Origin of the sequence: Parabacteroides hominis, assembly GCF_014287585.1 — a bacterium.
Classification (GTDB): Bacteria; Bacteroidota; Bacteroidia; order Bacteroidales; family Tannerellaceae; genus Parabacteroides; species Parabacteroides hominis.
In genome coordinates this window covers 57,672-101,257 of the sequence record NZ_JACOOJ010000016.1, presented here as the reverse complement: position 1 = coordinate 101,257, position 43,586 = coordinate 57,672, and the positions used below count along the sequence as shown (strand labels likewise).

The following is a 43,586-nucleotide window of genomic DNA, read 5'->3' as shown; positions in this document are numbered from 1 at the left end:
AATTAAGGTGGTTATAGCGTTGGGGATCCACCTCTTCCCATTCCGAACAGAGAAGTTAAGCCCAACCACGTCGATGGTACTGCGTAAAAGTGGGAGAGTAGATAGCCGCCGTTTTAGAGGGAGCGAAAGCTCGGTAAAGAAGAGGGGTTAGCCGCAAGGCTGGCCCCTTTTTCTATTTTACAGGCAGCTCCTTTCCTGTGGGATTACCCTTTTTCGGTTTTGGTATAGGGTGACATTTTAGCGTCGTAATTGGGGATTTTTTAGGAAGAATGTGGAATAATTCTACATGCATGGATTGTGATTTAGATAACAAGCTATTTCATGCCGGGAATATTGCGTTGATAATAAGCTGCATAATGTTTTTTAACGTCTTGATTGAAACAATGGTACGATTATTTCATTTCTTAATTTAGAGATAGATATATAGCAAGTTTAAATGTCAATTATAGATATTAGAAAATGGTAGGAGAAAGATTGGTTAAAGGGGCAGTGTTTTTAGCCTTGATGGTATTGGCAACTGGATGTCGACATAAGGATGAACCTTTGAGGCCCCTTGTGATTGTTGATAAACCGGCGAAGGAAGATGTACAGATCTTTGGCGAATATGTAGGACGCATCCGGGCGGCCCGGTTCGTGGAGATACATGCCCGTGTAGAAGGTTATCTGGAAAAGATGTTGTTTGTGGAAGGAAAAGAAGTGAAGCATAACGAACCTCTTTTCATTATTAATTCGGCTCTTTATAAGGCAAAGGTGGAGAAAGCCAAAGCGCAACTGAAAAAGAACCAAGCACAAGCAGCAAAAGCCAAGCGCGATGTAGAACGCCTACAGCCTTTGTATGAGCAGCATGCTGCCAGTCAATTGGATTTGGATAATGCTTTGGCCTCATTAGGAGACGCGGAAGCAGATATTGCCATGAGCAAGGCCGATCTGGACCAAGCACAACTTGAATTGAGTTATACAACAGTAACCTCTCCGCTGGCCGGATATATCAGCGAACGTTTTGTGGATGTCGGCGCTCTGGTCGGCCCCGGTGTAAACTCTAAATTGGCGGCTGTCGTGAAGAGCGACACTGTTTTAGTAGATTTTAAGATGACGGCACTGGACTATTTGCGCGCTGAACGTCGTAATATTAAATTCGGTGAACAAGACACTTCCCGTTCCTGGCAACCTACGGTAACGGTCACATTGGCCGACGATTCCGAATATCCGGTTAAAGGAATAGTGGACTTCGCCGACCCGATTGTCGATCCGCAGACCGGTACATTCGGCGTACGTGCCGAACTTCCTAACCCGAACCAGAAACTTCTTCCGGGGCAGTTCACAAAGGTGAAACTCTTGCTGGATGTCCGTGAACGCGCAATTGTTGTTCCCCGTAAAGCAATTTCCATTGAGAAAGGAGGCGCTTTCATTTATGTAGTCCGCCGGGATAATGTGGCGGAAAAACGTTTTGTGCAGACCGGGCCGGAAATCGGGAATAACATCGTCATAGAACGCGGATTGGGAGAAAATGAACAAGTCGTAATAGAAGGCTATCATAAGTTAGTCCCCGGTATGCTGGTACAGCCGATACAGGCGGGTGACGATAAAGCGATTGAAGCATTAAGAGCAGAGGAGGAAGGAGAATGAAACCGGGATTCTTTATAGATCGCCCCGTTTTCTCGACAGTGCTCTCTTTGTTGATTGTTATTGTCGGGGTTATCGGGTTGGTGATGTTGCCGGTGGACCAGTATCCGCAGATCACTCCGCCGGTTGTGAAGATTAGCGCCTCGTATCCGGGTGCAAGTGCCATGACGGTATCGCAGGCCGTTGCGACTCCCATCGAACAAGAGTTGAACGGTACGCCGGGTATGATCTATATGCAAAGCAGCAGCTCCAACTCAGGAGGGCTGACTATCACTGTCACATTCGATGTGAATGCGAATCCGGACCTTTCAGCCGTAGAGATCCAGAACCGTGTGAAACTGGCGGAATCCCGTTTGCCGGCAGATGTCGTGCAGAACGGCATTACGGTAGAAAAACAATCTGCCAGCCAGTTGATGACATTGAGTCTTCTTTCGGACGATCCCCGTTTCGACGAGATCTATTTGAGTAACTTTGCGACCATTAACGTGCTGGACGTGCTGCGCCGTATTCCCGGTGTAGGCCGTGTCTCAAATATCGGTAGCCGTTATTATGGTATGCAGATCTGGGTTTATCCGGATCGTCTGGCAAACATGGGGCTGACAGTAAAGGACTTGCAGAATGCCCTGAAAGAGCAAAACAGCGAATCGGCAGCCGGTGAGTTGGGAAAACAACCTGTATTGGATGTCGACATCACCCTGCCCGTTACTGCCAGGGGACGTTTGTCAACGGTAAAGGAGTTCGAAGACATTGTAGTCCGTGCCAACCCGGACGGCTCTATTGTCCGTATTCGTGATGTGGCAAGAGTTTCGCTTGAAGCCTCTTCCTATTCGACTGAAAGTGGACTGAACGGAAAAAATGCGGCTATCCTTGCTATCTATATGCTGCCTGGAGCCAATGCGCTGGAAGTAGCTACGAACGTAAAGGAAGCGATGAAAGAGATCAGCCAGAACTTTCCCGAAGGGCTGGAATATAAGTTTCCCTTCGACGCAACCGAATATATATCGCAGTCTATCCACGAGGTATATAAAACCCTGTTTGAGGCCCTGTTCCTGGTGGTACTGGTCGTATTCCTGTCCTTGCAGAACTGGCGGGCGGCCCTGATCCCGACAATCGCCGTTCCTATCTCCCTGATCGGAACATTCGGTTTTATGCTGATCATGGGGTTCTCGCTCAATATGCTGACGTTGTTAGGCTTGATCCTGGCAATCGGTATTGTGGTGGACGATGCGATCGTCGTGGTAGAAAACGTGGAACGCCTGATGCACGAAGAACATCTGACGGCACGCGAGGCTACCCATAAAGCCATGCGTGAACTTTCGGGGGCCTTGATCGCTACCTCTATGGTGTTGGCAGCCGTGTTCGTTCCCGTCAGCTTTTTGAGCGGAATTACCGGAGCATTGTATCGCCAGTTCTCCATTACGATCGTAGTTTCCGTACTGTTGTCCACGGTTGTGGCGTTGACGTTGAGCCCTGCCATGTGTGCGATTATCTTGCGTCCGAACAGGAAGAAAAAGAATATTGTTTTCCGCAAGATCAATATCTGGCTGGCCAGAGGGAATAACAAATACGGCCATTTACTGGAAAAAGCGATTCGGAACCCGAAGCGCATCCTGGCCGGTTTCGGAATGGTGATCGTGTTTATCTTCGTGCTGAACCGGGTGATCCCGACCAGCTTTATCCCTGAAGAAGACCAGGGGTTTTTTACCGTCGAACTGGTGATGCCCGAAGGAGCGACTCTTGAACGCACCCGCAAAGTCACGGATCGTGCCATCGCTTTCATCGAGAACTTGCCGGCTGTCGCATACGTGCAGAATGTGACCGGTAGCAGTACACGTGTCGGGACTTCGCAAAGCCGCTCCACCCTGACCGTTATCCTGAAACCCTGGGAAGAACGCAAATCTTCGAATATGGGAGTGGAGGACGTGATGGAACAGTGCCGCAAAGAGTTTCTGTATTATCCGGAGATACTCGCCTACCTGAATCGTCCGCCAGTAATTCCTGGGTTAGGAGAGAGCGGCGGCCTTGAAATGCAGTTGGAAGCCCGTGGAGATGCCAGTTGGGAGAACTTAGTGGCGGCGACCGATACCTTTATGCTTTATGCCTCGAAAGCGCCGGAACTGACAGGTGTTTCATCTGCCTTGCAGTCGGAAATACCGCAGCTCTACTTCAATGTAGACCGCGACAGGGCGAAATTCCTCGGCATCCCGTTGACGGATATCTTCTCGACCATGAAGGCTTATTTAGGATCGGTTTATGTGAATGACTTCAATATGTTCAACCGTATCTATAAGGTATATATCCAGGCGGAAGCCCCTTATCGTGCAACGCGCGATAACCTCGGCCTGTTCTTCGTCCGTGCACAGAACGGTTCGATGGTCCCGTTGACCGCACTCGGCACGACCAGCTATACGACCGGACCGGGAACGATCAAACGATTCAATATGTTCACGACAGCCGCCATCAGTGCCGTTGCTGCTCCCGGATATAGCTCCGGCGAAGCGATGGCCGCCATGCAGAAGATTGCCCGCGAGCATCTGCCGGATAACATCGGACTGGAATGGAGCGGACTTTCCTATCAGGAGAAAAAGGCCGGCGGACAGACCGGATTCGTGCTGGCACTGGTCTTCCTTTTCGTCTTCCTCTTTTTAGCTGCCCAATATGAAAGTTGGATCGTGCCGATCGCCGTACTGCTTTCATTGCCGGTGGCAGCGTTGGGGGCTTATCTCGGCATATGGGTGACGGGGCTGCACAACGATATTTATTTCCAGATCGGCCTGGTGACGTTGATCGGTTTGGCGGCAAAGAATGCGATCCTGATCGTCGAGTTTGCCAAAGTGCAGGTCGATTCCGGAGTCGATGTAGTCAAAGCCGCCCTCCATGCCGCCCGGATGCGTTTCCGCCCGATCCTGATGACATCCTTGGCATTCGTCCTGGGCATGCTTCCGATGGTATTGGCAAGCGGGCCGGGTTCTGCTTCCCGCCACAGCATCGGAACCGGCGTATTCTTTGGGATGCTGGTCGCCATTACTGTCGGGATCGTTTTGGTTCCCTTCTTCTTTGTCTTGATTTACAAGATAAAGGGTAAAGTCAGAATGGAACGTATTCTTCGTCGAACAACAAGCAAATAATCACAATGAAACGAAACATCTATATATTCATGGTTCTGTCCCTTACGCTGGCGTTCTCTTCCTGCAAGATCGGCAAGAAGTACGCCCGCCCGGAACTGGACCTTCCCGAAGAGATTGTGGCAGGGGCGGATACCGCTTCGATCGACAGCATCCCCTGGCAGAGCCTGTATGCCGACACGACTTTGCAGCGCTTGATCACCATCGCTCTCGATAATAATAAAGACATGAAGATCGCTGCGGCGAAGATCAAGGAGATGATCGCCGCGAAACGGATCACCTTTGCCGACCAGTTCCCGGAAATAGGAGCCCGGATTTACGGACAGAAGGAACGCCTGAATTACGGAGGTGATGACCCGAAACCCGATCCCGAATACGGAGCCAAGCTGACTCTCTCGTGGGAATTGGACCTGTGGGGGAACCTTCGCTGGGCAAACGAAGCGGGGATTGCCGCTTACCTGCAGTCGGTGGAAGCACGTCGCGCCTTGCAGATGACGTTGGTTGCGGAAGTGGCTGCCGCTTACTACGAACTTTGCGCGCTCGATCAGGAGCTGGATATCGTACGCCATACGTTAGCCGCTCGCCGCGAAGGCGTCCGCCTGGCCAAACTGCGCTTCGAAGGCGGCCTGACTTCCGAGACCTCCTATAGCCAGGCACAGGTGGAGCTGGCACGCACGGAAACCTTGCTTCCTTCGCTCGAACGGAAGATCAAGATAAAGGAGAGCGACCTCTCTTTCCTGCTCGGACAGTATTCGGGAGATGTCCCGCGCGGATTGCCGCTTCGCGAACAGCATTTGCCGGAATCCCTGCCCGTCGGCCTTCCTTCCGCTCTGCTGGAACGGCGCCCGGATATGCGGCAGGCCGAGCAGAAGTTGCGCGAAGCCAATGCGAAAGTAGGAGTTGCGCAAACAGACCTGTTCCCGAAGATCCGCCTGACGGGAAACCTCGGCTTCGAGAGCGAGGAGCTTGGCAATTTCATCAAAAGCCCTGCCTGGTTATTAGCGGGCGATTTGCTGCAACCTTTGTTTGCGATGGGAAAGAACAAGGCGAAGCTGAAAGCCGCACGTGCCCGTTACGAGCAGGAGGTGTATAACTACCAGAAAAGCGTGCTTGGCGCTTTCAAGGAGGTGAACAATGCCATCGTCACGATCCGCAAGGCGAAAGAGATCCGCCGGTCTTATGAAAAACTGCTGGAATCGGCCAGTACATACGCGCAACTGGCGCAACTGCAATATATCAACGGTGTCACTAATTACATGGATGTGCTGGATGCCCAGCGCGGATTGCTGGATGCGCAGATCAGCCTGAACAAGGCGATGCTGGATGAGTTGCTGTCGGCGGTTTATCTCTATAAGGCCTTGGGAGGAGGGTATGAATGATGTTACTTTTGGCTTGATCCAAAAGCAACCAAAAGATCAAGGCCGAACGTCCGGAATCGTAATTCCAACTGTTGGGATTATCTCCGGCGTTTTCGTTTTGGCGACGTCTTTTGTTTCGGTATAATACCTGTCACTTTATTGCCTCTCGTGTCAGTTCTTCAATTGCAATAATAAAACTTTCGGCACGCGGACGGAGGTATTCTACCAATGCGGAATCACAATATGCAAAATCTTCATAATCTCCACTGTGACGTTTGTCGAATAGATTACTGAATGTGGTTCCATGTTCTAAACTTAATATACCTGTACGGACAAAATGGTAAGATAACATTGTTTTTACTCCGTTATGAGTTGTGGCTTCGATGCTTTTGGCTACAAGTAAAGCCGATGCTGCATAAAAGCAAGCGTAATACAAACGGTTAACCGAGGCATTGAAATAATCTCCTTTGTACATGTAGTCAGCCTCTTCCAATGTATGGTGTGCACGCTCTAAGCGATATTCTACTAATGCTGAACGATGTTCATCTGAAAGCATTTGTTTCATAATACAATCCCTTCATTTTTAATGTTCAAGGAAAAAGGAGTTTGAAAAGGGCGGTTTTCCCACAATTTGCGGAGCATGATCATCGGGCTAATGATGATGCCTGATTTGACTTCCAGCTCATAGAGCGGACGCCTTATTTCCTGTTCACGTTCAGGGGTGAGTAGAGGCTCGTCAATCAGGATCAACAGGTCGATGTCGCTGTCTGTTCGTGCATCTCCCCGGGCCTCAGAGCCGTAAAGAATCGTCTGGGCATTGGGGACGAGCTTTTTTAATGTCTCACGGATCATTTCTACCACTTCAGTTCTTCTCATGATGGGAGTCTCCTTGCTATGATTATGTTTTACGAAAGCAAAGATACTGAAAAAAATCTCATTATCTTTGTGGCCTATATAAATAATCAAAGGAAAGAAGATGCCTTTAAACCTACAAAAGAACTTGCCAGCCGTTGAGCTGTTGAAGAAAGAACACATCTTCGTGATGGATTCGTTGCGTGCATCCGAACAGGACATCCGTCCGTTGCGTGTTGTCGTGTTGAACCTGATGCCGCTGAAGATCACGACCGAGACAGACCTTGTCCGCCTCCTGAGTAATACACCCTTGCAAGTGGAGCTCGACTTTATGAAGATAAAGGGCCATACGCCCAAGAACACCCCGATCGAGCACATGCAGGAATTCTACAAAGACTTCGATGAGATGAAGGATGATTTCTATGACGGCATGATTATCACCGGTGCACCGGTGGAGCAGATGCCTTTCGAGGAGGTGAACTATTGGGAGGAAGTGACCGAGATATTCGACTGGGCGCGTACGCATGTCACGTCTACCTTATATATATGTTGGGCGGCACAGGCCGGGTTGTACCATTTCTATGGCGTACCCAAATATGATCTGCCGGCTAAGATGTTCGGCGTGTTCCGCCATACGTTGCGCGAACCCTACGTGCCGATCTTCCGTGGTTTCGACGATGAGTTCTATGTGCCGCACAGCCGCCATACGGAGATCCGCCGGGACGATGTGATGAAAGTGCCCGAACTGACACTGCTGTCCGAGAGCGAAGAGTCTGGCGTGTACATGGCAATGGCGCGCGGAGGACGCGAGTTCTTCATCACCGGACATTCAGAATATTCGCCTTACACGCTGAACGACGAGTATATGCGCGATGTGAACAAGGGATTGCCTATCTCTGTCCCCCGCAACTATTACCGGAATAACAATCCGGCCCTCGGCCCGGTGGTCCGCTGGCGCGGTCATGCCAATCTGCTGTTCACCAACTGGCTGAACTACTATGTTTATCAGGAAACCCCGTTCCGCATCGAGGACATCAGGAACCTCGGTAGTCTATAATTAATCTATTAGGACTACTCTTTTAGGCACGGATTTCACGGATTACACAGTAAGACATTTATTAAAACCGTGAAAACCGTGTAATCCGTGCCTAAAAGAGATTCACTTTGAAACAACATCATGCAAACTAAACCCCGTCCCATAGAACTTCTTTCTCCTGCAAAGGATCTTACTTGCGGGATCGAAGCCATTAATCACGGCGCCGATGCCGTCTATATCGGCGCGCCCAAGTTCGGTGCGCGTGCTGCTGCCGGCAACTCTTTGGAGGATATACGCGAGCTTTGCGATTATGCGCACCTGTATGGCGCCCGCATCTACGTTACGCTCAATACGATCCTGAAGGACGAGGAACTGGAGGAAGCCGAACGGATGATCTGGGACCTCTGGCGTGCCGGAACGGATGCCCTGATCGTTCAGGACATGGGAATTACCCGGCTGAACCTGCCGCCTATCCCGCTTCACGCCAGTACGCAGACGGACAACCGCACGCCGGAAAAGGTTCGCTTCCTCGAAACCGCCGGCTTTACGCAGATAGTCTTAGCACGTGAACTGTCGCTGGCCGAGATCCGCCGGATAGCGGAAGCGACTACCGTTCCGCTGGAAGTATTCGTGCATGGCGCCCTCTGTGTCAGCTATAGCGGGCAATGTTACCTGAGTGCCGCCCTGAGCGGACGTAGCGCGAACCGCGGGGAATGCGCCCAATATTGCCGCCTGCCCTATACGATGGTCGATGCGACGGGGACGGAGATCGTCAGCAACAAACACCTGCTTTCGCTCAAGGACATGAACCGTTCCGGCCAACTGGAAGCCCTGTTGGATGCCGGCGTCTCTTCCCTCAAGATCGAAGGGCGGCTGAAAGATGCCGACTATGTCAAGAATATCACGGCTTATTACCGGAAGAAGTTGGACGCCGTCCTGTCCCGCCGCCCCGAATACCGCCGCGCCTCGGCCGGACGAAGCACTTATACGTTCGAGCCGGTAGCCGAAAAGAGCTTTAACCGCGGGTTCACCCCGTTCCTTTTGGAGGGACGGACGGCGGATATCACTGCCTTCGATACACCTAAATCGCTCGGCGAACCTGTCGGAACGGTCAAGGAGATCAAAGGCAATTCCTTTACCGTGGCCGGCTTGAAGCAGTTGAACAACGGAGACGGGCTTGTCTTCTTCAATAAGAAAGGCGAATTGGAGGGTTTCCGCGTGAACCGGGTGGAGGCAAACCGGGTGTTTCCGTTGGACATGCCGCAGCTTGCGCCTAAGACTCCGCTTTACCGCAATTTCGACCAGGCATTTGATAAACTGCTCGCCAAGCCTTCCGCCGAACGCAAGCTGTCCGTGAAGATCGAGTTCTCGGACAACCCTTTCGGCTTTACGCTTTGCATGGAGGATGAGACCGGCGCACGGATCATGCTGACCGAGCCGTTCGCGAAAGAATCGGCTCGCCGTGAACAGCAGGATAATATCCGGACACAGCTATCCAAGTTGGGGAATACGCCTTTCGAGGCATCGGAGGTTGTGGTCGGTTTGTCAGAAAACTGGTTCGTTCCCTCTTCTCTGCTCGCCGATATGCGCCGGGCAGGAGTGGAGAAGCTCTTGGAAGCACGCCGCGCCCGTTATCCCCGTGAGATAGCGAAACGTGTGCAGCCGTCCGAGGCAATGCCTTTCCCCGAACACCAACTGACTTATTTGGGGAATGTCGCCAACGGGAAAGCCCGTTCCTTCTACCAGGATCACGGAGTGGAACGGATCGACCCGGCATTCGAACTGTCTCCCCGGAAAGATGTCCCGCTGATGTTTACCAAACACTGCCTGCGCTACAGCATGGGTTGGTGTCCTACTTACCAGAAGAACAAGTCTCCCTACAAAGAACCGTATTATCTGCTTTATAAAGATACGCGCCTCCGGTTGCGGTTCGATTGCAAGCATTGCCGGATGGAGGTATTAGTTGAAAGTTGAAAGTTAAAAGTTGAAAGTTATGAAAATACAATTGCTATTGTTTTGTTTGTCTTTGTTGATTTTGGCTTCCTGTGCGGAGAAGCCGTTGGACCCGGAGAAGCCGGTTTATGTGACTGTCCGTACCACGATGGGAGATGTGACCGTCCTGCTTTATGACGATACGCCTTTGCATCGTGATAATTTCATCAAGCTCTGCCAGTCAGGCGAGTATGAAGGGATGCTGTTCCACCGCATCATCAAGGACTTTGTCGTGCAGGGTGGCGATCCGGCCAGCAAAGCGCATGAACCTCACGTGCTTTATGGCGATGGCGACGGTGGTTATACCGTTCCTGCCGAGATATTGCCCCATCATTTTAATAAACGCGGCGCTTTGATCGATGCGAAGGAAACCGACGATGTGAATATCGAACGTGCCTCTGCCGGCACGCAATTCTGCTTCGTGCAGGGAAAGAAGTTGACGGATGAAGAGCTGGCGCAGAAAGAAGCCCGCATCAACGAGATACGCCGTAACTGGTTGTTCTATAAATTCCAGGATCGTTTGAAGAAGCAGGAACCGTCCTTAGCTGCCGACTCGATGAAGACGGAGTTGGAGAACCGGGCGCTCGTCATGTTAGAAGATACGCTCGATGTGTTAGGATATTATACGATTCCTGCCGACCGCCGCGAGATTTATAAGACTGTCGGCGGCGTTCCGCATCTGGATGGCTCGGTGACGATCTTCGGGGAAGTGGTGGACGGCTTCGATATAGTCGAGAAAATGTCGCTTGTCAAGACGGATAAGAACGACCGTCCTGTGAAAGATGTCATGATAAAATCAACAAAGGTATTCCAGAAGTAAAGCGTTTCCTCGTCAGGAAACTGTCGTTTCCTCGTCAGGAAACTGTCGTTTCCTCGTCAGGAAACTGTCGTTTCCTCGTCAGGAAACTGTCGTTTCCTCGTCAGGAAACTGTCGTTTCCTCGTCAGGAAACTGTCGTTTCCTCGTCAGGAAACTGTCGTTTCCTCGTCAGGAAACTGTCGTTTCCTCGTCAGGAAACTGTCGTTTCCTCGTCAGGAAACTGGAAGGAAGTGCAAGGTTATGCCTCTTTCCCTAATCGCTTCATGTACTTTTCCACCCCTTCCGTATCTTCCGGAGCCGGGCTCCAGGGAGCGAAATTCTCAGGAGCGAGCGGGGCGAACGGCCCTTCCTTGATCTCGTATATGACAGAGCCGGATTCCAATACTAACAGGCCGTGCCATGTCCCCGCCTTTATTTCGGCGCCATAGACACCTTCTTTCGGATCGAGTATCTGTGTTTCGGTAATTTTCCCTTCGTTGTCAAAGAGAAAAACAGCAACGCGCCCGCGGAGCAGGAGGAATATCTCGTCCTTTTCAGGGTTCAGGTGGCGATGCGGGCGGAGGTAAGTTCCCGGTTCTAAGGCATTGAGCAGACGGTTGACGGGATCGTCCAGGCGTTCGTGGAAGTTGTAGTTCATGCGCAGCCGGGGCGATTGTTTTGCCCGCTCTGTTGTCTCATTCAATAAAGTCTCGTTTATTACTTTCATGGGGATAATTGATTTCTGAGGGACGAATGTACAAAATAAATATTGGCTGGTACACCATTTCTCCGTACATTTGCACAAACCGGCAAACGAAACACACAATGAAGCCAACTCTTACTTACATCAGTCTGTTCATCTTGCTTTTGACCCTCTGCTTTTCCTGCCGGATGGAGCCGGGGGAGAAAGGGTATGTGATCGGCATTTCGCAGTGTACGCTCGACGGGTCGTGGCGCAAATCGATGTTGCTGGATATGAAGGTGCAAGCCTCCGAATATCCGGGCGTCTCCCTGTTGGTCGAGGATGCCGCGGACAGCAGTTTGTTGCAGGTGGAGCAGATACGCAGCCTGATAAAGCGGAAGGTCGATCTGCTGATTATCTCCGCCAACGAGTCGGAACCTGTCACTCCCATTGCGATCGAGGCCTACCGTGCCGGCATCCCGACTATCCTGGTAGACCGGAAGATCAGTTCGGACGAATATACGACTTACATTGGCGGCAACAATTACGAGATCGGTCGTCAGGCCGGCTTTTTCGTGAACCGCCAGGTGAAAGAGAAATATCCCACCGTGCTGGAAGTATGGGGCTTGTCCGGTTCTTCCCCGGCGCAGGATCGCCATCGCGGTTTTACGGATGTCTTGAACTCCCGCATTAAGGTGAAGGAAATATTCGGGAAATGGAAGCCGGAAACGGTGGAGAAGGAGATTGCCGAAATGGATTCGCTGGAGGAGGTTGACGTTGTGTTCGCCCATAACGATGTGATGGCAATGGCTGCCCGCAGGGCAATCGAAAAGAGGCATCCCGGATTGGCGGACCGGATTCGCTTTGTGGGGATCGATGCCGTTTCGGGGCGCGGCTCCGGGCTGGAAGCCGTTATGCACGGGGAACTGGCTGCCTCGATCTTGTATCCGACGGGCGGAAGCCTGGCGATCCGGGTTGCGATGCAGATATTGAACGGCGAGGAAGTGCCCCGGCAATATTTGCTTTCTTCCGCCTTGATCGACAAGAACAATGCCGGAACGCTGTTTATCCAGTCCGAACAGGTGGTCGACTACCAGCATCAGATCGAGTTGCAACGGGAGAACCTGGAGAGCATGCTTTCCAAATATACGTTCCTCCAAAACTCCGTCGGCATCATCCTTCTGCTGATGGGACTGTTGCTTTTGTCCGCTTTGTATGTGATCCATGTGAACCGGGCGGTGAAGCGGAAGAACCGCGAGCTGAAGCGTACGAACTTGCAGGTACAGCAGCAAAAAGAAGAATTGGCCGAGGCAAACCGCTATATCGAGAAGTCGACGGCTCAGAAACTGCAATTCTTTACCAATATCACGCATGAGATCAAGACGCCGCTGACGCTTATCCTCGGTCCGCTCGGCAAGCTGTCGAAAGAGGCGCCCGAAGGTTCTTCGTTGGCAGACGATATCCGTATTATCCGGAAAAATGCGGAGAGGTTGAAGAGGGTGGTGGACCAGTTGCTCGATTTCCGCAAGGTGGAGAGCAATAAGATGAATATGAGGGTCGGCGAGGTGGATTTAGTCGCTTTTGTGGCGGAAGTGAAATCCTGTTTCGATACGATGGCTGCCGCCAAGCAGATACATTTCACGTTCGAGCATGACTGCCCTTCTGTCAGTATATGGGTGGATAGGGACAAGATGGAGAAGATTCTGGCCAACCTCTTGTCCAACGCTTTCAAGTTTACGCTGGACGGAGGTACGATCACGGTCCGCCTGAAGGATAAGGGAGATCAGGTCGAGCTTTCTGTCGAAGATAATGGCAAGGGCATTCCGCCGGAAAACATTGCTTCCGTCTTTGACCGCTTCTTTACCGGCGACCAGAACTACGTGACGGGGACGGGGATCGGCCTGCACCTGACGCGCGAGTTCGTCCACATGCACAAAGGCACGATCCGGGTGGCGAGCGTTCCGCATGAGAGTACCGTCTTTACGGTCGGCCTGTTGAAAGGGAAATCCCATTTTGACGAATCTTGTACGTTCGATCTTTCCGTAACCGAACTTTCCAGCGGTGTCGCCAACCTGAACACGGACGAATTGCAGGAGGCGTTGAACCGCACTTATGATTATACGGTTCTGATCGTAGAGGACGATCCCGATATACAGGGTTACTTGCAGGCGGAATTAAAACAGAACTTCCATGTCTTGGTTGCCGATAACGGCGTGAAGGCGTTGGAGGTGTTGATGAACGAAGAGGTCTCGATGGTTGTCAGCGATGTGATGATGCCGGAGATGAACGGTTTCGATCTCTGCCGGAAGATCAAGTCGGATATCGTCTTGAGCCACCTTCCTGTGATGTTGCTCACGGCTTTGTCTGACGACAAGCAGCAGATGTTCGGAGCTGCCAGCGGCGCGGATGCGTATATCCGGAAGCCTTTTAATATAGAAATCGTGAAGCTGCGCATCATCAAGTTGTTGGAAGACCGTGCCCGGTTGCGTGAGGCTTATGTACGCGATGCTTCCTCGCCGACTGTTTCGGTGAAGGCTGAAAAGGCGGGAAGCATGGACGATCTTTTTATGAGCCGTTTCTTGAAACTGATCGAAGAGTCGTATGCCGATCCGGATTTCAGCATCGAGAAAGGAAGCGAAAAGTTGGGCTTGTCGCGCGTGCACCTTTACCGGAAAGTGAAGGAGCTTGCCGGAGTGACGCCGACCGATTTCCTGCGTAACTACCGTCTGAAGAAAGCCGCCGCCCTGCTCCGCCGGAAAGCCGGGAATGTGAACGAGGTGGCTTATGCGACGGGCTTCGGTTCGCCTGCTTATTTCTCGAAATGTTTTAAAGCCGTTTATAATATTACTCCGACGGAGTATCTGGAAAAAGAATAAGATCCTTCCCTTTGATAACGCTCGTTACATGTATGTAACATCTGTGCATGTAACTTGAAAATAAGTGCATTATGTAACAAGCGTTATCAATCCTGTAGCATTTGTTATCGTCGCATCCGCCACCGGCCTCTATCTTTGCATCGTGGAAAACGGAATTATCCTTGTCAAATAAACTATAATGAAACAAATGCAAAGCAACAACAAGAAACCGGTCGTGGTAGGCATAGGTGAACTCCTGTGGGACATGCTGCCAACAGGAAGGAAAGCAGGCGGTGCTCCAATCAATTTCGTCTACCATGCTTCACAGTTGGGAGCAGAAGGATATGCTATCAGCGCCGTGGGAGACGACAAGCTGGGACATGAAATCCTCGAAGAACTGGATAATAATTCGATCCGGTATCTGATCGAGAAAGTCCCTTATCCGACCGGAACGGTACAGGTTACTTTGCAGAATGGTGTCCCTGACTATATTATTAATGAACGTGTAGCTTGGGATCATCTTTCACCGACGTCGAATGCGATCGATCTGGCTGAACGGGCAGATGCCATTTGCTTCGGTACGTTAGGACAGCGTTCCGCACAGTCGAGAGAGACTGTACAGGCGATTCTTTCTTTCGCCCCGGACGATGCTTACCGCTGCTTTGACATCAATTTGCGCCAGCATTATTATACGAAAGAGCTGATCGAAGAGTCGCTCTACCTGGCAAATGTATTGAAGGTGAATGACGGGGAGTTGGTTGTCCTGCGGGATATGTTTCATTTGGAAGGAACGGATAAGGAGGTGGCGCATTGGTTTATAGAACGCTATAATCTCCGTTTGGCGGTCCTGACTGCCGGAGATGCTTATAGCACGATATATACCGCTGATGAAGAATCGACTTTGCAGACCCCGGAAGTGCAAGTGGCTGATACGGTCGGGGCAGGCGATGCTTTCTCCGGTGCGCTGATCATTTCGCTGCTGAAAGGGGCTTCGCTAAGGGAAGCGCATGAGTTTGCCGTCCGCACAGCCGCTTATGTCTGCACGAAAGAGGGTGCATGGCCGGCATACGAGGAATAAGAAACTTGGGAAATATATATACGATTTGATAGGTTTGGTTTTTTTAGGTTAGAAAGATTGTTTAGTAATTAGGAAGCCTTAACGTAGAGTAGAACAAAAAGAAAAAGATGGTTGATGTTTAGGTTTTTTTGTTTTGGTTGATTGAATGGCTCGGAACTTCCGGGCCATTTTTATTGTTGAATATCTATAGAAACATAAATAGTGAATGATATGGACAAAGATTTAAACAAAATTCCGGAGAACGCCGAATCGAAAGCGTTAGACAGGGAAAAAGAAGAATATCCCGTACAACAAGTGGCCGTAACCTACCCGATCGGTGACAAAGAAGTGAAGGACGCCGTCAAAGAACTCAATCCTGATACGAATAGCCTCGGAAGCAGAGGATAAAAGGGGGGATTAAATCTCCCCTTCCATCCTGTATCTTAGCTGGTCCAGCATCAAAGCAACTTCAGTTTCTTCGATACCGGCGATCAGCAGGTCCGCTACATCCTGGCTGAACTGTTCCTGGAACTTAAGGAAGTTGCCGTTTTCCATTTGCACCGCCTGCTGGTAAAAAGAGAGTGCTCCTTTGATATTCTGCAACGCCCATTCGGTATGCCCGGCGTTCAGCAGGTCTTGTGCGTTGGGTTGGTTATCCAGTATCTTTTTATAGTAGTTCCGTGCCTGGTCGTATTTTCCTGTCAGGAAAGAACACCATGCGATAGGTCGCCATGCCTTATGGCTTTTGCTGTCCAGGTAATCGACTTTGAAGAAGCATTTCAACGCTTCGTTATAATCCTTTAGTTCGAGGTGGCAATGGCCGATGCTGATTTGAACCGACAAATTGTCCGGATTTAATGCTTCGTACCGGCGGTAATATTTCAGTGCCTCTTCCGGCTGTTTCAGTGAACGGTAGCAACCGGCGATTCGCCGGATCACCCATTTGCTTTCGGTGTTTAGCAGGTCTGCGTGCAGATAGGCTTCCAGTGCGCCCTTCAGATCACCTTCCATTTGCTTGCAGTAACCGATCTTCTGGAAAAGGATGTCGCTGTCCTGCCCTGTTTCTGCCAATTGGTTGAATATAGTCAGCGCATCGCTGAAATAGTTTTTACGGAGGTAATATTCGGCGATGGTCGTAAGGCTTTCTTTATCCGATATATAAGGACGCAGAATGGCAAGGTTGTGGAAGTCGAACGACATCGTGAAGATATCCGTAAAATCCAGATGCCCCGGATATAGTTTGAAGAAACGATACAGGTCTTGTATGTATTGACCGATGATCGTATCTTGCTTTCCCCGTTTGCTGATCAATTCTTCCTTATTCTGCTGGATCATTTCCGTAGCCTGGCTGTCGAACTGGTTCATCATTACCTTCCGGGCCTCTTTCGGCAATTGCATCATGCTGAAATAAAGCGAGTATTTATCCGAATTGCACATGAAGGCCGCTAATGTCATAGAGTCGAGCATCTGCTTTTCAGCTTGGTTGTCCGAAGTGAATTGATCGTCGAAAGAAGAATGTTCGATTGTAAACGGAAGCAGCCAGTTGCTTAGTTCGCGGAAAAACGGGAAGTTCTTCAAATGGACGAAGGTCGAATGCATGACGTCGGCCCCTTCTTGTTGCAGTTCCCCGAACTCTTCCATCTTTTTGCCGAGGTTGCTATCCGAGAAAAAGTTCTCCCATTCCGGGTTCATCTCTTCGCTTGTCATATCCTCAGGCGTGAGGTCTTTCAGATTGATTTTATTGCTGATCTTCGGGCTTAGCTTCATCATTTCCGGAATAATCTCATCCTGGATTTTACGCGTGATCTTTTCTGTTTCACGGGCTAAGATGAAGCGTAGGATGATCGTGCGGATCGTCTTGGTGAACCCCGGAACTTCGGCCAATGCGGCCAGCCGGTTGGCTATCTGCGGGTATAAGTCGGTCCGTTTTCTGTATGTATATAAAGTGATCAGGATTGAAATCAATGCTCTGGCTTTGACCTCTTCGTCCGGATGGTTGGCGGCGTCGAACAATAAAAGCATCTTTTCTTTGTCGAACGCCTCTTGCAATCCTAACATCAAGGCGGAAACAATCTGGCTGCCGGTTGTAAAAGGCAGTGCATTGTCCAGGAACATGCCACGGATATCCTCAACCTCCTCTTTCTTCAGAAAAGATGATACCCATATTTTATTAAAGATGAGAATATTGAAAGCGTCGCTCTCTTTATGCTTTCCGGCTTCATGTTCCAACACCAGTTGGTCGTGCAGCTGTTTGTAAGTGAGAGGCGGCTGTGTGTTCAGGCTTCTTCGACGGCTGTAATAGGATAGGGGAGATTCCACTGCCAATGCTTTCTGCTTGACAGAGTCGGCCAATTCATAGATCGATGCCTGTAAATTGTTGTATATCTGTTCCTGCATCGGGTCTTTCGCTCCTTCAATCCGGTAGCGCAGCATATACTTGTAGGTATCTTGCAGTTCGTTCAACTTGTCCTGGAAAGTATATTCGCGGCTTCCTGCAATAAGAGCCTGTAAGGAATCGAAGGCATTCTTTAATTCTTTACTGTCCAATGAACCGACTATGCGGTTGTATGCTTTGTTTATTTCTTGTAGTGTCATATATTATTAACAACAAATGGTATGCCAAATGTATAACAATTTAGCCTAAATTTTCTATCTTTGCACACCTAAATAAATTTAGCAGATGAAGAATATCCGCAATTTCTGTATTATTGCCCATATTGACCATGGTAAAAGTACTTTGGCCGACCGTTTGCTTGAGTATACCAAGACAGTAGAAGGTAAGGATTTGCAGGCGCAGGTTCTGGACGATATGGACCTGGAGCGTGAACGAGGCATTACGATCAAGAGTCATGCCATTCAGATGAAGTATAATTATAAAGGAGAAGAATATATCCTGAATCTGATCGATACTCCGGGACATGTCGACTTTTCGTATGAAGTCTCCCGTTCGATTGCTGCTTGTGAAGGTGCTTTGCTGATTATTGATGCGGCTCAAGGCATTCAGGCACAGACTATCTCCAATCTGTATATGGCAATCGAGAATGATTTGGAGATTATCCCGGTCATGAACAAGATAGACCTTCCCAGCGCTATGCCGGATGAGGTGGAAGACCAGATTGTCGAACTGTTGGGATGTCCGCGTGAAGACATTCTCCGGGCCAGCGGTAAGACGGGAGAAGGAGTCTATGACATCTTAAATACGATCGTCGAAAAAGTGCCGGCTCCGAAAGGAGATCCGGAAGCCCCGTTGCAGTGCCTGATTTTTGACTCTGTGTTTAATTCCTTCCGGGGTATCATTGCTTACTTCAAAGTCGTGAACGGTGTGATCCGTAAAGGCGACCATGTAAAGTTCATAGCAACCGGTAAGGAGTATGATGCCGATGAGGTGGGTGTATTGAAGCTAACGATGTCTCCCCGTGATGAGATTCGTACCGGGGATGTCGGTTATATTATTTCCGGTATTAAAACTTCCCGCGAGGTCCGGGTCGGAGATACCATCACCCATGTGGCTCGCCCGGCAAAAGAAGCGATTGCCGGATTCGAAGAGGTGAAGCCGATGGTCTTTGCCGGTGTTTATCCGATCGATAGCGAAGACTTTGAAAATTTGCGTGCTTCGTTGGAGAAGCTCCAGTTGAACGATGCCTCTTTGACATTCCAGCCGGAAAGTTCGGCAGCATTGGGATTCGGTTTCCGTTGCGGTTTCCTGGGATTGTTGCATATGGAGATTGTGCAGGAACGTCTGGACCGTGAGTTCAACATGGATGTAATCACCACTGTACCGAACGTGTCCTATAAGGTTTATGATAAAAAAGGCGTTTGCACGGAAGTGCATAATCCGAGCGGTTTGCCAGAACCAACGCTGATCGACCATATCGATGAGCCGTATATCCGGGCTTCTGTCATTACTAATACGACTTTCATCGGACCGATCATGACACTTTGTCTGGGTAAACGTGGCATATTGCTTAAGCAAGAATATATTTCCGGTGATCGTGTGGAGATCCATTATGATATGCCTTTGGGTGAGATCGTAATCGATTTCTATGACAAGTTGAAAAGTATCTCTAAAGGGTATGCTTCTTTTGACTATCATATCCATGATTTCCGTCCGAGCAAGTTAGTTAAATTGGACATCCTTCTGAACGGAGAGCCGGTGGATGCCCTTTCGACATTGACTCATGTGGACAACAGCGTTACCTTCGGCCGGCGTATGTGCGAAAAGCTGAAAGAACTGATTCCCCGGCAACAGTTCGATATCGCTATCCAGGCGGCTATCGGAGCAAAGATCATCGCCCGCGAAACGATAAAGGCGGTTCGTAAAGATGTAACGGCCAAATGTTATGGCGGCGATATCTCCCGTAAACGCAAGTTGCTTGAAAAGCAGAAAGAAGGAAAGAAACGAATGAAACAGATCGGTACGGTCGAGGTTCCGCAGAAAGCGTTCCTGGCTGTATTGAAATTAGATTAAATAGTTTCCATGCCCATGCAATTCCCATTCCATGCCCATCCAACTCCAAATTCATGGGCATGGAATTTGAGACGGATAATTCTTTTCCGTAAGTAGGGAAGAGTGGAAAAACTTAGTTTACTTCCGGTATTCAGACAAAGGTATGCCCGTGTGCCGCTTAAAGTATCGGCACATATATGATGTATCTTCAAAATGAAGCTGTTCAGCTATTTCTTTGATGGATATGTCGGAAGAACTAAGCAAAGCCTTCATCTCCAAAATAACCTGCCGGTCGATGTTTGTGAATGACGATAAGAAGAACCGTAACTTTGCCCCTGTAAATAGATCGATTCATTTGCGAGTAGTATTCATCTATAAATTAATTAAAATGATTTTAGAAACAGAAAGACTTGTTTTGCGTCCGTGGAAAGAAGCAGACGCAACTGATTTATACAGATATGCAAAAGATGAACAGGTAGGACCTGTTGCGGGCTGGCCGCCACATAAAAGTATAGAGGAGAGCGCTGAAATTATCAGGACAGTTTTTGCGCAAGAAGGAGTATATGCTGTAACCTTGAAAGATGATGATATTGCGATAGGTTGCATCGGATTGATGACCGGTTCAAAAAGCAATTTCCCGATAAGCGAAAGCGAGGGGGAAATCTCCTACTGGATCGGTGTGCCATTCTGGGGACGGGGATTGATACCGGAAGCGATGCGCGAAATGATACGTCATGGTTTTGAGGACCTGAAACTCACAACTTTGTGGTGTGGGTATTTCGAAGGAAACGAGAAGTCGAAACGCGCACAGGAAAAATGTGGTTTCCGATACTATAGCACTGAAACAGATAGGCTTAATGCTTTAATGGACGACATCCGCACGGAACATATCAGCCGGCTGACTAAAGAAGAATGGATAGTGCTGAAATTATAAATGGCAATATGGGACACCTGTAAATAGCATTCTATAAAAGTATAGCTATCAGTTAGATAATAGATCATAAAAAAGGATGAATCCAAAACTGGAACCATCCTTTTTTATTTTGCATGAATCGGATTTCTTAATATTGTCTTTCCAAAATCCAGGCATCCTGAAAGTTAGGAGCATATTTTGCTTTGATTGCATCGCGGCTGTCGGCTGCATCGGCTTTGTCATTAAAGCTGGCAACGATTACACGAAGCATACCTTGTTCGTTTTCTCCCAAAACAGCGTTATATCCGTCATTCTGCATCCGTTCTTTCAGAGCATAAGCATTTGTTTTGTTCTTGAAACTGCCGATAACAACGCTATAACGTTTCAGTCTGCTTGCGTCTTCACCCTGTGCGGCATTAATTCTTTCTGCGCGTGTGCTGACGTTGGAAGTTCTCGGTTTAGAAACCGGAGTTACTTCTTCAACCACTTCCTCTTCTTCGACTACTTCGACAGGAGCCGTTGATTCTTTTTCTTTTGCTTGTTCGTAAGCAGCCTTATACGCACTCTGTTTAGGTTTACAAGAACCTAATGCTAAAACCATACATATCGAGGCTCCAAATAACCAAATCTTATTCATACTGTTCAGTTCTTAAATTAATGGGACAAAGATATAAATTATATTTTGTACTTTCGTGCCCAAAACACAATATATTATAAACTACATGAATAAATCTATCGGAACAATGGTTATGGCAACATCCTTATTATTTGGAGCTTGTAGTGGGGATGGAGAGATGCACGACCGTGCGTCTCAACAGAAAGGGAACACAGAAAATGTGATCGGGCGTTCGGATATTAAAGTCAAAGACGGACGAATGACTCCCGAAGTGCTTTGGGCAATGGGACGTATCGGGGGAATGAATGTTTCTCCGGACGGACAGAAAGTCGTGTATACTGTAGCCTATTACAGCGTACCGGAAAACAGAAGTAATCGCGAAGTGTTTGTCATGAACGCAGACGGGACGGACAATAAGCAGATTACGAAAACGGCTTACTCCGAAAATGAAGCTGTCTGGATCAAAGGAGGTAAGAAGATTGCTTTCCTCTGCAATGAGGGCGGCAGCAGCCAGCTTTGGGAAATGAACCCGGATGGAAGCGACCGCAAACAACTCTCTAAATACGACGGAGATATCGAAGGTTTTGCCTTTTCTCCGGATGAAAAGAAAGTCCTGTTTATTTCGCAGGTAAAGACGGTAAAGAGCACGGCAGATAAATATCCGGATCTGGATAAGGCTACCGGAATCATTATCACAGACCTGATGTACAAGCATTGGGACGAATGGGTGACAACAGCCCCGCATCCTTTTGTGGCCGATTTTGATGGCAAGTCCATTAGTAACCCTGTCGATATCATGGAAGGCGAGCCGTTTGAAAGCCCGATGAAACCGTTCGGCGGAATCGAACAGTTGGCATGGAATACGACATCGGACAAGATCGCTTACACAAGTCGTAAGAAGACCGGAAAGGAATATGCGTTGTCCACCAATTCGGATATTTATGTATATGACCTGAATACGAAAAAGACGACCAATATCAGCGAAGGGATCATGGGCTATGATACGAATCCCCAATATTCTCCCGATGGCAAGTTCATCGCATGGCAGAGTATGGAGCGCGATGGCTATGAGTCTGACCAGAACCGTTTGATGGTCATGGATCTGGAGACAGGTGAAAAGACGTTTGCCAGCAAGGATTTTGATTCCAATGTGGACGGGTTCGTCTGGAGCGCAGATGCAAAAGCCCTTTACTTCACGGGTGTTTGGCATGGTGAATCTCAGGTGTATAAGATCGATTTGACGGATGGTAACAAGATCACTCCGCTCACATCGGGAATGTACGATTATGCAGGTGTAGCCCTGTTAGGCGAAAACAAGCTGATCGTGCAACGTCATTCATTAAGCATGGGAGATGAAATCTACTCAATCGATTTGGCTGATAACAATAAGGTCGCCCAATTGACAACAGAAAACAAACAAATCTATGACCAGTTGGAAATCGGTAAAGTAGAAGGCCGTTGGATGAAAACGACCGATGGCAAGCAGATGCTTACGTGGGTAATTTATCCTCCTCACTTCGATCCGAATAAGAAATATCCGACCTTGTTGTTCTGCGAAGGTGGTCCTCAAAGTCCGGTAAGCCAGTTCTGGTCCTACCGTTGGAATATGCAGATTATGGCTGCTAACGACTATATCGTGGTTGCTCCGAACCGCCGCGGCCTTCCCGGTTTCGGTATGGAATGGAACGAGCAGATCAGCGGCGATTATGGCGGCCAGTGCATGAAAGACTACTTTACGGCTATCGACGAGATGGCAAAAGAACCGTTTGTTGACAACGATCGTCTGGGTTGTGTGGGAGCGAGCTTCGGAGGTTTCTCTGTTTACTGGTTAGCTGGCCATCACAACAAGCGTTTCAAGGCATTTATCGCCCACGACGGTATTTTCAATATGGAAATGCAGTATCTGGAAACCGAAGAGATGTGGTTCGCCAACTGGGACATGGGTGGCGCTTACTGGGAAAAGCAGAATGCGACGGCACAACGTACGTTTGCCAATTCTCCGCACTTGTTTGTCGAAAAATGGGATACTCCGATCCTCTGTATTCATGGCGAAAAGGATTATCGTATTTTGGCCAACCAAGGCATGGCGGCATTTAACGCGGCTGTCCTTCGAGGTGTCCCTGCCGAACTGTTGATCTATCCGGATGAAAACCACTGGGTATTGAAACCCCAGAATGGCGTGCTTTGGCAGCGCACATTCTTTGAGTGGTTGGATATGTGGTTGAAGAAATAAAGCTATATTCTTAGAAAGAGAAAACGTAGTTTTGGGTTATCCAAAGCTACGTTTCTTTATATATTAGGCAATTGTAATTTCCGGGTCCAGATACACATCCTGTATCGTGTGTAGTAATTCTACACCGTCTTTCATCGGACGCTGGAACGCTTTACGCCCGCTTATCAGTCCCATACCGCCGGCCCGCTTATTGACAACGGCCGTGTAAACCGCATCTTTCAGGTCTGAAGCTCCGTGAGATTCTCCGCCTGAGTTGATGAGGCCGACACGTCCCATATAGTTGTTGGCGACCTGGTAGCGGCAGAGGTCGATCGGATGTTCTGTTGCCAGTTCTGTGTACATTTTCTGATTGATCTTGCCAAATTTGATAGTGGTAAATCCACCATTGTTTTCCGGTAATTTCTGCTTTATGATATCCGCTTTGATCGTGACGCCCAAATGATTCGCTTGTCCTGTCAGGTCGGCTGCCGCATGATAGTCCACGCCGTCTCTCTTGAATTCACTGTTGCGAAGGTAACACCATAGGATCGTAGCCATTCCTAACTCGTGGGCATATTCGAAAGCTTCGGATACTTCTTTCAATTGCCTTCTGCTTTCTGCCGAGCCGAAATAGATGGTCGCACCTACGGCTGCTGCTCCCATATTCCAAGCCTCCTTTACGGAGCCGAACATGATCTGGTTGTATGAATTGGGGTAAGTTAACAATTCATTATGATTCAGTTTGACCACAAACGGGATCTTATGAGCGTATTTGCGGGCTACGGAACCCAAGACGCCGAATGTGGAAGCTACCGCATTGCATCCCCCTTCAATTGCCAGTCTGACAATATTTTCCGGGTCGAAATAGATAGGGTTCGGAGCAAAGGATGCACCGGCGGTATGTTCGATATCCTGATCTACAGGCAGGATCGAGACATATCCCGTGTTTGCCAGCCGTCCGTTTCCTAAGAGGCGTTGCAAATTGTTCAATGTTTGGATATTTCTATCCGAGTCGATCCATATACTGTCGATGACAGATGGAGAAGGAATGTGTATAAGTGATTTATCGATTGTTTTGCAGGTGTGTCCCAGAAGGAATTCGCCCTGTTCGCCCAGTAGGCTGATAATCTTTGATGTGTCCATAATTATGAAAGTTTTAGAGTATAACATACGTCATAGGAGATAGGTTTCATAGTTTTTATCGATAAACAGATAGAATAAATTTATGAGGTTTTGTAGGACTTGTTTTAGAATGTTTCCCTACATTTGCAAAGAACAAATAACGAGTGTTACAATTATTATTACGATTATACAACCAATAAAAATTTTACAAAGATGAAAAAGAAATGGATTTGCACAGTTTGCGGTTATGTACACGAAGGTGATGAAGCTCCTGAATTCTGTCCTCAATGCAAGCAGCCGAAGAGCAAGTTTAAAGAATTGGTAGAAACAACCGGTGCATTGACTTTTGCCGATGAACACGTGATCGGCGTTGCTAAAGGTTGTGATGAAGAAATGATTAAAGACCTGAACGCGCATTTCATGGGCGAATGTACCGAGGTAGGTATGTATTTGGCTATGAGCCGCCAGGCTGACCGCGAAGGCTACCCTGAAGTAGCAGAAGCTTTCAAACGCTACGCTTGGGAAGAAGCGGAACATGCTGCTAAGTTTGCAGAATTGTTGGGTGATGTTGTTTGGGACACAAAGACAAACCTGGAAAAGCGTAAAGATGCGGAATGCGGCGCTTGCGAAGATAAAAAACGCATTGCCACTCGTGCAAAACAATTAAACCTGGACGCCATCCACGACACTGTTCATGAAATGTGCAAGGATGAAGCCCGCCACGGTAAAGGATTTGAAGGTTTATACAACCGTTATTTCAAATAATTCGCAAATTCGTTAACAAGTAAAGGGTATTCTTTTAGGAGAATGCCCTTTTTTATTGCAGAAAAATGCCCTTAACAGGATAACGGAATCAAATTTTCCCTACATTTGTAGCCGTAAATAAACGACCCAAGGAAAGCTGCCGGAGTGGTCGATCGGGCCGCACTCGAAATGCGGTGTACGGGTAACTGTACCGGGGGTTCGAATCCCTCGCTTTCCGCTGTACAAACCGGACAATGAACAGCCAAGTCCCACAAATCATTTGATTTGTGGGACTTTTTTAGTTGCCAGGCATGGATGTTTTAGTTTACCCGATTTGTTGTGAAAAAGACCATTTGCTGTCAATTTAAGAAAAACTGAACCTATATTTTAGGCACGGATTTCACGGATTACACGGTTTAAATATGTTTTGAAAAAAACTTCTTGCCGTGTAATCCGTGTAATCCGTGCCTAAAATTGGTTCAAATCTGCCAAAAGATGAGTCTGATAGACGCAAATATAATTTTGACGCGGATTTCGCGAATAACACGGATAAGAAAACATGTATCAGGTGTTTAATTCGCGTTATCCGCGAAATCCGCGTCAAGAAATCCTGTTTATTTATTCTAATCTGCGTCTATCAGACTCAAACCTCTTATGTGAAGTTGTTCCTATAGATGCCTGTCGCTTCCCGAAAAGGTCGGCATCGGTTGCCGGATAGATACCTACCTTTTTCCTGCTACCCTATAGGCTTTTCCCGGACAGGCTAAAGGCTGTATTTTTTAGCCTATAACCTATATTTTATGGGACAGGAACCAATCAGATCCCTTATATGAGAAAACAGAAAACAGGGTTCACGGTGGTAAAAGGCTAATGGCCAGCGATTTGTTGTGAAGGCTGTGAAACCGGATTACGATCAGCCAATCCTATCGATCAATCCCGCCTTTTTTTATCTTGCATTCACAGGGTTCACGGCAACATGCTGATCTACAGACTCCTCCGAACAGTGTGAACCCTAATTAAATAAAACAACCAGGGGGTATTTAGAGGATAATCTAAGAAAAACCGAACCTATATTTTAGGCACGGATTACGCGGATTACACGGTTTAAATATGTTTTGAAAAAAACTTCTTGCCGTGTAATCCGTGCCTAAAATTGGTTCAAAACTAATTTGTTTTGAATGTTTTTGCTAACATGTATATTCTTGCTTTTATGCTTTTTAGCTTAAAGGACGCAGACAGTCGAATCTGAAGGTGGCAAATCCGACATTTTGACAAATTGTTTATTGGACTACATATATCTCATTTAAGATGGTTTAATAGCCACGCTATATTTTCTCCGAGATTCTTCATATTGGCAACGCCTTCTTCATCTTTTAGTGCTTCTCCGGGCAGGCGACCGTAGGCAATGTTCCAATAAGTGGAGCCGACAAGATACATTTCTTTGTTTAGAAAAAAATGATTGATCGTGTCGATAGTGTTCATTGCTCCTGCACGCCGTGCCACAGCCACCGCTCCTGCCACTTTGTGACGGAACATTCCCGGATTGGTATCGCTCACTACACTGGCTCTTTCGATTACCGCTTTCAATGTGGATGAAACATCGGCAGAATAGGTAGAGGAACCCAACACGATAGCATCAGCTTCGGTCATTTTGGTGTAGAGTTCCCGGAAAATATCATTGTCAAATACACAATTACTTTTTCCTGCGCAGGCAAAACATGCTTTGCAGGGATTTATTGTATGCCCGGCCAACTGAATCAATTCTATTTCATGTCCCTCTTTCTCTATCTCTGCCAAGACCAAATTCAACATATCCGCTGTATTCCCGTCTTTTCGTGAACTTCCGTTAATTGCTAATACTTTCATTTTCCTGTCACTTTTCATATTGAGGTTACTTACTGTAGCAAGCCCGCTTGCATTCAATGCTGCACCAGCGGCGAACACTCCCGTTGTTTTGAGAGCCTCACGCCGGGACATATTTTTTTTATTGTGCATGAATTTTTCGAACTTATCGGGCGGCTTCCGCTCCGGCTTCGGAGTTGGCAACCGTAGGATTCGGGGCTACTCCGTCAAAAACTTTAGTTTCCACCCCAGCTTGCTGAAGTTGCTCTACTGTGCGTGAGATTGTTCAACTGTCCCGCACCGAAAAGAATATGGGTGGGGATGTACTGATTGTAATTCATATTCGTTTTCATTAAAATGTTTAGTACCAGTCATGCTTCTCGTTCCGGTCGAGTGCAGCAATTTGTTCCATCTCTTCGGCTGTCAGTTCAAAGTCGAAGATAGATATATTTTCCTTAATGTGGTCGGGGTTGCTTGAACCGGGGATGACAACCACACCCCTTTGTAAATCCCAGCGTAGAATGACCTGTGCCGAAGATTTGCCGTGAGCGGTTGCAATTCTGCTAATGGTTCCGTCACCTAACAAGGCAGCCGTATGGCCTCTGCCGCCGAGCGGATACCATGCTTCTACGACAATACCTTGACCGTGCATATATTCCACAATCCCTTTTTCTTGATAATAAGGATGTATCTCATTCTGCACCAGCACGGGTTTCATGTTCACTTGCGGTAGGAATTCCGTCATTTCCTTTATATAATAGTTCGACAACCCGATAGAGCGAATCATACCCTGCGCCACATATTTTTCTATGGCTTTGTACGCTTTTACATCATCAGTTCCCGGATGATGCAACAGCATCAGGTCGATATAGCCGATGTCGAGCTTGCGCAAGCATTCTGCTATGGCTGCTTCGGGATTGCCGAATTGATTGGGATAAAGTTTGGTTGCCACAAAGATTTCTTCACGTGGTATGCCCGATTCGCGGACACCTTGCCCCACTTCTTCTTCATTGCCATAGATATGTGCCGTGTCGATCTTGCGGAAACCCGAAGCAAGAGCCGCCTTTACGGAATTGACACAGACATCGCCGTGCAGACTGTATGTTCCCAGCCCAATGATAGGCATATCATATCCACTGCTAAGTCTAACGGTAGGCGCTTTCCCATTTTCACCTTTCGAGAGGTTGAACGCCCCTACATTGCTATTTTGATTCACATTCAAATTCATACTTTCAATCCAATCTTTAATTGTTTCTTTTGATTCATTTCCATTAAAACGTTGTCCTTGTTTCCATGCGGCTTGTTTTGCCAATTCGTGCAAATCCGTATCGCTTGAACCGATACCGCTGGAGTGCGAAGTGCAGAACGGGACAATAGTCTTGTCTGCAAAGTCGTGACTTTCAAGGAACGTAGAGATTATTTTAGGAGCTTTTCCCCACCAAATGGGATAACCGAGGAAAATCACATCGTAATTTGAAAAATTCTCTATTTCGCCGCTTATTGCCGGACGTGCTGACGGGTCATTCTGTTCACGGTTGGCACGGGACGAAGAGTTGTTATAGTTTAAGTCCTCGCTTGTATAAGGAACTTCGGGAACGATACGGTGAAGTGTTCCGTCGGTGATTTCTACAATGCTTTCTGCAATACCTTTGGTGGTATTCGTGCAAGAGAAATAAACCACTAATGTGCGTCCGTTACCGGGTTGCGGTTCGGGCGTAGGCTCCGGATCGGGAGAGGGCACAGGTTCTTCCGTTTTCACGGATTCTTCGGCAGGACTGCAAGCGACCGTGGCAAAAGACAGTCCCGACAAAAGGATTAGGGATGATAGCATCATTTTCATATAAATATGGTTATTGTTTAATATCTCTGATGATTTTCTCCAACGGCATGACGAGTAAATTCGTAAGGTCGGAAATCTTCTATCTGTTTTAAATTAATTTATTTGTTCGATGCAAAATTAGAAGGTTCTATTCATTTGGCAGATACCTTTTTTACAGGTTAAAGTACCCCAATTACAGATTGATTTGTGTTCTCCAAAAGAATAATTACATCTCGTCACTTTCCTTTATCTCCCAACCGTTAATTTTTATATCGACCGGAGTATAACCGTCGAATGATATTTCAATTGTAAAATCATGCTCATTATCTAAATTAATATCGGGATTCTTTCCAAGCAGTTCTCCGATAAGATTTTCATCGTAGCAGATTGTATTTGCCTCATCCAGAATCCGTAGACGCGGTATCCGGTTCTTATCAAGTTTCATTACATTGAAATCGGCTGTTAACGTGTTACTCTCTTTTGCAAGTCTCATATAAACAGGTATGTAAGTAATCCGGTCGTCATCGGCAAACAAAGATGAATATCCGTATTTGCCGTTATTGTCTTCAATATAGATGTTATGAGATACGGCCTTATCCAAATTATAGGCAATGACGCGGATATGGTTTGTGATCTGTTTCAGGTTTATCCAGGCAATCGTTTTTTCATGTTCATCCAATGTTACCGTATTGTGCATTCCATGATAAAGCAACTTGGGTTGATTAGTAATCCGGTTATCCGTATCACGTTTCAGAAATAAGAAAAAATCTTCTATATGTGTTTGGCCCGGTATGCATGCTGTTATTTCGTATGTCGCTTCGTCATAGCCCGCCCATGTTACGAACTGGTAACTTCCTTGTTTATAAGGAAGTTCCAATTCGTAATTGTCATCGATCCATATCAGGGAATCATTTACTTGTGAAATGAAAAGACCTTTGTCGTCAAAAATGAATACAGATAACCGGTCAACTCCATTTTCGTCACTTTTTGTATCCGTACCGGTCGTATACCGGAATTTAAGGACAATACCCGTATCATCCGGAGTACATTCAGGCAAACTTTCTTTAATGCAACTCGTCATTATGAATGGCCAGGCGGTTAATATCATCCATTTTAAACAGGCTTTCATCTTACAAATAAATTTAAAGGGTCCATAGATGGCAGGCTACAGGTCATAGTCTTCTTCATAGACCTCCCATGGATTTATTTCTATATCCGTACTTATCCATGTATCGGATTTAATCGTCTCTCCAGTATCGAAGTTGTCCGAAGGATTGCCCGGAGCCTGTATGCTATGGATGTTTACCTTGAAATATTGATTCCGGTAAACATTATAAGGGGCTTGCGGAGATGTCGCATTGCCGTTGACGAAAATGTGGAAATAACAGATCCCGTTTGTAAAAGTATTATCTTCCAAAGTATACGTTCCGCTGTAGGAAGGCATTCCTGGAGTATTGTTTGCGCAAAGCTCTGCATATTTTTCCGCTACGTTCCCGTCTACGAAATAGTTGGCGATACCGTCGGCTGTCCTGACTACGTAGAATGTTTTGTCGGGATTATTAGGATTATTGATGATTGTAAAGTCTTCTAATTTTGAAGGAGTCGAATTAGAGGTCGATATCACTTTATTAGGAGTAAACGCTCCGCTGACGCTAATAAAAGTGGCTTCGTCTACTTTAGATAGTCCTAAGCTGTATTGGAAAGCGTTTTCCGGTGCATACGAAAAAGAGGTTAGCTCATCGGTCGGAATATAAGTATTTATGGCATCCGAACCACTTTCGAAATCCGATGCGGAAAAGCTATCCCAGTTATAGTCTTTGATAAACTCTTCCCTTTTATCCTGTATGAAATAGAACTTTTTATTCAGGTTCCTCCAACCGAATTTTATATCTGTCATAGTGCCTCCCCCGTTTACTACAAAATCATTCGCTTTGAATACTGCTGCTTTTGCCACGACGCGGGAAACGGGAATAGACAGATGGTTCGCTTGGGCAAGGCTTTCGTTGTCGTACAAGTTTGCAGCTGGAGTACTTTCCGGATAATCCGCATTGAACATGACAAAGCCATTTGTTAGGTCTGCCAGTTTCGAGGTCTCTTGGGCGAATTCGTTATAATTGAATGCCCCTAATCCGTTGGTCGTTATGTAGTTTACCATATCTGTGTTTAAGTTTACAGCCGCAAAAATATACTTGTCGGCTTTCTTGGTTTTGATCGGTTTGTTTGTTACCCATGTGGAGCTGTTGGGAGATTTTGAGGCGAGAGATCCATCGGCTACTGTAAATTCGGCAACAGTCGGAGTATGAGGGGACTCGACGTCATAAATAAAAACATGCAGGGTTTTGACCTTGTTTTCATTAATGGTGCCCGGATCTGTGGCCCGGCTCGAAGCAGCCTTCGTCATAGTAGTATGGGGAATCGTGATAGCGATAGAGGTATATGCGTCCGGCGCGCCGGTATTCGGACCTTCGGAAGATTCCTCCGGGAACTCGTTGTCTTTACTGCATGCAGCAATAGCTAATGCTGTAAATAATATCATACACAAATTACTTGTTTTCATATGCTTATTTTTTTGGTGAATATTTATATTGTTTTTTTATTTCATCTGATTTGACAGGGTTGTCCTACATAACAACTGTTCCGGTCAAATAGTTATACTTTTTTGAAAATGAGGATCTTTTAAAAAACAGTTCGTTTGCATGAGTGAAACAAAAGCAAGGCGATCCGTGTTCTATCCGAAAAACGCATCATGAGACAGTTCATATCCATCCTGATAATTTCTCTTTTATTCATATCTTGTAACGACGAAACAGAGATACCAGCCGGAAATGACGTAGATGACATAAAAATGAGATTAGTCATAACGATCCCCCCTTCTACTGTTTATTCGGCGACGAAAGCGGCGATCGGCCAACCCATCCATGAATCTTTGGTCAGCGAAATCCAGGTATTGGTATTTGAAGACCAAAAATATCGATATCGGGTACCTGGCATATCCATCAGCAGCAACACTGCACAGACTACATTCACAGCCCACTTGAAATCAACCGGTTCGCCTGTGGAATTGCTTATTCTGGCGAATGCGAACGAAGCGGTTGTTTCCAATGAACCTTCGTTGGACGATAGCGAGGACGTCGTAAAAAGGAAGATAAACCGGGAATTTGATAATCTGGTTTCAAATTTTCCGATGTACGGCGTTTATAAATTCCCTGCCGGATTATCGGCAACCCAAAAGCAAGAAATTACCGGGATAAAAATGTTGCGTTCCATTGCCCGTGTGGATGTCATGGCTACCGAAGTCTCAAATTTCAAACTGGCGGAAGTAAAGGCGTACCGTGCCAATAATTTTCTCCAAGTGATTCCCAATGAGATAGGGGTCATGAAAGTAACGATTCCGAGTGTCCCTGACGGAAGCGCGGCAAATGTAAACAGCCGTATGTTTCCTGTGGCTGAGGAGGATTTGAATGAATTTTCCGCACAACTTTATTTGCCGGAAACAAGTTCGCCGGCCGAGAGCAACCGGATAAGCGGCGCGACATGTGTCGTTGTGGGCGGTTACTATAACGGAAGCGACAAGCTGAGTTATTATCGCATGGATTTTGACCCGGATAATAAAGACAACTCTTTCGGGCAAATCCTGCGTAATCATAAATATATATTTAATATAAAGAAAGTCTCCGCTCCCGGATGGGATAGTCCGGACGACGCGGCGAACAATCAGTCCGCACATATTGTGGCGGAAGTGCAGCAATGGGATGATAACACGATCGATATGTCTTTTGACGGAGAACATCATTTCGGAGTTTCCACCCGTGAGATCATACTGAAGAACAAGGCCGGTTCGAAAAGCGCTATAGATGTAGCCACCGACCTGCCTGACTATACATTGCAGTGGGCGGATGCCGATGGTACGCCGGTAGGAAACGAGAGCCAGTCATTGGCGGATGAATATTTTACCGTAGAAAAGAATCCGGATGGCAGCCAGTTGGTTGTGACTGCTTTGCAGAATAATACGTCTGATGATGCAGGGCCCGCCCGGAACTTTGTCATTACCGCCCATCGGTGGAAAATATCGGTGTCGATAAAGCAAAAATATGACGAGGCAGCCAGTAGGGTAATCAGTCTTTTGACATTTAATACCGGTTTAGGCAGTTTAGGATCCAATATTATTGCTTCCATATCTCCCGAAGGGCGTGCAGGCGGTTTAAGAGGAATATTGGATAACCGGAATAATTTCGGCCCGAACGGGACTGTCGTTTGCGGAGGGTATAATCTGATACAGTCCAATGTAAGTAATAATAAATTGACAGACGCTCTTTTTGCCGCCTTTGATGTCGTCTATATCCATTATATGAGCAATGCCTATTTCGGAAATAAAGATGCTGAGAAAGTACATAATTGGTTGAAAGCAAAAAAGAACCGCGTGTTAATCGCGTCCTATGACGCCGCTGATGTGAGCAAGTACCTGATCGCTGAACTCTTGGGCGGCAACAGTGATATAAAATTTCTGGTTACTAACAATGGAGGGTTTACGATAGCTCCCCCAGATGCGGATAACAGCTATTTCATTTCTACAGGGCCTTTTACAAGCGGCGCATATACCCCGATCTCTCCGGATTTCGTATTTCGTAACTTTGATTACTATCACGGCGAAATACTGTTGAATACCGAATCGGCAAAAGGAATCACGCCGCTCCTCATCGGAAAGGCTGGCGGTATCGTATTGGGAGTAGACTATTCGAGGCGGATCGTCTATATAGGAGATACGGATTTAGGGAACTATTCGTTAGGAACCGGAGGTACGGAGAAGAACCGGATAAATAATACTACCGGAGAAATCAGTAATGACGCTTCCAAGTTGATGGCCAATGTCTTTGCATGGATAACCAATACCGTACTGTATGGAGAATAGCGGAAGCGCAGAGGACATCCGTCCGCTTGTTTGTCCGAAAAGATTTGCTAATTAAAAAGTAAGTGGTATCTTTAAATCATTATATATACTTGATTAGTTTAGTCTTTTAATCTTATAGCTGTTGTTTATATGTTTTTGACAACATCACAAATACAATTTATCAGAGAGCATGCAGCAGACGATCTGACCCGCCTGCTGCTTTCCGCAGCCAAGTACCCCGGAATGGATATCCCCTTTTTAGTCGACCAGATTGCAGCCCGGAGACAAATCCGGGAAAAGCTGCCGTCATGGTATGCCAACGAACAGTTGATTTTTCCGGCAAAGATTGCGGCGGAGCAATGCTCTTCCGAACAAACGGCTGTTTATAAGCAGTGTTTGGTAGGTGAAGGCTGGAACGTTTGCGATCTGACAGGAGGTTTAGGGATCGATAGCTATTTCATTTCCCGGAAAGCGGGACATCTGACCTATATCGAACGCTTTCCGGCTTATTGTGAAGCGGCGGAACATAATTTTTCGGTATTGGGAGCTGATAATATCACTGTTATAAATGCCGACACCACCCAATATATTAATAAACTTCCTGAAGTGGATGCCTTTTATATCGATCCTGCACGCAGGGGAGAATGCAATAAACGGGTCTTCGCCTTGCAGGATTGTGAACCGGACCTGCCCGGATTGTTGCCTGAACTGTTGAAACGTTCTCCTCGTGTAATGGCAAAACTCTCGCCAATGGCAGATATACAAATGACCTTGGGCCTGCTACCGGGAACGACATCTATCCATGTCCTTTCCGTAAAGAATGAATGTAAAGAGTTGCTTTTTGTAACGGAACGGGAAACTAAAAACGGAAATCCGGCAATCCATTGCATTAATTTCGGCTCGGATGGAATGCAATCTTTCCTTTTTACAGTAGAGGAGGAGCGCAGTGCCGAACTGATAGTGGCCGGTCAGGTTGCCGGATATTTATATGAACCGAATGCTTCAGTCTTAAAGGCAGGTGCTTTTAAGCAGATCGCTGTCAAGATGGGAGTTGAAAAATTACAGGTAAGTAGTCATTTATATACTTCGGATCGATTGGTTTCTGATTTTCCGGGTCGTGTATTCCGGGTTGATGAAGTTTTACCTTTTACCGGAAAGTTGTGTAAAGGACTTTCCAAAATGATCCCGCAAGCCAATATAACCGTACGGAATTTCCCTTTGTCCGTCGAAGAACTGCGCAAGCGGACAAAAATAACCGATGGCGGCTCCACCTACCTCTTTGCAACCACCTTGGCGGATGGGGAAAAGGTGCTGGTCAGATGTTCCAAAGCCTGACTAAGTAAACAGCATCAACACCAACTGCGCCGAGATCACACGGATAAACATCGAGAGCGGATAAACGGTGGCGTATGAAACGGAAGGTTCGTCGCCATCGACAGTCGTGTTGGCATAGCTCAGTGCCATCGGGTTTGCCATGCTCCCGCAAAGCATCCCCACGTTATGCGCATAGTCGAGTTTGAAGAATTGCGAAGCCATGAAACCGACAATCAGTACCGGAACGATCGTCAGCAGGAAGCCCAGGCCGATCCAGAGCAATCCTTCTGCCCGGAAAACCGTTTCGAAGAAATGCGCACCCGAATCGATACCCAATCCGGCCAAATAAATTATGATCCCCAATTGGCGAAGCATCAGGTTGGCGCTCATCGTCGTGTAGGTGGTCAGATGGAAACGCGGACCGAATGCCCCCATCAGAATCCCGACGATGATCGGTCCTCCGGCGATACCCAATTTGACCGGCGTGCTCATCCCTGGCAGCGTGATCGGCAATGCCCCCAACAGCATCCCCAACGAGATGCCGATAAAGACCGCCAACAGGTTCGGATTGTTAAGCCTCTTGATCTCGTTCCCTAAAATCTTTCCGACCGTGTTCACCGAGTTCGCTTCCCCGACGATTGTCAGCCGGTCGCCGATTTGCAGGCGCAGGTCGGGAGATGCCAGCAGGTCTATGCCGGCACGGTTCACACGGGTGATATTGATGCCGTAGAGGTTGCGGAGGCGGAGGGTTCCTAACTTCACACCGTTCACCCGGTTGCGGGTCACCGCGATACGGCGGGAAATCAGTTGGCTGTCGATGGCATTCCAGTCGATATCTGCTTTGTTCCAATCCACGTTCTCCTGTTCACCGAAGAGGACTTTAATATTTTCTACATCCGCTTTAACGGAGATAATCAACAGATGGTCATGTTCATGAAGTAACGTGTCCGAGGTCGGGATGCTTACTTTACCGTTTCTCCATATACGGGAAATGACGAAATGCTTTTCCGTCAGTTTCATGATATCCTTAATGCTCTTCTCATAAATGCCAGGATTACTGACTTGAAACTCCGCAACATAAGTAGTCGTATCTCGCTTTTCTTTCTGATCTTTTTGTTTTTTATCGACAAATATAGCTCTCATGATGATGATAGCTAAGATGACACCCACCACACCGAGCGGATAGGCGACTGCACAAGCCAATGCCATATCTGTAACTCCCTTGGTATTGGCGGGATCTATCTGTAGCAAGGCCTGTTGAGCGGCTCCCAAAGCAGGTGTGTTAGTGACGGCTCCACAAAGCAGTCCGACCATGTTGGAAAGGGAAACCCCTGTTGTCCAATGCAGTCCGACCGTCATAACCAACCCAAGCAGGATAACTCCTAATCCCATCATATTCATCGCTACGCCCCCCTTCTTCAGGGAAGAGAAAAAACCCGGGCCCACCTGCAATCCCAATGCATAAACAAAAAGGACCAGGCCGAAACTTTGCGCAAAATACAGCATATCCTTATTCACAACGATCCCTAAATGCCCTGCCAAGATACCGGCAAAGAAAACGAAGGTGATACCCAGCGAAATGCCGAATATCTTGATCCGCCCCAAATATAATCCGAGTGCGGAGACCAGTGAGATAATGATAACTGCCTGCACCATCGTAGGCTCTAAAAAGGCCTCTTGTAACCAATTCATAAAGTTTCCCTGTTTATTGACGGGACAAAGATAGGACAATAATTCGTGTGGTAAAAGATATTTATGAATCAGTGGCTATAGGCCTATATAATAAGCAGGCCGAAAACTACTCGATAAGTAGATACTATGTCTGCTTATTAAGTAGACAGACCTCTACTTAGTAAGTAGTTTTCAGCCTTTTCGACAAGTAGTTTCCGGAAGTTTTAGCTTGGATGTTTTTTTGTGCTTTTAGGAAAAAAATCTTGTTAGAATTTTTGCTTGGATAAGAAAGAAAGTTGTATATTTGCATCTGTCGCAGGGGTAGTGATTTCTTTTACTGCTGGACGACGCTTTATCGGTCGAGGGATACCCCTCTAATTTCTTGAAGGAGTTTGGAATTTGTAATAGTTTTAAACTTGATATTGAAAAGCCATAATAAACTCTTTTCTCTCCTGCAATTTATTCAAATTAGATTTGCTGCTTGTGGAGTAATCCCGGGTAGAGTGTGTTTGTTTTGGTAGGGAGGACCAGGATAAGCCGGTGAGAGAGTTTTCCTCTTTTCTGTTTTTGGTGTCAAAAAAAATAGTGAAGAATGGCATTAAGAATTCGAAGAATCAAGAAAGCTTTTGGGTTTGATGAGACGAAAACCCAGAAGTATGTGCTCGTCCCAGACCGAGCAACAGTTGTAACATTTGAGCACCTTTGCGACCAAGTCGTGCAGGTCTCCAGTATTAACCGCGGGATGGTTCAATCCACTCTTTATGGATTGGTCCAGTCCATGAAAACCTTTATCCAGCAAGGTCACTCCGTTCAAGTCGCAGGTTTTGGAACTTTTATCCCTTCCTTCAATGCGAAGAGCAGCTTAGTGGAGAAGGATGTGAATGTGGATGCCATCCGTAAAGTGAAACTGCGTTTCATCCCAAGTGCCGAGTTGAGGCAGTTATTGGATAATATGGAGTTTGAATTTGACGTGGTGGAAAGTACGGACGATTCCAAAACTTCTTCGGGAGGCGGAGAAGAGGAAAGACCGGGCGAATTGTAGCCGGGTTTTCTTGAAATCGTAGTCGAATGGCTCCCCGGATCGTGTTTTTGCGGTTCGGGGAGTTTTTATTTGAGTTAAATATGACTTTGTTTCTATAAATTTCCTATTTTTGTAACAATTCCAAGTAGAAACCTCGGTGGAGGTTGGAACGGAAGGACGTATTAGAAAGCGAAAAGCGTTTACGATATTATTCCTAATTCAGAAAATCGCCAATTTTCAACACACTGGAATAATAGACAATGAATGCTTGCGCTTCTTTACCTGTATGCTTATCTGTTATAGAATAAGATTATGTGGTATAGAGCGCAGGCTGTTGTTTTGTTATCAGTGTGTGGGTGTTTGGCGATACCTCTGAGTTAGATAGTAAGACGGCAGTTCCTGCGCTTTTCTTATTTGATAATCTTAGAGTGAATGCCGAACGGAGGGGACAGGGAGGCGGAAGTTTGGATATGAAAAGATGGATAGGTCTGTGTTTGTTGTTTATTTTGGTTTGTTTGGCGGGGTATGCACAGGATGAACTGGTAATAAATGTAGAGAAGCCGGGAACGTTGGCAGATAAAATTGCAGTAATTGATGATTTAAGTTTGGATGCGACAGTGAAGATGACAGGAGAATTGAATGAATCTGATTTTAAAGCTTTTCAAGTATGGAAAGGGTATTCTTTGACGCTTGATTTGTCAGAAACAAAAGTAACGGTAATTCCAGATAAAGCATTTGAAAATTTTATGCTAAAAAAAGTTATATTTCCAAGGGCGTTAGAAAGAATAGAAAAGAACTCTTTTTGGGGGTGTTCTTTGCTGGAATTTGTTGATTTTTCATTGTGTGTGAATTTGAAAGAAATAGGGAGTTCTGCTTTTTTTAGTACGAAACAAAAAGAAGTGGATTTATCTTCCTGTATTAATTTAATAGAAATAGCAAGAAGTGCTTTTCATTTAAGTAAAATAAAATCAATAGTATTGCCCCCTAATATAGAAATAATAGGTCCGAGTGTTTTTCAGTATAATGATTTTACATATATAGAATTGCCTGAATCATTAAAAGAAGTGGGAGAAAAAGCATTTTTTTTAGGGTTGACTTCACCTGTGAATTTAGCAGTTCTGCTAAAATCTAAAGAGCCTATAAAATTGAATAATAATATATTCAGAGACGATGTTTCACTTGTGAATTTAATAGTTCCTGTTGGTAGTAAATCTTTATATGAGAAAGCCCCGATTTGGTCTCTTTATGACATTCGTGAAGTTGGTTTCTGCTTTATCAAAGTTGAAAATGCTGGTGGTGGCTCTGTCAAAATCGGCGAAGAAACCATACAATCAGGTGAAGTTTCAGTAGCAGAAACAATGGATGTACAGGTCTCTTTTATTCCGGATAAAGGTTATTATTTGAAACAAGTCAAGTTGGGTGCTACAGATGTAACAGAACAAGTGAAAGGTAATATCTTGATTATCCCTAAAATCGTAGAAAATAAAGAACTGACCGTTACTTTTGAGAAAGAAGTTTATGCGCTTCAGGTTTCTTATAATGAAGGCGGAAAGGTTCAGATAAATGATAAAGAGGTTAGCTCGGAATCGTCTGTATCAATCAATGCCGGAGAGGAAGTTAAAGTGACGGTTACCCCGGATGATGGTTATCGTTTGAAACAGATTTTGTTGGGAAAAGAAGATTTGACAGAAAATGTCATGGATGGTGTTTTGACAATTCCTTCAATCACAAAAAATGAAAATTTGGTGATTCTGTTTGAAAAGGAAGCCATTATTCTGACTTATTCTGTAAAGATCTCTTATTCTGACGGTGGCAATGTCAAAGTGGATGGCAATCTTGTTACATCCGGTTCTGCTTTGACGGTGGATGAGAATGATGATTTGTTGCTGATGATTATACCGAATGACGGTTATCATTTGAAATCGGTCATGGTGGCTCGGAAGAAATGAAAGAGCAGGTCGAAAACAATACGTTGGCTTTGTTGGCTATCTCGGCAGATAAAGAGGTTCATGTTTCGTTTGAAGCAGATAAGCAAGTGGTAGATTATGCAATAAAGGTAAACTATTCAGCAGGTGGTACGGTAAAGGTGAATGGGCGTATCGTTTCAAACGGAACATCTTTGTCAGTTCAAAAGTTGGCGAAAGTTTCTGTTACATTTATTCCGGATTACGGATATTATCTGAAACAGGTTTTGTTGGGAGGTACAGATATGACCTTGCAGTTAGAAGGTAATGTCTTGGAGATCGCTTTTGTCACGGAAAATTTGGATATTGTTGCCATCTATGAAAAGATTCCGACAGTTTCCTGTATCGTTAATATAGTGGGAAATGGCACGGTAAAGGTGAATGGCTATACGGTTAAAAATGCTTTGGATGTCGTTTCGGTGGAAAAAGGAAGTAAGGTAACATTGTCATTCGCTCCGGATACAAAATATGAAGTGGGTAGCGTATTGCTGAATAATCAAAATGTTACCGGTCAGTTGGAAAACAATGAATATAAAATTGCATCTCTTACCTCTGATATCACCTGTCAAGTTGAGTTTGTATTGATAGATGACCCTACAAGCATCGAACAAGTAGAAAACGCAAACAAACGCATTTACCGTTCCGCCCCCAGACGCTTGGCCTTGTCCGGTTTTAAGGCAGGTGTTCCGATTTATGTTTATGACGGCAGCGGGCGGCTTGTCGTTTTGAAAACGATTCGGGATAGCGTGGAGGAAGTGGATGTTCCAGCCGATGGTCTTTACTTCGTTCGTATAGGAAAGGAATCGTTTAAGGTGATTTTGTAATAAGGTAAATAATAGAATGGTAAAGGGTGTGTCCAAAAAAAGACCTGTGTCTTTCGGACATACCCTTTAAATTTTCCCTATATAGCATTGCTTTGTAACTGAATTTAGTTACATTTGTAGAATAAACTAATAATATGGGAACTAAGGAAAAACTGATAAATCGTTTTTGTAGGCTGCCTAAAGATTTTACTTATGAAGAAACGTTGAAATTGCTTTCTTCTTTTGGGTATGATGAACACAATAAAGGAGTAACGTCCGGTTCACGTGTAAGATTTAAAAATGAGCAGACAGGACAATATATTGATATTCACAAGCCGCATCCGGGCAGTATAATGAAAGCATGGATGATGAAAGCAATATATCAACACTTAAAAATCAACGGTTTAATAAAATAAAAAAATGAATATGGATTACTTGGAATATAAAGGTTATAAAGGCTCGGTGGAGTACAGCAAAGCTGATAACTGCCTTTTTGGAAAGGTTCTTGGAATGAGTAAAGATTTGATTCTTTATGAAGGCAATACGATTGATGAACTCCGTGCTGATTTTGAGGCTGGGATAGAAAGCTATCTTGCAGGTTGTTTGGCTGATGGTGTGGAACCTCGCAAACCCTATAGCGGTACGTTGAATATCCGTATTTCTCCAGAGATACATAGTAAGATAGCTATGCTGGCACAGGAGGCCGGGACTACGATTAATGCTTATATAAAGCAAGCTTTGGAGAATCAACTAAAATTGATACATCAAGGATAGAACCGGTTTGTAAATTTGCAAACAAAACAAAGAGCCAATGTCATTGAAAATAATACATACCGCCGACTGGCATCTTGGACAAACCTTTTTCGGCTACGACCGTGATGAGGAGCATGAGGCATTTCTTTCGTGGCTGATCGATACATTGACGGAGCAGCAGACCGATGCCCTGCTGATTGCAGGCGATGTCTTCGATGTCGCCAATCCGTCGGCAACCGCCCAACGCCGTTTTTTCCGGTTTCTGCGGGAAGCGAACCGGCGTAATCCGCATTTGCAGATCGTGATTATCGCAGGCAATCATGATTCGGCAGCCCGTTTGGAGGCGCCGAGACCCTTGTTGGAAGAATTGAACACGTCGATCGTTGGGGTTATTCCGCGAACGGATCTGTGTAAGATCGATTTCGATTCGCTCCTGATTCCCCTATATAATAAGGAAAGAGAGCGGGAGGCACTCTGCCTGGCCGTTCCCTATCTGCGCCAGGGAGATTATCCCGCTTCGAAAGAAGGGAAAGATACCTATGTGGAAGGGGTTACCCGGATGTACCGCCAACTCTATGACTATGCCGACAGCCGGAGGCAACCGGGCGAGGCACTCCTGGCAATGGGACACCTGCATGCGACCGGCGCTGAACTGTCGGAAGACGACCGGAGCGAGCGGACCATAATGGGAGGGCTTGAATCCGTGTCGATAGATGCCTTTAAAGAAGGCTTGGCCTATACGGCCCTCGGTCATATCCACAAGGCTCAAAGGGTAGGGGGGCGCGAGAATATACGATATGCCGGCAGTCCGTTGCCGATGTCTTTCTCCGAGCAGCATTATCGCCATCAGGTCGTTGCTTTTACGGTCGAAAACGGGTGCTTGTCGGATCTGAAAGCGATGCCTGTCCCTTTACGAACCGCCTTGCATCGGATTCCGGCGGAACCGGCATCGCCAGCCGAAGTCCTTTTGCTGCTTGCTAATCTGCCGTTGGCGGAGGAGGAAGCCGATCGTAGCCTCTGGCCTTACTTAGAAGTGCAGGTGTTGCTGACGGAGCCTGATCCGGGTTTCCGGCATCGGGTGGAAGAGGCGTTGGCGGATAAGGCCGTACGCCTGACTTCCATCATTCCTTCTTATCCGAAAAAGGAGGGGGAGGAGGATTCTCGTCCTTTGTCTTATACGGATTTGCAAAAGATCGCCCCGCTGGATATGCTCCGCCATGCCTTTACGAACCGTTTCGGGGGAGATTTGCCGGAAGAGTTGGAGAAGATGTTTAACGATGTAATGCGGGAGGTTTCCCTATGAAGATATTAGCGATACGAGGCCGCAACTTAGCCTCATTAGAAGGTGATTTTGAGATAGATTTTACGGCGGAGCCGTTGCTCTCGGCTGGTATATTTGCTATTTCCGGGCCGACGGGAGCGGGAAAGTCTACGCTTTTGGATGCGATGTGCCTGGCCCTGTTCGCCCGTACGCCTCGTACCGACCAGGCGAAAGAGAATAATGTCAAGCTCCAGGATGTCAGCAATGAACAACTGTCGCAGAGCGATCCCCGTTTCTTGCTGCGAAGAGGTACGGCTTCCGGTTTTGCGGAGGTGGATTTTATGGCCTTGAACGGACACTGCTACCGGACACGCTGGTCGGTGGCGCGAGCCCGCGACAAGGAGAACGGACGGTTGCAGAATCCGCGTTTGGCTTTGTACAACCTCGATAAGGAGGAGGAAGAGCAGGGGACGCGTTCCGACCTGCAAGCCCGTATTATCGAATTGATCGGTCTGACGTTCGACCAGTTTACGCGCTCCGTATTGCTGGCACAGAACGATTTTTCCACTTTCCTGAAAGCTGAGCAGGGAGAAAAAGCCTCTTTGTTGGAGAAGCTGACCGGAACCGAACTCTATTCCGCCATCTCCCGCCAGATATTCGAAAAGAACGCGCGAGCGAAAGAAGCCTTCGACCTGATCCGGTCGCGTATTCAGGGCATCGAGCTTTTGACGGATGAGGAAGAAAACGACTTGCGCACCCGATTCGCCGGAACGGAAAAGGAATTGCAGCGGGTCGAGAAAGCGAAAGCGGAGCAGCAAG

The 43,586-nt window shown here is 46.7% G+C and carries 34 protein-coding genes, 1 tRNA gene and 1 rRNA gene (1 of these 36 only partly in view); 24 read left to right on the top strand and 12 right to left on the bottom strand.

Going from position 1 to position 43,586, the window contains the following annotated elements; all coding sequences use genetic code 11:
- Positions 1–3 precede the first annotated feature (3 nt).
- The 4 genes from rrf to H8S65_RS10595 all read left to right on the top strand — a co-directional run bounded on the left by rrf (position 4) and on the right by H8S65_RS10595 (position 6,127).
- Positions 4–114 (top strand): 5S ribosomal RNA (gene rrf / locus H8S65_RS10610).
- Positions 115–459: 345 nt separating this feature from the next.
- Complete coding sequence (locus tag H8S65_RS10605; protein ID WP_186929955.1) at positions 460–1,626, top strand: efflux RND transporter periplasmic adaptor subunit; 1,167 nt, start codon at positions 460–462, stop codon at positions 1,624–1,626.
- Positions 1,623–4,751: an efflux RND transporter permease subunit gene (locus H8S65_RS10600; RefSeq protein WP_186929954.1), complete on the top strand. Its 3,129-nt coding sequence runs from the start codon at positions 1,623–1,625 to the stop codon at positions 4,749–4,751. Before H8S65_RS10605 ends, H8S65_RS10600 begins: the two co-directional genes overlap by 4 nt.
- Positions 4,752–4,756: 5 nt before the next feature.
- Positions 4,757–6,127, top strand: a complete 1,371-nt coding sequence (locus H8S65_RS10595; protein ID WP_186929953.1) for an efflux transporter outer membrane subunit — start codon at positions 4,757–4,759, stop codon at positions 6,125–6,127.
- Positions 6,128–6,257: 130 nt separating this feature from the next.
- Here the strand turns inward: H8S65_RS10595 and H8S65_RS10590 are convergent, their stop codons facing one another.
- Both H8S65_RS10590 and H8S65_RS10585 read right to left on the bottom strand, forming a co-directional pair.
- Positions 6,258–6,671, bottom strand: a complete 414-nt coding sequence (locus tag H8S65_RS10590) for a HEPN domain-containing protein (protein WP_186929952.1) — start codon at positions 6,669–6,671, stop codon at positions 6,258–6,260.
- The gene (locus H8S65_RS10585) at positions 6,668–7,141 is read right to left on the bottom strand and encodes a nucleotidyltransferase domain-containing protein (RefSeq protein ID WP_436277874.1); all 474 of its coding nucleotides are present in this window, start codon (positions 7,139–7,141) and stop codon (positions 6,668–6,670) included. Before H8S65_RS10585 ends, H8S65_RS10590 begins: the two co-directional genes overlap by 4 nt.
- Here H8S65_RS10585 and metA point away from each other — a divergent pair.
- The 3 genes from metA (at position 7,083) to H8S65_RS10570 (ending at position 10,806) form a co-directional block, all read left to right on the top strand.
- Positions 7,083–8,015 (top strand): homoserine O-acetyltransferase MetA, encoded by a 933-nt coding sequence (gene metA / locus H8S65_RS10580; RefSeq protein WP_186929950.1) that lies wholly within the window; start codon positions 7,083–7,085, stop codon positions 8,013–8,015. The two genes, H8S65_RS10585 and metA, sit on opposite strands and share 59 nt — an antisense overlap.
- Before the next feature lie 120 nt (positions 8,016–8,135).
- The gene (locus tag H8S65_RS10575) at positions 8,136–9,968 is read left to right on the top strand and encodes a peptidase U32 family protein (RefSeq protein ID WP_186929949.1); all 1,833 of its coding nucleotides are present in this window, start codon (positions 8,136–8,138) and stop codon (positions 9,966–9,968) included.
- A 19-nt stretch (positions 9,969–9,987) separates the two neighbouring features.
- Positions 9,988–10,806 (top strand): peptidylprolyl isomerase, encoded by an 819-nt coding sequence (locus H8S65_RS10570; RefSeq protein ID WP_186929948.1) that lies wholly within the window; start codon positions 9,988–9,990, stop codon positions 10,804–10,806.
- A 236-nt stretch (positions 10,807–11,042) separates the two neighbouring features.
- Here H8S65_RS10570 and H8S65_RS10565 read toward each other — a convergent pair whose 3' ends face one another.
- On the bottom strand, positions 11,043–11,510 hold the full coding sequence (locus tag H8S65_RS10565) for a WbuC family cupin fold metalloprotein (RefSeq protein ID WP_186929947.1): 468 nt from the start codon (positions 11,508–11,510) through the stop codon (positions 11,043–11,045).
- A 98-nt stretch (positions 11,511–11,608) separates the two neighbouring features.
- Between H8S65_RS10565 and H8S65_RS10560 the strand changes: the two genes are divergently transcribed.
- The 3 genes from H8S65_RS10560 to H8S65_RS10550 all read left to right on the top strand — a co-directional run bounded on the left by H8S65_RS10560 (position 11,609) and on the right by H8S65_RS10550 (position 15,785).
- Positions 11,609–14,341 (top strand): substrate-binding domain-containing protein, encoded by a 2,733-nt coding sequence (locus tag H8S65_RS10560; protein ID WP_186929946.1) that lies wholly within the window; start codon positions 11,609–11,611, stop codon positions 14,339–14,341.
- A 187-nt stretch (positions 14,342–14,528) separates the two neighbouring features.
- The gene (locus H8S65_RS10555; RefSeq protein ID WP_436277876.1) at positions 14,529–15,398 is read left to right on the top strand and encodes a carbohydrate kinase family protein; all 870 of its coding nucleotides are present in this window, start codon (positions 14,529–14,531) and stop codon (positions 15,396–15,398) included.
- A 210-nt stretch (positions 15,399–15,608) separates the two neighbouring features.
- Entirely contained in the window at positions 15,609–15,785 is a 177-nt protein-coding gene (locus H8S65_RS10550; RefSeq protein ID WP_186929944.1) for a hypothetical protein, read from the top strand.
- A 9-nt stretch (positions 15,786–15,794) separates the two neighbouring features.
- On the opposite strand, the gene H8S65_RS10545 is transcribed toward H8S65_RS10550, so the two are convergent.
- Entirely contained in the window at positions 15,795–17,972 is a 2,178-nt protein-coding gene (locus H8S65_RS10545; RefSeq protein ID WP_186929943.1) for a tetratricopeptide repeat protein, read from the bottom strand.
- Positions 17,973–18,057: 85 nt separating this feature from the next.
- Between H8S65_RS10545 and lepA the strand changes: the two genes are divergently transcribed.
- Positions 18,058–19,845, top strand: coding sequence for a translation elongation factor 4 (gene lepA / locus H8S65_RS10540; protein WP_186929942.1), 1,788 nt, complete (start codon positions 18,058–18,060; stop codon positions 19,843–19,845).
- A gap of 117 nt (positions 19,846–19,962) precedes the next feature.
- Here the strand turns inward: lepA and H8S65_RS10535 are convergent, their stop codons facing one another.
- Positions 19,963–20,097, bottom strand: a complete 135-nt coding sequence (locus H8S65_RS10535; RefSeq protein ID WP_186929941.1) for a helix-turn-helix domain-containing protein — start codon at positions 20,095–20,097, stop codon at positions 19,963–19,965.
- Between H8S65_RS10535 and H8S65_RS10530 the strand changes: the two genes are divergently transcribed.
- The gene (locus H8S65_RS10530) at positions 20,069–20,758 is read left to right on the top strand and encodes a GNAT family N-acetyltransferase (RefSeq protein WP_363182298.1); all 690 of its coding nucleotides are present in this window, start codon (positions 20,069–20,071) and stop codon (positions 20,756–20,758) included. The two genes, H8S65_RS10535 and H8S65_RS10530, sit on opposite strands and share 29 nt — an antisense overlap.
- A gap of 127 nt (positions 20,759–20,885) precedes the next feature.
- On the opposite strand, the gene H8S65_RS10525 is transcribed toward H8S65_RS10530, so the two are convergent.
- Positions 20,886–21,374 carry an SPOR domain-containing protein gene (locus H8S65_RS10525; RefSeq protein ID WP_005640233.1) on the bottom strand — a complete coding sequence of 163 codons (489 nt, stop codon included), beginning with the start codon at positions 21,372–21,374 and terminating at the stop codon, positions 20,886–20,888.
- 85 nt (positions 21,375–21,459) lie between these two features.
- Here H8S65_RS10525 and dpp5 point away from each other — a divergent pair, with 85 nt between their 5' ends.
- Positions 21,460–23,586: a dipeptidyl-peptidase Dpp5 gene (gene dpp5, locus H8S65_RS10520; protein ID WP_186929940.1), complete on the top strand. Its 2,127-nt coding sequence runs from the start codon at positions 21,460–21,462 to the stop codon at positions 23,584–23,586.
- A gap of 63 nt (positions 23,587–23,649) precedes the next feature.
- On the opposite strand, the gene H8S65_RS10515 is transcribed toward dpp5, so the two are convergent.
- Positions 23,650–24,708 (bottom strand): class I fructose-bisphosphate aldolase, encoded by a 1,059-nt coding sequence (locus tag H8S65_RS10515; RefSeq protein WP_186929939.1) that lies wholly within the window; start codon positions 24,706–24,708, stop codon positions 23,650–23,652.
- 192 nt (positions 24,709–24,900) lie between these two features.
- On the opposite strand from H8S65_RS10515, the gene H8S65_RS10510 reads away from it, so the two are divergent.
- Positions 24,901–25,452, top strand: coding sequence for an NADH peroxidase (locus tag H8S65_RS10510; RefSeq protein ID WP_115501409.1), 552 nt, complete (start codon positions 24,901–24,903; stop codon positions 25,450–25,452).
- A gap of 130 nt (positions 25,453–25,582) precedes the next feature.
- Positions 25,583–25,669 (top strand) — tRNA-Ser (locus tag H8S65_RS10505).
- 1,061 nt (positions 25,670–26,730) lie between these two features.
- Here H8S65_RS10505 and H8S65_RS10500 read toward each other — a convergent pair.
- The 4 genes from H8S65_RS10500 to H8S65_RS10485 all read right to left on the bottom strand — a co-directional run bounded on the left by H8S65_RS10500 (position 26,731) and on the right by H8S65_RS10485 (position 31,649).
- Complete coding sequence (locus H8S65_RS10500) at positions 26,731–27,426, bottom strand: flavodoxin family protein (protein ID WP_222616273.1); 696 nt, start codon at positions 27,424–27,426, stop codon at positions 26,731–26,733.
- Between the two features lie 208 nt (positions 27,427–27,634).
- Positions 27,635–29,113, bottom strand: a complete 1,479-nt coding sequence (locus tag H8S65_RS10495) for a flavodoxin (protein ID WP_186929937.1) — start codon at positions 29,111–29,113, stop codon at positions 27,635–27,637.
- 205 nt (positions 29,114–29,318) lie between these two features.
- Positions 29,319–30,221: a FimB/Mfa2 family fimbrial subunit gene (locus tag H8S65_RS10490; protein ID WP_186929936.1), complete on the bottom strand. Its 903-nt coding sequence runs from the start codon at positions 30,219–30,221 to the stop codon at positions 29,319–29,321.
- A 36-nt stretch (positions 30,222–30,257) separates the two neighbouring features.
- The gene (locus H8S65_RS10485) at positions 30,258–31,649 is read right to left on the bottom strand and encodes an Mfa1 family fimbria major subunit (RefSeq protein WP_186929935.1); all 1,392 of its coding nucleotides are present in this window, start codon (positions 31,647–31,649) and stop codon (positions 30,258–30,260) included.
- A 189-nt stretch (positions 31,650–31,838) separates the two neighbouring features.
- Between H8S65_RS10485 and H8S65_RS10480 the strand changes: the two genes are divergently transcribed.
- Complete coding sequence (locus tag H8S65_RS10480) at positions 31,839–34,001, top strand: hypothetical protein (protein WP_186929934.1); 2,163 nt, start codon at positions 31,839–31,841, stop codon at positions 33,999–34,001.
- Positions 34,002–34,130: 129 nt separating this feature from the next.
- Positions 34,131–35,315, top strand: coding sequence for a THUMP-like domain-containing protein (locus H8S65_RS10475; RefSeq protein ID WP_186929933.1), 1,185 nt, complete (start codon positions 34,131–34,133; stop codon positions 35,313–35,315).
- Here the strand turns inward: H8S65_RS10475 and H8S65_RS10470 are convergent, their stop codons facing one another.
- On the bottom strand, positions 35,316–36,986 hold the full coding sequence (locus H8S65_RS10470) for a putative transporter (protein ID WP_186929932.1): 1,671 nt from the start codon (positions 36,984–36,986) through the stop codon (positions 35,316–35,318).
- Positions 36,987–37,557: 571 nt separating this feature from the next.
- On the opposite strand from H8S65_RS10470, the gene H8S65_RS10465 reads away from it, so the two are divergent.
- From H8S65_RS10465 to H8S65_RS10435, 7 genes are all read left to right on the top strand, one after another.
- On the top strand, positions 37,558–38,007 hold the full coding sequence (locus H8S65_RS10465; protein WP_186929931.1) for an HU family DNA-binding protein: 450 nt from the start codon (positions 37,558–37,560) through the stop codon (positions 38,005–38,007).
- Positions 38,008–38,342: 335 nt separating this feature from the next.
- Positions 38,343–39,935, top strand: coding sequence for a leucine-rich repeat domain-containing protein (locus H8S65_RS10460; protein WP_186929930.1), 1,593 nt, complete (start codon positions 38,343–38,345; stop codon positions 39,933–39,935).
- Positions 39,932–40,774, top strand: a complete 843-nt coding sequence (locus H8S65_RS10455; protein ID WP_186929929.1) for a hypothetical protein — start codon at positions 39,932–39,934, stop codon at positions 40,772–40,774. The genes H8S65_RS10460 and H8S65_RS10455 overlap by 4 nt, the downstream gene beginning before the upstream one ends.
- A 134-nt stretch (positions 40,775–40,908) precedes the next feature.
- On the top strand, positions 40,909–41,169 hold the full coding sequence (locus H8S65_RS10450) for a type II toxin-antitoxin system HicA family toxin (RefSeq protein WP_186929928.1): 261 nt from the start codon (positions 40,909–40,911) through the stop codon (positions 41,167–41,169).
- Between the two features lie 10 nt (positions 41,170–41,179).
- Complete coding sequence (locus H8S65_RS10445; RefSeq protein WP_186929927.1) at positions 41,180–41,527, top strand: type II toxin-antitoxin system HicB family antitoxin; 348 nt, start codon at positions 41,180–41,182, stop codon at positions 41,525–41,527.
- Positions 41,528–41,564: 37 nt separating this feature from the next.
- Positions 41,565–42,809 carry an exonuclease SbcCD subunit D gene (locus H8S65_RS10440; protein WP_186929926.1) on the top strand — a complete coding sequence of 415 codons (1,245 nt, stop codon included), beginning with the start codon at positions 41,565–41,567 and terminating at the stop codon, positions 42,807–42,809.
- A protein-coding gene (locus H8S65_RS10435; protein ID WP_186929925.1) for an SbcC/MukB-like Walker B domain-containing protein crosses the window boundary here: on the top strand, positions 42,806–43,586 show its 5' portion. 2,195 nt of this gene lie beyond the right edge of the window; 781 of the gene's 2,976 nt are visible here — the first part of the coding sequence; the start codon lies at positions 42,806–42,808; its stop codon lies off the right edge, out of view. The genes H8S65_RS10440 and H8S65_RS10435 overlap by 4 nt, the downstream gene beginning before the upstream one ends.

What these genes read in the sequence shown, in the direction of transcription:
- H8S65_RS10605 (WP_186929955.1), top strand. Translation starts at nt 460, where the DNA reads ATGGTAGGAGAAAGATTGGTTAAAGGGGCAGTGTTTTTAGCCTTGATG.
- H8S65_RS10600 (WP_186929954.1), top strand. Translation starts at nt 1,623, where the DNA reads ATGAAACCGGGATTCTTTATAGATCGCCCCGTTTTCTCGACAGTGCTC.
- H8S65_RS10595 (WP_186929953.1), top strand. Translation starts at nt 4,757, where the DNA reads ATGAAACGAAACATCTATATATTCATGGTTCTGTCCCTTACGCTGGCG.
- H8S65_RS10590 (WP_186929952.1), bottom strand. Translation starts at nt 6,671, where the DNA reads ATGAAACAAATGCTTTCAGATGAACATCGTTCAGCATTAGTAGAATAT.
- metA (WP_186929950.1), top strand. Translation starts at nt 7,083, where the DNA reads ATGCCTTTAAACCTACAAAAGAACTTGCCAGCCGTTGAGCTGTTGAAG.
- H8S65_RS10585 (WP_436277874.1), bottom strand. Translation starts at nt 7,141, where the DNA reads ATGTGTTCTTTCTTCAACAGCTCAACGGCTGGCAAGTTCTTTTGTAGG.
- H8S65_RS10575 (WP_186929949.1), top strand. Translation starts at nt 8,136, where the DNA reads ATGCAAACTAAACCCCGTCCCATAGAACTTCTTTCTCCTGCAAAGGAT.
- H8S65_RS10570 (WP_186929948.1), top strand. Translation starts at nt 9,988, where the DNA reads ATGAAAATACAATTGCTATTGTTTTGTTTGTCTTTGTTGATTTTGGCT.
- H8S65_RS10565 (WP_186929947.1), bottom strand. Translation starts at nt 11,510, where the DNA reads ATGAAAGTAATAAACGAGACTTTATTGAATGAGACAACAGAGCGGGCA.
- H8S65_RS10560 (WP_186929946.1), top strand. Translation starts at nt 11,609, where the DNA reads ATGAAGCCAACTCTTACTTACATCAGTCTGTTCATCTTGCTTTTGACC.
- H8S65_RS10555 (WP_436277876.1), top strand. Translation starts at nt 14,529, where the DNA reads ATGCAAAGCAACAACAAGAAACCGGTCGTGGTAGGCATAGGTGAACTC.
- H8S65_RS10550 (WP_186929944.1), top strand. Translation starts at nt 15,609, where the DNA reads ATGGACAAAGATTTAAACAAAATTCCGGAGAACGCCGAATCGAAAGCG.
- H8S65_RS10545 (WP_186929943.1), bottom strand. Translation starts at nt 17,972, where the DNA reads ATGACACTACAAGAAATAAACAAAGCATACAACCGCATAGTCGGTTCA.
- lepA (WP_186929942.1), top strand. Translation starts at nt 18,058, where the DNA reads ATGAAGAATATCCGCAATTTCTGTATTATTGCCCATATTGACCATGGT.
- H8S65_RS10530 (WP_363182298.1), top strand. Translation starts at nt 20,069, where the DNA reads ATGTCGGAAGAACTAAGCAAAGCCTTCATCTCCAAAATAACCTGCCGG.
- H8S65_RS10535 (WP_186929941.1), bottom strand. Translation starts at nt 20,097, where the DNA reads ATGAAGGCTTTGCTTAGTTCTTCCGACATATCCATCAAAGAAATAGCT.
- H8S65_RS10525 (WP_005640233.1), bottom strand. Translation starts at nt 21,374, where the DNA reads ATGAATAAGATTTGGTTATTTGGAGCCTCGATATGTATGGTTTTAGCA.
- dpp5 (WP_186929940.1), top strand. Translation starts at nt 21,460, where the DNA reads ATGAATAAATCTATCGGAACAATGGTTATGGCAACATCCTTATTATTT.
- H8S65_RS10515 (WP_186929939.1), bottom strand. Translation starts at nt 24,708, where the DNA reads ATGGACACATCAAAGATTATCAGCCTACTGGGCGAACAGGGCGAATTC.
- H8S65_RS10510 (WP_115501409.1), top strand. Translation starts at nt 24,901, where the DNA reads ATGAAAAAGAAATGGATTTGCACAGTTTGCGGTTATGTACACGAAGGT.
- H8S65_RS10500 (WP_222616273.1), bottom strand. Translation starts at nt 27,426, where the DNA reads ATGCACAATAAAAAAAATATGTCCCGGCGTGAGGCTCTCAAAACAACG.
- H8S65_RS10495 (WP_186929937.1), bottom strand. Translation starts at nt 29,113, where the DNA reads ATGAAAATGATGCTATCATCCCTAATCCTTTTGTCGGGACTGTCTTTT.
- H8S65_RS10490 (WP_186929936.1), bottom strand. Translation starts at nt 30,221, where the DNA reads ATGAAAGCCTGTTTAAAATGGATGATATTAACCGCCTGGCCATTCATA.
- H8S65_RS10485 (WP_186929935.1), bottom strand. Translation starts at nt 31,649, where the DNA reads ATGAAAACAAGTAATTTGTGTATGATATTATTTACAGCATTAGCTATT.
- H8S65_RS10480 (WP_186929934.1), top strand. Translation starts at nt 31,839, where the DNA reads ATGAGACAGTTCATATCCATCCTGATAATTTCTCTTTTATTCATATCT.
- H8S65_RS10475 (WP_186929933.1), top strand. Translation starts at nt 34,131, where the DNA reads ATGTTTTTGACAACATCACAAATACAATTTATCAGAGAGCATGCAGCA.
- H8S65_RS10470 (WP_186929932.1), bottom strand. Translation starts at nt 36,986, where the DNA reads ATGAATTGGTTACAAGAGGCCTTTTTAGAGCCTACGATGGTGCAGGCA.
- H8S65_RS10465 (WP_186929931.1), top strand. Translation starts at nt 37,558, where the DNA reads ATGGCATTAAGAATTCGAAGAATCAAGAAAGCTTTTGGGTTTGATGAG.
- H8S65_RS10455 (WP_186929929.1), top strand. Translation starts at nt 39,932, where the DNA reads ATGAAAGAGCAGGTCGAAAACAATACGTTGGCTTTGTTGGCTATCTCG.
- H8S65_RS10450 (WP_186929928.1), top strand. Translation starts at nt 40,909, where the DNA reads ATGGGAACTAAGGAAAAACTGATAAATCGTTTTTGTAGGCTGCCTAAA.
- H8S65_RS10445 (WP_186929927.1), top strand. Translation starts at nt 41,180, where the DNA reads ATGGATTACTTGGAATATAAAGGTTATAAAGGCTCGGTGGAGTACAGC.
- H8S65_RS10440 (WP_186929926.1), top strand. Translation starts at nt 41,565, where the DNA reads ATGTCATTGAAAATAATACATACCGCCGACTGGCATCTTGGACAAACC.